Raw genomic sequence first — 57671 nt, forward strand, 5'->3', positions numbered from 1 at the left:
CAATCTTGACATAACAGATATATCAAACGACTAAGCAGACGGTTGATGATGTTCAAGGAACTCAAGTCAATTCAAAGGGAGAATAACCAATATTATGGATCGCAATCAAAATGGCTTATTGTACGGACCAGACGATAAAGTGCCTTACACGCAAGCTGGTTTCTTGGGCTTGCAACACGTGCTTGCAATGGACGTGTACGTCGCACCAATTATCATGGCCGGTTTACTATCGATGTCTGTAGCGCAAAAGAGTGGCTTTTTACAAGCTGCCTTCATCGCCTGCGGTATCGGGACAATTTTACAGACAAAATTCTTTCTAAAATTGCCCGTTTCTCAAGGCCCATCCTTCGTTCCCGTGGGCGCCGTTGCTGGGATTTACTTAGCTAACGGTGGCGCACACGGCGGGATGGCAACCGTTTTAGGCTCGCTAGTTGTAGGGTCATTTTTACTCATGGCATTAGGCGTTACCGGTGTCTTTCAGAAAGTCATTTCCAAGTTAGTTCCAGCCATCGTTGGCGGAACTATTATCACTTGTGTGGGCTTATCACTACTACCAGGCGCTTTGAACGATAATATCTTTAAGGCATCCGGCAACATCAATACAAATATGATCATTGCCGGTGCTACAGGTATTACCATGTTAATTGCTATTATTTTAAGTTCGCGGGTACCACAGTTAAGAAAAGCCCTCAAAGTCAGCTCAATCATTATTGCTTTGATCGTTGGCTCGGTAGTTGCTACCGCCATGGGCGTCTTCGACTGGTCATCCGTTAGCTCTGCACCATGGTTCAGCCTGCCCCAGTTCACGTCATTACATTACGGACTGCATTTTTCACTTCCAGCTATTTTAACGTTTGTGGTCATCTACTTAGTGTTAACGACTGAAACAACGGGTACTTGGTTTGCTATGAGCGCCGTTACAGGTGAAAAGATTACTAAGAAACAATGGAATATGGGGATCATTGGCGAAGGTATCAGCTGTTTGCTATCAGCTCTGCTGGGCGCCACCCCGATGACCGGTTACTCAACTAACGCCGGCGTTATCTCCGTTACTGGTGTTGCCAGCAAACGGGTCTTCGTCTCCGCTGGTTTCTGGTTTATCATCCTTGGTTTCTGCGGTAAATTGTCAGCCTTCTTCGCTGCCGTTCCCGCACCCGTCATTGGTGGTGTCTATTCCATCATCTGTGTCATCATCATGTTAAACGGGCTGAACGTTGTCCGTTACTTGAAGACTGGCGAAAGTGCCATTTATGTCATCGGTGTGCCAATCGTTTTGACCATGGCGATGGTCTTATTACCTGCCAAAGTTGTTAGCGAAGCACCACAAATGCTGCAATATCTGCTAGGGTTACCAATTACGATTGCTGCCATTAGTGCGATCATCTTAAATCTATTAATGTCAAAAAAACAAACGGTGCCGTCCGAAACGACTGAAACTGTCCAAGCGCCAGCTGGACGGTAACCGTGGAATAATACGAAAAAAGCGTCTCACTCATTGGTGAGACGCTTTTTTGATGATCTGCGTTGGCTTATTAACGGCTAATCCTTGTAAAAAGGCAGTGGCTAAAATCAGGGCGCCACCCAGCATTTCCGGTAAGCCAAAGGCGGTATGTAAAACGATGATGGATAAAAACGTGGCTGTTAGGGGTTCAAAGGAGCTGAGCATACCCGTAGTTGCCGGTAAAATGTAATTCAAACTCGTTAAATAGAACAAGTAGGCAAACATGGTTCCAAAAGTGGCCACGAACAACACAGCTGACCACTCTAATACACTTAGTCTGGGAATCGGCGTTGTAATAAGATGCGGCATAAAGACTAAACCGCCAATCAACATGGCCCAGCCGGTGACGATTTTAGCGTCATACTTTTTGAGCAGGCGAATGGGAATCAGGGTATACAGCGCTTGTCCCACCCCAGCCATGACACCCCAGAATACTGCAGCTGGTGCTAGTTCAAGACTGTCTAAGCGACCCTTGGTAACTAATAAATAAGTGCCCAGTAGCGCAATCAACATGGAAATTACATCGATCCGTCGTGGTAGCCGCCAATGCCTTAGTGCCAGATAAACAATGATGAAAATGGGTCCAAGGAACTGCAGGATCGTGGCTGTTGGGGCGTTGCCGTATTTGACTGCCATAAAGTAAGAAAACTGCGACGGAATCATGCCACAAATGGCAAAAATAATCAGCATTATCGCGTCGTATCGATTTTGCCAAATCGAAATTAGTTCCTTAAAGTTACTGACGGTGCCCCAAATCACCAGTAAAATACCTGCGATGGCCAACCTGACGCCTACTAACCAGCCTGGCTCAACCGCCTGATGGGAAAATAAGTATTGTGCGCCAACACCGGACATTCCCCATAACGTGGTACCGGTGATGACAAAAGCGAGACCCTTATGTTTATCGGTCACATTCATTGACCTTCTTCCTAAAATTAAAAGTTTCTGAGTATTATCTTAGATAAGTTTGAAGGCAAAGTAAACCTTCTTTTGACGTAAAAGCGCCTAACTCAGGCTGACAAATCAATTTCTGGGAGTTTGTTGCTCGATATTGGTAACTTAATCTGGTTTATTCTGTAGATTGTTAAGTCGATTAAATAGCAGCACAATGATATTGTTTTAACGTGTGTACACCTTGAACCAGCATAGATTACAAATTGGAATTTTGTGCTTTACTTTTACCTAGACTAAACGTGTTCACCAAAGCAGAGATCTGCACAGAACAGCACCCCACCACAAATCCAAGTTCGGGATTTATGGTGGGGTGCTGTTCTGCTCCGATCTCTAAACGCCTTGGTTCACACTCTCTGCCGCGTGTTTCCCAGCATTTCTCCCCGAGTAAAAGGCATAACCTACACAGGTACCAGGCATATTAGGACCGTACGTATCACCGGTCAAACCAGCGGCATCATTACCCGCTGCATAGAGGCCTTTAATTGCTTCACCATCTTCGTTCATCACTTCATTTTGCGTTGTGACTTGCATACCGCCCATGGTACAAAAGGCGCCAATGTTTAGCTTGAAACCATAATATGGCCCATGATTAACGCTAACTAAATAGTCGCTATCCTTACCAAATTGTTGGTCATCACCAGTTTCACAATAGCTGTTGTACGTGTTAACAGTCTTAGTGAAGGTTTCAACTGGCACACCCATTTTTTCGGCTAATTCTTCAATAGTGTCAGCTTTAAAGATGAATGGTTTCTTCGCTTCAACCGCAGCGTCCAGTTCATCCTGAAGCTTGGTCATTTTTTCACCGCGCTTAACGTAAACACCCAACCCCATGAAGTTACCGTCTTTGATCATGCGGTCAATGACGCCTTGGTCAAGCACACTGTAAACTTGATTTTGGGTATACATCGCGTTACCGGCATACGAGAAGTTGTAAACGACGGATTCGTCAACAAATCGTTCGCCCTTCTCATTGACCCAAAGCAGTGGTTGTTGGCCGGCTGCCGCGTTCATTTGTGAAGGCATCATCTTAAATGACGGTTCGTCGGGATCCTTTAAATAACCGCCGAATAACATCGCCATGCCAGTACCATAATGCTTGGCACCCGTTTGCCAGCCTAAACGCAGACCGTCACCGGTTCCTTTACCAGAACTAACTGGGATCAACCGTGACGTATCATAAGGTGTTAAATCCGCCATCATTTTTGCATTGTTCAAATAGCCGCCAGTTGCCAAAATGACTGCACTAGTTGAGATATCTTGTGTTTCTTTGGTTTCCACTGATTGAATGGTGATACCGCAGATTGCATCATTATCGTCAGTATGCAATTGCGTTGCAGTGGTTAACGTCAAAATTTCAACGCCGTTCTTCTCAGCTTTTGGCAACAATGCGTCATGCAAAACTGATTGACCCATGCCTTTGTAAATATGCCAAGTTGCTTCACCGGCACCCATCGCTTGAACGCCTTCGTACTCAACGCCTTGGTCTTTCAACCACTGAACCGTATCAGCACTGTTATCAATGTATTTACGCCAAATCCGTGAATCAGCTTTAAACTTTGAATACTCAACTTCTTCTTTAAGAACATCCGTACCTGAAACTTTAATGCCCTGCTCCTTTTGAAGATAAGAATCAACGGCAAACAACCCTTCAGTATAGTTACTGCTACCACCGGTATGACGGCCCTTTTCTAATAAAAGGACCTTGGCACCATGTTGAGCGGCTTCCAAAGCGGCTGAAGTTCCTGCAGCACCCGTACCAACAACGACAACATCGTAATGATCATTCTGACTGATTGACATTAAATATCCCTCCACACATTATGTTTATTATTGAGCATGACTTTCTAACTTATGCCTTCGAATAAAACTTCGATGAGGTTATTATAGTGGTAGAATATGTTATCGAAAACAACCGTTTAGTTCATCAGGCGAACTAATAGTATGAGTAAAAGGAGGCAATCTATGGACCTAAACCGATTAAAAACCTTTTTAAAAGTCGCCCAGTACGGCAGTTTTAAACAAGTTGCGGACGAAAATTTCATTACTCAGCGAGCAGTTTCTAAACAAATGAGACAACTAGAAGACGAACTCAACGTAACACTATTTCACCGAGGAAAAAATAAAGTGACATTGACTCCCGAGGGTCACCGTTTCATTTCATCAGCACAAGACATTGTGAATAACTATACGACTGCACTAAATGACCTACACCGTTCAATTTCATCAGACCAAATGTTGCGCGTAGGATACTTCTCCGTATTTGAGAAAAAACTACTGCAAAACGCGCTTTACTCGCTACTCACAGTGAATCCTAAGCTTTCTTTTACCATCCGCGAAGGCAGTAACGAGCATCTGACCGAAAGCGTAAGAAATGGCAGCTTAGATTTAGCACTATCCATTAGTTACGGTCAGCCAGCTGTTTCTCCTCAATCTAACCTCACCGTTCGGACTATTTTTACTGATGAAATGGTCATGGGAGTCAGCACGCTCAACCCGTTAAGCAAACATTCTGCCTTAACTGCTCAGGACCTTTCCACGCTGCCAATCCTCTACTACAGCCCCGAAACCTCGACTTTCTTATTGGAAAGCTTTATGGCTAGTATGCCGTTTTTAGACGATTACAGCCGTATTCACCGCGTCACAAGTACCGAACAAATGGATATTTTAGTGGCACTCAATCAAGCATTCGCCTTTTATCCTGGTGGATTGATCAACCATCGCCGTATCAGTGCGGACGGTCAAATTCGGTATTTGCCAATCAGTAGCGTGCTTCCTCAAAGTTATGACATCGTGGCGCTTTATAATCAGGTTAATCAAAATCCGATGCTGGAGAAGTTGTTGGGTGAGTTTTAGGACAGTTAGGTGACAAAGCTTTTTAATTTTATCTAGACTAAACGTGTTCTCCAAGGCAGAGACCTGCACAGAACAGCACCCCACCACAAATCCAAGTTCGGGATTTATGGTGGGGTGCTGTTCTGTTTCGGTCTCTTAACGCCTTGGTTCACACTCTACTTCGAACTCCTCGTATAATCCGCAAACCCCGCAACATGATACTCCACGCCGCTCAGTTTTGGATTTACTAAGTGTGATTCTTTTACATAATATAGTGGGATAATTCCCGTTTGGTCCTGCAGCCGATTCTCTGCCTGCCGCAAGTACTTCCAATAACTTGCTTGCGTTGGTGCCGCTTTGGCTTTATCAACCAAGCTGTCATAGGTCTTATCGCTATAATGACCAGGGTTCATCGTGTTTCCTGACGTCAAAATACCCAGGTAGTTAATCGGATCCGCGAAGTCCGCCAACCAGTACCACTGACTCATAGTGAACTGGCCGTTGGTTTTACGATCCGCAAACCCCTTATCCGGTAAATTACTGATATCAACCTTGGCACCCTTAAGGTTTTCTTGAATCTGACTTTGAACAAATTGCGCCACATTCTTAGTCACATCTTGATCATCGCCAATAATCGACATTTTAACCGTGCCGTTAGAACCCGTCTCCTTCAAGCCTTCAGCCCACAACTGCTGAGCCTTCTTCACGTTCGGCTTGTAGGTCGTACTGGTTTCCTTACTGAAATCCCGGCCAGTCGTTGGATCCGTTGCCGTACCCGGACTAACAAAACTGCTGGCAGGCGTTGAACCATCAGCAAGGACTTTGCTGACCAGTTGCTGCTTGTCGATTACTAATGAAACAGCTTCACGCAATTTCTGATTAGCCATTGGCTGACCCTTACGCTGATTAAGCTGCAGATAATAAGTCCACGCCTTTGGTACCTGCTTAAGATCTTTGTTTTTCTGCAGACTCTTGGCGGTAACACCAGAGATTGTGGCGTCATCTAATTTGCCACTAGTAAACAAATTATGTGCGGTATTGGCATCCTTCACCGTCTGATAGTTAATCTCATCCAGCTTAATGGCACTCTTATCCCAATAATGACTGTTCTTTACCAACGTGTATTTCGAATTTGTCCCCGTCCAACCGGTAATCTTAAACGCCCCGTTTGAAACGGTATTTTTAGCAGATGTCCCGTAAGCCTTGGTACCAATCTTTTCCACAAACTTCTTATCTTGCGGCATGAACACTGGCATGGCGACTAATTTATTGAAATAAGCCATTGGGTGATCCAGCGTAATGGTCAACGTCTTTTCACCAGTCGCTTTAATCCCCAGTGTCTGGTACGACTTCTTTCCGGCAATGATAGCATCCGCGTTCTTGATACCACTGAAGATATAGGTATAAACCGGATTATTCTTTGGGTTCAATGACCGTTTCCAAGAATACTCAAAATCCGCGGCGGTCACGGGATCACCATTACTCCACTTGGCATTTTTCCGAATATGGAAGGTATACTGAGTCCCTTTGGCCGTTGGTTTCTCAATCTTGGTCGCCATGGCAGGAACGGGCTGGTCCTTCGCATTCAACCGATACAACCCTTCAGAGATATTCGTCAGGGTATTGAACTCCGGCATAGTTGCCTGATTCGTATTATCCAAACTCGTTAAATCTGACGTCTGCATCAGCGCAATACTCTTCTTACTTCCCTGACTACTGTTATTGCCGCAGCCAGCTAACACAATGGTGGTTATCAAGGCAAAAGTACCCAGCAACCACTTAGATCTATTCTTCAATGGAATCCCCTCATTTCTTAAGGCATTCGGTTCGACTATTCCTATAATACATAACTTAGATATCAATTACCAAGAAGTATAGTTGAAAAATTAAAATTAGTCGTGTTTATCCTTCTCGGGCTTAATATAAAAGACCCGTGTCCCCGTATCAATCTGTTCTTGTAATAGTTCCAACAACAGAAGTACCCAGCCAAAAGTCAGAGTGAAGCCAATGATTTCGTACGCTGTTAATGATAAGTAGCCCACAAACTTAAACAGGATCTCAGCCGTCACCAAGATGGCTCCAACGGTATACGACATCCGCAAAAATTCTTTCGGTATTTTAGGCAAGAACCAGCGAATACCAACGATTAACACAATGATGAAATACACCAGAAATGACGCTAAATGGTCATGAATATCGTGTGAAGCCCTGTTATTCGGGAAAAAGCCCACCGCTCCCATATCAATTGCCATGGCTGTTAAGAGCACGCGTAAAATCAATAAGCGCACGGAACGAGGATGGTTCGCATTAATTGAAACGAAGATATAGTCAATCAAAGCGACCATGATCAAAGCCGAAAACATCAGAGTCATATTAAATTGCCAGCTATTGTTAGCAAGTTTGGTCCCCAAAAAGCTCAGGTTGTACTGCCACCACTTCCGAGTACTGTTCGTGGCCATAGCGATAACTACCCCGCTCATGATCACCAACATAAAAATCCGGATCAGGGTTCGTGAAGAAGTAGAAACTGCAGCGTAGATCATGATGTAATTGATCATACTTTCAAAAATGAAGAAGATGATCGTTGCGGTCAGTCGATCAAACGTTGCGCCTTTAAAAATCGTTCCTAATAACCAAAATACCCCTAATAACGCTAAAGCAAGGATCAATCCAAACGATAGGATCACTACTGGGAAATTTCGCCAATAAATGGTCGCGGAAAAATCATTCGTTTGGCTTCGCCGCCCCCGAATAAAAAAGATGGTAAACAGCAATGTCCCAATCACGACGCCCGCTAAAATCACAGTCGTCCCAAGTGAGGTATTCCCTGACATTGGAATTTGATTTCTATTTTTCATTGCAAAGAAAACGTTAAACGCCAGCGCGCTGATTAAAGCTGGTGCTAAATACCACCAAAGTGATATCCGTTGGAATAGCGACATTTCACTGGCTTCAGTCGTAATCACGGCGTCATGGTTCCGTAATTCGATTTTGACACCCTCGCTATCCTTGATTTTAAGCTGTTCTGCTACCTTATCCGGTAATTCAATTTTCATATTTTTCTCCCAAAGTTTATTATCTCAATTCATTTTGGGATAATTTGCGAAAATTGGCAAGTTCTTTTGTTTTTTAAGCCGAACTTGACCTGCGTCAATTATCCCTATGCCAATTCGCTCTACACTATAGATAATCAAATGATCAAAGGAGCGATCGACATGAAATTTCAACGTTATATTCAAAATCACCAAAACCAAATCACCTTAGCAAGTGCCATTCTAATTGCGATTGGTTTTGCAGGTAAGTACCTTCTGAGCTCAACGGTGGTTTATGACTGGGCGTTCATCCTAGCCTCCATCATCGCAGCCGTACCAATTATGATTCACGCTTACCAATCATTACGCGTTAAGGTCATCAGTATTGAACTGTTGGTTAGTATCGCGGTCGTCGGTGCCTTCATTATTGGCGAATATAACGAATCAGCGATCGTGACTTTCCTCTTCCTGTTCGGGAGTTATCTGGAACAACGGACCTTATCCAAGACCCGTCAATCCATTAAGTCCTTGACACAAATGGCACCAGAAACGGCCGTTATTCTCCACGACGACGGTACCCAAGAAGAAGTTGACATCGATGACGTTGACGAAGGTGATCACATCATGGTTAAGACCGGTGCTTCGGTACCCGTTGATGGCAACATCGTTTCTGGCTCAGGCTACTTAGACGAATCCGTCATCACCGGTGAATCTAAAGCGGTTGCCAAAACTGCCGGCGATTCCGTTTATTCCGGTTCAATCTTAGGTAACGGAACGTTAACTGTTGAAGCCACCAAAGTTGGTGAAGACACCACTTTCGGTAAAATCATTGAATTAGTTGAAGACGCTCAGGATGCGAAATCCCCTGCCGAATCTTTCATTGATAAGTTCGCCCAGTATTACACCCCTGCAGTGCTAGTCATCGCCGCTCTGGTTTACCTCTTTACCCGTGATTTTCCAACTGCCATTACCGTCCTCGTTCTCGGCTGCCCAGGTGCCCTGGTCATCGGTGCGCCAGTCTCAAACGTAGCCGGTATCGGTAACGGTGCTAAACGCGGCATCCTGCTGAAAGGTGGGGCTGTCATGGACGACTTTGCGAAAGTTGATACCTTCGTCTTTGATAAAACTGGGACATTAACCCTTGGTAACACCGCCGTTTCCGCAGTTAAAGACTACGCTGACGATTCAAAGGAAGCTTTGGCCTTGGTTGCTCGAGCAGAACGGTTATCCGATCACCCACTTGGCAAAGCCATTACCGATTATGCGACCCACGAGAAAGTTGATTTCGAACAATTAGACGTTGCTGAAAACGATACGGTTAAAGGTCAAGGCCTCACCGCAACCATCGACGGTCACCACGTTTTAGTTGGTAACTTGAAGATGATGAACGCTAACAGCATCGCTTTAACCGATACACAAAAAGCTGACTTAACAGACGTCCAGCACACCGGTAGTTCCGTTGTTATGGTAGCCGTTGACGGCGCATTAAAATTAATCCTTGGTGTTTCTGACACCATCCGTCCAGGTATCAAAGCACAGCTCCAAGCATTACGTGACCACGGCGCTAAGCACTTAGTCATGTTAACTGGCGACAACAAGATCACCGCGCAATACGTCGCTGAACAAATCGGGCTTGACGAAGTTCACGCTGAACTCTTACCCGAAGAAAAAGTCGACTACATCAAGAAATTCAAGGATCAAGGCCGTACCGTCGCCTTCGTTGGTGATGGCATCAACGACAGCCCGGCAATTGCCACCGCACAAATCGGTATCGCCATGGGCAACGGAACCGACGTGGCTATCGAAACTTCCGATGTTGTCCTCATGCAATCCAGTTTCGAAGCACTGGTTCACGCTTACGCCCTTTCTAAAAAGACCGTTATCAACACAAAGGAAAATATCGCCATCGCCATTGGTGTCGTCGTCTTCCTACTCATTGGTTTGATCGTTGGCTTCATTTACATGGCTAGTGGCATGTTCGTCCACGAAGCAAGTATCCTCGTCGTTATCTTCAACGCAATGCGGTTAATTAGCTACGGCAAGATGCCTACCCAAGCACAACAAGCAGCTACTCAAAAAACTTCATTAACTTGATTTACGTCAATTTCAAATCAAGGAGAAGCGACTAAACTATAGATAATCAAAGAAATCAAGAACAACTAAAAAAGGAGATCGTTATTATGACAACAAAACGTGCGGTATTACAATTAGATGGTTTGACCTGCCCATCATGCATGACCAAGATTGAAAGTGCCTTGGCACATCAGCCAGGCGTTGAGAAAGTGAAAGTACTCTTCAATGCCAGCAAGGCTAAAGCCGACTTCGATGACAGCAAAGTCTCCGCTGAAGAATTAGGCCAAGTAGTTGATAAATTAGGTTACGAAGTTAAAAAGATCAAAGTTAAGGACACCGTTGCTGCTAAGTAGTCGTGAACCAACAGACAGGAGGAACTAAATATGACAACCGATTTAAAAGATGCAGTAGAAGAAAAGTACCAAGCCGAAGTGAAGCAAGCTGACATTGATCACCACACCCCAACCGCGGGTGCCATGACCGGCCACATCGTTTCCAATCTACGGGTGCTGGACGTGAAACTCCACCAGGCCAAATGGTTCATGAAGGGCTTCGAAGCCGTTGCGGTTCGCCCACTCTATGACGAACTGATCGACCAAGCTCGCAAGGACTATGATACGGTTGCCGAAGCCCTCTTAGACGAAAACGAGCTACCGCCTTCGACTACCGAAGAATACGGCAACTACAAGATGTTAGACGAAGACGGCCGTAACAAATACCTGACCACTTCAGAAATCGTTGACATTACTGCTCACGATTACAACACCGAAAACCTATTCGTCACCCGGGCAATCAAGTTGGCTGAAAAGGAAGACCGTCCAGCATTGGCTGCTACCTTAACTACCCTATTAAAACAAAATAACCACGCCATTCAACAACTGCAAGCTATCTTAGGCCGCACTGCCTGGGAAGGCTTAGTTGAAGAAGATGATGATGACGAAGACTAACAAAAACTGATTAAATTAAATGGCTGACCGCGAGCAGCAAATTTAGTTACAGCTTTACTTAAAAATCCGATACCAGTGATGGTGTCGGATTTTTCTGTTTTATAAATTATTTAGAATTGTCGTATAATAAATAATTGTGTACTCATTAAAAGTAGGTCACTCGCTTGTTTCACATGAAACATAGCCCTACTGCTATTAGTACTCAACATCAGAAAGAAGAGAATTGAGGCAATAATGATGGAAGAACCACAATCAATTTCACGAAAAACCGTCTTACTCATGGCGATTACTACTGGTATTATCGTCGCTAATCTAAACTTTATCCAACCTATCGAAGGGTTAATTGCTACCGATTTTCACCTTTCTAAAGCCATTGTCGGTGTGCTGGCAATGCTGACCCAAATGGGTTATGCCGTTGGGCTATTATTAATCGTTCCCCTTGGTGATATTTTTGATCGCTATCATTTAATTCAATTCATGATGGTCTTATCCATCATTTCACTGTTAATCGCGTTCATATCACCCAATGCTGTGGTGTTCGCCATCGCAACCACGCTAATCGGCATCACCTCCGTGGCACCGCAAATCATTATTCCGTACGCTGGCTTTCTCGCTCCTGCCATGCAACGTGGAAAAGTCCTGGGAACCGTCCTAAGTGGCCTCTTGACCGGGATTTTATTGTCGCGGTCCTTCAGTGGTCTGCTTGGTAGTGTCATTGACTGGCAATACATTTATCTGATTGCAGCGCTGATGGATCTCATCTTACTGCTGGTAGTCCATCAAGCAATGCCACGGGATCCTCGTGGCCATCAAAATTTAAGTTATGCCAATGTCATTAAATCATTGCCTCGTCTATTCACCACTCAGCGTCGACTACGAGGTTCTTCACTTAACGGTTTTACCATGTTCGCGGTTTCTAACGTCATGTGGTCGACAATTGCGTTCTACCTAGCTGATCAATATCATCTAGGCAGTAACGTTGCTGGACTATTAGGCTTATTAGGGATTGCGGGTGTCTTAGCTGCTCCCTATATTGGTAATCTAGTCGACCATCGCTCACCACGACTGACGATTGGATTATCCGTCTTCTTCTCCAGTTTGGCCTTTTTGCTGTTCTGGTTAATTGGTCATTGGATGATTGGCTTAATCATCGGTATTATTCTACTGGACCTAGGAACTCAATTCAGTCAGGTTTCCAATCAAGCCATCGTTCAATCGCTCAACCGTAAAGAAAGTAGCCGCAACAATTCTATTTTCATGTTTAGCTATTTTCTTGGCGGTTCATTAGGCACGTTATCCGCCACCTGGGCTTGGAGTATTGCCAAGTGGAACGGTGTTTGTCTAGTAGCTGTCGTCTTTTTGGTCATCGCACTACTTGGACATTTGATTTTGAAGGAACCAGAAAAATTACATGACTAATCATCAACTCGCACTTATTTGCCAAAACGACAGAGAAGCGCGAGTTTTTTGGTCGCAACCATCGCAACTCCTATGTATTAGGGCTTTGCGCATTCTTTGCAACTCCCAGTTGCGCAAATAGCAGTTGATTCGGGCGAAATTTATCACTTTGTTTGCGTGTCTTTGCCTTGCTTTGCGAGCATAATCACCCTTGGAAGAATAGAGAGGAGACTTCATCATGAAATTTGCAGAACAACTGAAAAAATTACGTTCGGAATTGCATTTGTCACAAGACGACCTGGCATCTCAACTTTTCGTCTCTCGCCAGGCAGTCTCAAAATGGGAAAACGGCGATGGTACACCGGATCTGAAAACACTAGTCAAGTTAGCCGAAATCTTGCACGTTAGTTTAGACACTTTGGTCCTTGGAACTAAACCAGCTACTGGTGACCACATTGACTCTTCAGTTTTCGTGTATAATCCGACAACTGGTTTGTATGAGCGTCGCCGTGGTGTGATGAACTTTTGGAATTTTCTAGCCCAGTACTGGTGGACAGTTATTGCACTAGTTGCAACTATTGGCGCGTTTTTCTTTTAACATTAATATTAAAAACTTCTGTGAAAACTGTTTAATTTTCTAATAATATGTGCTATTATCTATCATAACTTAATACGAACTGCAATGAAGAGAAGAGTAGAAAGATCAGTAGGGTTGGAAAGCGACCATCGTCGGTGAAAGGATGGACCAAAACGTCTTTTGAAGATGAGCTCTGAGCAATTATCAAAAGTGAAAGCTTGCGATACGTGGGAAACACGATAAAATTCCGGGCATGTATGTGCCTTAGAGGTAGTGATGGCAACATCACTACGAACGATGGGTGGTAACACGATGAAAAGTCGTCCCTGTACAGAACATTCTGTGCGGGGACGACTTTTTTGTTTGGAAAGTGAGGGAAATTAGATGGTTGAATGCGATACAAACTTCAGTCGTGGCAAATTACAACGTGATTATCAAACTGGTGTAACTCAGATGTTGGTGCATCATTCGGCCAACAATGGTTTGCCAAAAGTTACTTTCTTACTGAGAAATTTCTTTACGAAATAGCATTTATGTAAAAGTCTCGAGGTTGGAAAAATCGCTTTTAATGGTTCATTGGTTATTTAGGGAGGCTGAAATATGTTAAAAAAGAAAAAAATTCAGGTGAACAAGGATGGTACCCGTCGCGGTCTGTCCAACGTTGCGGTTCAAATGATTGCGTTTGGTGGCTCGATTGGGACCGGACTCTTCTTGGGTGCCGGCAGTACGATTCACAGAACCGGACCATCAATTTTGCTCGTTTATTTAATCATCGGTGGTTTCTTCTTCCTCATGATGCGTGCAATCGGTGAAATGATGTACTCCGATCCGGATCAGCACACCTTCGTTTCGTTTATCAGAAAGTACGTTGGCTCAAGGTTGGGAAAATTTGCTGAATGGAGTTACTGGCTTGAACTGATTTTGGTTGCCAACGCTGAACTAATTGCGCTGTCAACCTACGTCAAATTCTGGTTTCCACACATTTCCGCTGGCCTAGTTCAACTAGGATTCTGGGCTGTTTTGACCGGTGTTAACATTGCCATGGTCAGTTCATTTGGTCACTCTGAAACCTTCTTATCCGGAATTAAAATTTTTGCCATTATCGCATTAATCTTAGTTGGTATTTATTTAGTCTTTACGCATCACCAAAATCCTGCTGGCACTCACGCATCTTGGGGCAATCTCACCAACAACTTCACCATGTTTCCAAACGGGTTCCATCAGTTTATCATGGCTTTCCCAATGGTCTTCTTTGCCTTTCAAGGAATGGAATTCGTGGGGATTACTACCGCTGAAACTAAAGATCCCAAGCACGTTTTGCCTAAAGCCGTTAACCAAATCATTTTCAGAATTCTCTTATTTTACATTGGTTCACTACTGGTGATTATGGCAATTACCCCTTGGCGCTCACTGAATCCATCTCAAAGTCCCTTCGTTCAAATCTTCACTCTTGCCGGGTTGCCAGCTGCTTCTCAAGTCATCAACGTGGTGGTTATTGCTGCCGCAATGTCGACTCTGAACAGTTCCATTTTCTCAACTGGTCGTCATTTGTACCAGCTGGCATTGGAATCACATGCTAAACCGATGAAACCATTCACTAAAGTTTCAACCAACGGGATTCCAATCGTAGCCGTCTTGTTCTCAGCAGCTTGCATGTTATTCGCTCCCATTATTAGTGCCTTCAACACGCTGAGTGCGGCGTTCACCTTCATCGCTTCTGTTTCCAGTGACATTTACATTCTGGTCTGCATTCTGACCATGGTGGCACACTACAAGTACCGTCGTTCCATCGATTTCCAAAACGATGGCTTCAAGATGCCTGGATACAAATGGAGCAACCCACTAACAATTGCCTTCTTTATCGCTATCTTTGTAAGTCTGTTCTTCAGCCACGAATCGCTATTACCAGCCATCGGTGCCATTATTTGGGCGATTGCATTTAACTTGCTACTTAAACGTGATAATGATAATGGATTAAGTGTTAAGACGCTATAACATAATAGGCGTTTTTGGTTGGCTATCTATTAGTGCGTATCTATTCAAGGACGTTCCAGTCATATCGGCTGGAACGTTTTTTGATGTCAAAATCGCTTAGTTTTTCTTATGCCGTTTCCACACAAAATCTATGAGTTCTATAAGTGAAAAGAAGACGGCCGCACCAAGCATCTCGTAAATAAGTGAAGTGGCGTATCTCCAAAAATAAAGATGTCCACTGGTAATTAAATCGTAAGCGCCTTTGCCGATGATAAGCACCACAAGAAGAATCAATAGAATTGAAAGGTCAAACAAAATGTCACTGATAAATTTGCGCCACATCACTAACGGCCCCTCTTTAAATAATGTATGACTCATAGTTATCTTATCATACTAAATCTGCTAATTTTTAAAAAATGGTCTGATTCCTGCTGAATACAGGATTCAAACCATCGTAACTGATTTAAAATTGCTTTTAATCATAAATTGACACAGCAAAATCTCTCCAGAAAACGATCAACATTAAGGGCTGTAGTTGAGCACGCTTTAAAAGTTTGTGGTATGAAAGGAAGTTTAGATAGCATTTAAATTGCTATACGTGTCGATCCCCTAATCATAAATCGTCTGGCCAGAGAGATTTAATAATAAGCTAAGCGTTCCTATAAAGCGCTTACAAATTGATTATAACACGGTTAGAGCAACTTTTATTAAGCATATATCTATGGATACTATTAGAGAAAATGTGAATATGAAATAAAAAAGCCTAACAGATTAGTGTTAGGCCTATGAGAACACATCTCGATTGAATTATATATACCATTAGTAATTAATTTAAAACTAACATTATCGATTACATTTTAACTGAAAATAATGCTATTGATTCCTAAAATATTCATGAGGTATAAAATAAATACCAAAGCATTAATAGCAGCTGAAATTAAAATGATCCCATAGGAAAACGTAGCCGTGAAGAAGCCAAAAATCATGGGATTACGATACTTTTTGCGCCGGTACGTAAAGGTCCAAATAAGTAACAGCAGTGTTGCAACAGCTTGAACGACTATTCCCAATACGTAAACGCCCATCGATCCTGACTTGACCTGAAAGAAATAAGTAAAGGCGGTAATCACATCGATGATAATAGCTAATAGTGGCATGAGCAGCCCCTCCCTGTAATAAGTACTTCTATTATACACAACCTGATTAACCATGGTGGTCAAAAAGACCGCGCTAGAAAAATCTCAGCGCGGTCTTAACTTATAACAGGCACAATCATTCTTCATGCTGTCTGTGCCAAGCCTTAATTTGATTAAGGCGTTCTTTAAACCGTTTTTCGCGACCTTCATCCGTTGGCAAGTAGTATTCATGTCCATCCACAGATGGTGGCATGGTCTTCATAGTGGTTAACTTATCCTTAGCGTTATGCGCTAGTTCGTAACCCTTACCGTATCCCAGATCCTTCATCAGCTTAGTTGGCGCATTACGAATCTGCAGCGGTACCGGGTCATTAGCCGTTTGCTTCACATCCTTGGCGGCTGCCAAGCGTGCTTTATAGATGGCGTTTGATTTCGGCGCCAACGCCAGGTAAGTCACGGCCTCTACCAAATGAACGTCACACTCTGGCATACCAAGAAACTGACAGGCTTGAAACACGTTGATTGCCACGTTCAGCGCGTTCGTATCCGCTAAGCCAATATCTTCACTGGCAAATCTCACTAATCGCCTAGCGATATACAGCGGATCTTCCCCGCCTTCCAACATCCGTGAAAGCCAGTAAATCGCCGCATCCACGTCACTATTCCGCATTGATTTATGCAATGCGGAAATAATGTTGTAGTGTTCTTCGCCATTTTTGTCGTAGAGTGAAAATTTTCTGGTAATCAACTGACTGAGGTCATCCATAGTGACGGTCGTTTCATTGCCCTGCTTATCGCCATTCAGAACAGCCATCTCTAACGTATTTAAGGCAGTTCTAGCATCGCCATCGGCAAAATTAGCAATGGCTTGAATTTCATCATCGCTAATCTTGATGGTTTGATTACCATAACCAGCCGGATTGCTGAGGGCGTTATTGAGCAAAGTGACAATGTCGTCTTGTTTTAATTCATGCAACACAAAAACTTTGCAACGGGAAAGCAGCGCCGAATTAATTTCAAACGAGGGATTCTCCGTGGTGGCACCAATTAAAGTAATGCTCCCCCTCTCAACGTAGGGTAAGAAAGCATCTTGCTGAGCCTTATTAAACCGGTGAATTTCGTCCACAAACACCATCGTTCGTTGACCCACTTCACGATCCAATTCAGCCTGTTTCATGATCTTCTTGATTTTACTAATACTGCTATCGACGGCACTAAAACTCAAAAAGCTGGAATGCGTCTTTTGCGCAATAATTTCGGCCAGTGTCGTTTTGCCGACACCTGGCGGACCCCAAAAAATCATGGATGAAACTTGATCAGTTTCGATAATTTCCCGTAAAATTTTGCCTTTGCCTAAAAGGTGCTGCTGACCAACAAATTGATCTAAATCCTTTGGCCGCACCCGACTAGCAAGTGGGACATTTTGTGATTGATTAGAAAAAAGTGATTCTTGATGCATAAGCAACTCCACCTGCCTTCATCTTCTAGTGATGAAACCATACACTTTAATTATACGCTTTGCATCAGAATCTACTTCATTTTCCTTCTATTATATTGTGATACATAATATACAACTTAAAATTTTGCTTTTGTTCAATCCTTTAATCTAGCCTAAATATGGCCCCACAACTTCGAATTCCGGCCATGGCACGTAAAAAACCACTCCGACAGAAACGTCGAAATGGCTTTTTTATGTTACATTCTGAAATCTACCGAGTTGTGTCACACATTTTCCCAAACGCGCTCAAACAAGCAAAGAGTTGCATATAAGGGCTCAAAGCAAAAATCCCCAAAGGTTCAGGGAATTTCCGCTTTGAGCCCTTATACTCCACTCTTTAAACGCTTGTTTTCACACTCTCTAGTGATTATGAACTTGTTGTGCAGCAACACTGCGATGTGCAGCAAACATTGGACGTAAGAAATGTACACCTAAACCTAATACCAAACCAACGACAGCTGGTACGACCCAGTCCATACCAAGGTTTGCGAATGGCAGAACACTTTGCTGGAATCCAGCAACAGCCTTACCAAATGCACTTTGGCTAACAACTGCTGGGAAAGCATCCACCATGTCGAAGAACGCTGGTACAGCAGTGAAAACAACAACGAACGCGTAAACCACGCCATCACGATGGAACAGTGGTGAGAAGACTGACAACAGGATCAGTACCATGGCAAATGGATACAGGAACATCAGCATTGGTGTTGACCATGAGATGATAGTATCCAACCCGAAGTTAGCGGTCAAGAACGATGCGGCACACATGAACCCGAGCCATTGACGGTAGCTAACGCGACTGAAGTGTTTGTGGAAATCTTGTGCGAAAGCTGCAACCAAACCGATGGCAGTGGTTAAACAAGTTACGGTCAGCAACGTTGCGAGCAGTGCGTGACCAAATGTCCCTAAGTAGTAAGTAACCAATTGGTTAAAGGCAACCCCACCATCTGCAGAAACTTTGTATTTACCTAAAGTCGTTGCACCTAAGAAAATCAAGCCAACGTAGATTACACCGATCATACTAGTAGCAAGGACCCCTGCACGAGCCGTAACTTTAGCGTTGCTCGACGGTGTTGTCTTGCCTAGTTGGTTAACGGCCGTAACAACGGTAACACCAAAGGCTAAACCAGCTAAAGCATCCATTGTGTTGTAACCTTGTAAGAAGCCGTTGAAGAATGATGCGTGTTGATATGCCGTGGTAGCAGCCATTTTGCTAACATTGCCCATTGGGTGAGCAAAACCCATAACGAAGACTGCGAAAAGCATCAGCAGAAAGACCGGGTTTAAAACTTTACCAACACTGGTCATAACGTTAGATTCCTTGTACGAAACAAGAAATGCTGTACCGAAGAAAAGAACTGAGAAGACTAACAAACCAACGTGTGCCCAGCTTGCAGGAAGCAGTGGCTGAACCCCAACTGAAAATGGGATCGTGGCTGTCCGAGGTGTCCCGAACAATGGTCCGATGGTGGCATGAATCATGACCATGAATACCAACGCGAATGCGGGACCAAGAGGACGGCCAATGTCATAAACACCCTTTGAGTGGGTAACGGCAACGGCAAGCACTGAAAGCATTGGTAGCAGCACTGCAGTAACTAAGAACCCAACGGTAGCCATGCCCCAGTGAGCACCGGCTAATTGCCCTAGGTGAATTGGGAAAATCAAGTTCCCAGCACCGAAGAAGAGCCCGAATAGCATTGAACTGACGACTAAGTATTGTTTAACTGATAACGGTTTTGGATTTAAATCTTTGACCTGTTCCATGATTGAAGACCTCCGTAATATGTGTATGATTGCTAAATAATTGAGAATTCATTTGATACTGACTAATCTGACTAATCTGATCTTCCACGGAAACCACCACCTTTATATGTTTGATACGCTATGTAAACTAAAAAGCACCCTCAGTTCACAACTTGTGTAAACTAAGGGTGCTTCTGCACTGTACCACCTTATTTTGTTATTTTATCGCTAAAATAACCTCTTCACGTACGGCCACAAGGACGATACGCTAACTCGATAATGGGAGTGCCCAACGTACGTTACTTAAATTCGGTACGTCGCTCAAAAGGGATGTTCGCTGTTCAACTCTGGCTTCCTCTCACCAAACGAAGCTCGCTTACAGGTGCTGAACGGTTACTTAACTTTCTCATAGCGTTTTGTAATTGATTTAACAAGTCCCATACTAATCACTTCGCATGAGAATGTCAACATCAAATTTTAATCTTTTTGTTACTGCATTATTATTTTACAGCTTTAATCCCGCTAAAACTGCGGTATTTTGGCCTCATAAGCCTCAATTTGATCTTCATACTGCATGGTAATAGCAATATCATCCAACCCATTAATAAATTTATGCTTCCAGAGTGGATCGATTTCAAAAGCAAAGGTGTGATCGTCGTACCGAACTTCTTGACTTGGCAGATCAACAGTAATTTTGGCATCGGCTGGAGCAGCCGCTAGAATCTCACGCTGATCACGAGGTAGTGTAATGGCCAGAAATCCATTTTTAGTACTGTTCATGTAGAAAATATCACTGAAGCCACCGGCAATAACGGCCTTGAAGCCATAGTCTTTCAGTGCCCATACCGCGTGTTCACGCGAAGAGCCGCAACCGAAGTTATCACCAGCAATTAAAATCTTCGCGCCCTGCCGCTCCGGCTTATTCAAGATGAAATCAGGATTAGGCTTACCACTTTTATCGTAACGCCAGTCGAAGAACAGGTGCTGCCCATACCCAACCTTCAAAATATTCTTCAAAAATTGCTTGGGAATCAACTGATCAGTATCAATGTTATCCTTCATGATCGGCACTGAAGGACTTGTAATCGTTGTAATGGGTGCCATTATGCCACGCCTACCTTTCTGATATCTACAAAATGACCATTGATGGCTGCCGCAGCAACCATTGCTGGACTTGCCAGATGAGTCCGTGAACCAGCACCTTGCCGACCCTCAAAATTTCGGTTGGAAGTTGACGCACAGTGAACACCTGCGGGAACTTGATCCGGGTTCATACCCAGGCAAGCTGAACAACCGGGCTCGCGCCAGTCACAGCCAGCCTCCTTGAAAATTTTATCAATGCCCTGTTTCTCGGCTGCTTCCTTGATAGTTCGCGAACCAGGAACAACCAATGCCGTTACTTGTGGTGCAATATGATGACCCTTCAATACTGAGGCCGCAATCTTCAAGTCTGATAGCCGACCATTAGTGCAGGAACCAAAGAAAGCAAACTCGATTGGAATTTCTGACGCCTTTTGCCCTGGTTTGAGGCCCACATAGTCGTATGCTTTCTGATCGTCAGCGTTTTTGATTTCTGGAAATGGTTGATCCACCGGTACCGCCATGCCGGGATTTGTCCCCCATGAAACGAATGGTGCTAGATCACTGACATCAAAGTCCACCACCCGGTCGAAGGCTGATTCATCATCCGTGTAATACTGTTTCCAATATTCAATGGCTTTATCCATATTCTTAGGTGCATATTTCCGGCCGGCCACGTAATCAAAAGTCGTTTGATCAGGTCGAATGGTACCGACTTTCGCGCCACCTTCAATGGCCATGTTGCTTAGTGTCATCCGCTCTTCCATGCTCATCCGTTCCACGGTATCACCGTAGAATTCGGCTGCGTAACCAGTCCCAAATGAGACGCCTTCACGGGCAATCAACCCCATAATGATGTCCTTGGCGTACACCCCCTTGGGCAACTGGCCGTGAATGTGAATCCCCATGGTCTTCGGTTTTGTTTGCCAAATGGTTTGGGTGGCTAAAACGTGTTCGACTTCCGAAGTCCCAATCCCAAACGCAATGGAACCAAAAGCCCCGTGAGTTGCAGTGTGTGAATCCCCACAAACGATAACCATGCCTGGCTGTGTTAGACCTAACTGAGGACCAATGACGTGAATAATGCCTTGATCTTCATCCCCCATACCTGCTAAGCGAACGCCGAATTCCTTGGCATTTTTACCTAAAGTGTCAATCTGCTTACGCGAAATTTCATCTTTAATGTTAAAAATGTCCTTCGTCGGTACGTTATGATCCATGGTTGCAAAGGTTTTATCAGTTCGGCGCACTTGCCGGTGATTTTCACGCAAGCCTTCAAAAGCTTGTGGTGAAGTCACCTCGTGAAGTAAGTGCAGATCAACGTAGATCAGTTGCGGGTCCCCAACCTTTCCCGTAATCACGTGCTGATTCCAAATTTTATCAAACATGGTCTGGCTCATATGAATGCCTGCTTTCCTTAATATAATTAATAATTGTCTCTGTCATCTCATCAGTAGTCGCGTGTCCGCCCAAATCAGGTGTCACAACGCCAGCCGTTACTGTCTGGTTAATCGCATCGCTGATTTCCTTCGCCATGTCGTCCCGGTTAAACGAGTGGGTAAGCATCATGGCAACTGAACGAATCATTGAAATTGGATCAGCAATGCCTTTACCAGCAATATCAGGTGCTGAACCGTGAATTGGTTCGTATAACGATGGTCCGTTAACACCACGACTCATGGATGGAATCGTTCCTAACGAACCGGTAGTCTGAGCGGCTTCATCACTGAGAATATCACCAAAGAGATTTTCAGTCAGGATCACATCAAATTGGCTTGGTGAAGCAATGATTTTCATGGAAGCAGCGTCTACGTAACTAGTATCGTAGGTCACTTCTGGATAGTCAGTTGCAATTTCAGCGACGATTTTCCGCCACAATTTACTGGTATCCAGCACGTTGGCTTTATCAACCAATGTCACGTGCTTACGCCGCTTCATGGCCATGTCGAAAGCCACCCGGGTAATCCGTTCGATTTCTTCGTTGGTGTAACGCATGGTGTCCAAGGCATAGTCCGCAGTCGTTTCACGGGGAGTCCCGAAGTAAATTCCGCTGGTTAATTCACGAACGATAACAAAATCCACTGGTTCCGTATTTTTAAGTGGTGAATACTGCTGCATCGCGGTACTGATTTCAGTTGGTCGAATGTTTGCGAACAAATTTAGTGCTTTGCGGATTGCCAATAGTCCTTGCTCTGGTGTCTTTGATGCACCGTCCCATTTAGGACCGCCAATGGCTGCCAGTAAAACCGCATCGCTTTGCTGAGCGGTCTTAAGTGTCTCAGCAGGTAGTGGTTCTCCCGTCTGATCGATTCCGGCACCGCCAAAGGGCATCTCGTGAAGCTCATAATCAAAATTCTGATCTTCACTAACTGCGGCTAATACTTTTAAGCCCGCCGCCATGATTTCCGGACCGATATAATCACCAGCAAGTACTGTAATATTGGCTGTCATTATGCGCTCACCTCACTAAATTTGTTCATAATCACTCGAAGATCATTTTCTGAAACGATATCGGTATGATCAGCCTTATCTTTAAAGTGTGGGAAAATAACTTTCATATCATCACGGTTGACATGATAGCCCATCTCATTCAGCTTAGTCATCACGGCATGTGACCCTGAAAGTTTCCCAAGTGGCAAGGTCGTCTTGTGGGCACCGACACATTCTGGCGTGAGAATTTCATAGGTTTGTGGATTCTTCAGCATCCCATCTTGGTGAATCCCAGATTCGTGTGCGAAGGCGTTGGCACCAACCACGGCTTTGTTATGCGGTACCGGCATCTTAGCAAATTTGCTGATCATATCGCTGGTACGCTTAGTTTCCTTCATATTGATGTTGTTCGTGGCATCATAGTAATCCTTGCGAACATACATCGCTGCAGCAACTTCTTCTAGTGCCGCGTTACCGGCACGTTCACCGATACCGTTGATGGTGCCTTCGATTCGGGTCGCACCGTTTTCAATGGAAGCAAGGCTGTTAGCAACCGCCATGCCAAGGTCATCATGGCAGTGAACTGAGAAGGTGTACTTGTCAAAGTTGGTCACGTTTTCGCGAAGGTTCTTAAAGAGTGCGGCGAATTCAGCGGGGTTGGTATACCCTACCGTATCCGGAATATTGATGACAGTAGCACCAGCTGCCGTTGCGGCGTTAATGGCTTCAACCAAGAAATCGGGTTCGGTTCGCGTGGCATCTTCTGGTGAAAATTCCACGATATCAAAGAACTGATGGGCGTATGAGACGCAATCGGTAATGGTATCAATCACTTGTTGCTTAGACATATGTAGTTTTGAATCACGGTGAATCGGACTGGTTGCGATGAAGACGTGGACTTGTTTATGTGCAGCGTCTGCAGTGGCTTTTACACAGGCGTCAATATCACCTTTTCGGGCCCGCGCTAGGCCAGTAACGCAGGTCTGCTTCACGGCTCGCGACACTGCTTGAACCGCCTCGAAGTCACCCTTAGAAGCCACTGGAAAACCTGCTTCAATCACATCAACGCCCCAAGCTTCGAGCTGTTTAGCAATCGCTACTTTTTCATCAATGCTGAAGTTAACCCCAATCGTCTGTTCACCGTCACGAAGCGTCGTATCGAAAAACTGAATCTGTTTAGTCATAATAATCATCCCTTCAAATTTGATTGTTAACCAAAAACAACACCCCATTCGCACTGAATGGGGTGTTGTTTCGACAAGCCCCATTCCATAACGCAAATAGGACTTGACGTGTTACATTGTCAAATCCTAGGTCATAATAATAAGGCTAATAAAGAGGTAGCAAGTGTTGAGTTGTTATTGAATTGAACAGTCATCAGATGTACCTCCTTATCTTTCGTCGTTTTTAGTATGCTCACAGACTAGCATATCAAATGAGAACTGACAAACCGTTTTCTAATATTCCTGAAAATATGTTAGTCCAGTTACAAGCTTGCACCCTATTATTATCGTTTTCATAGAATAACATTATTTTCCAATATTCTTTTTTCACAGAAATATATTCCCTAATAGCCCATATAAAATTAGAATATAAAGACATCTCAGCTAATTTGTCATGACGAACTAGATCAAATATGCTATACTACTTAAGAAATTATGAATTTGTTATAACGAAAGGAACCATTTGAGCTTATGAACGAAATCAAATCACAGCGTCAAATCATCCAGGTTGGTAACTCATTGGCAATTACGATCCCCGCAAACATTGCCCGCAAACTAGAAGTTCAAAAGGGAGATGACATCGACGTCTCTTTCCGTAATAACGTGCAGCTCGATGCTCACTTTTTCCAAAGTTTGGAAACGGTCATCGATCAGTTTGAAGGCATATTGGATCAAATACAGGGGGACATGTAATGCGTTATTTAACAGCAGACGAATTAGTTGCTATTAATAGTCGTTTAGCCATCAGAGCTGGCAAGCAACCCGGTATCAAAAACGCTGACCAATTGGATAAAGTCATTGCGGTACCACAATCTAATGCTTATGATCAAAATTTACACGAGATGGTCGCCAATAAAACGGGATTTTTACTAGATGCCATCATTTCCGGTAAACCATTCGTCAATATGAATTTGCAAACTGCAGCGATTGCGGTCGCTGCTTTAGCCGATTTAAACGATTATGAACTGACTTTCACCGATGATGAACTGGTCGCTCTTGTGAACCGCGACAATAACAAAGAGGTTGAAGCAACGGAACTATTTACTATCTTCAATAATCATTTGAAGCAAAAATAAGCGTTATCCCAATTTTCTTCGGGACAACGCTTTTTTAATTTAATTTAACAGCCTTAACTCTGTGGAATCTTTAACTGTCTCAAATCCTGCACAAAGTGTTCTTCATCTGGCGTGAAAACGTACCCTTGCCGTGTCACGATTGAGACGTTGAAACGCTCAGCTACCGGATCCAGCACCTTTAAGCAGGCTAATTCTTCTTCATCACTGGAACTAACCACGTCACGAGCTAACAGACTGATGCCCAAATTTTCTTTGACTAAACTGGTAATCCAGGAAATATCTGGCGTCTTATAAATAACAGGCGGATTAACCCCCGCAAACTGGCAATATGCTTTAAAAGCCGCTGGGTGAACAAACTTGCGGTTTAACATGATAAACTCTTCATCCGCTAGTTCTTTAAAAAATACACTTCCTCGATTAGCTAATCGGTGCTGCCGACTAACGACGACTACGAATGGCCGACTGCCAATGTGAATCACGTTTAGTGAAGGATCATGCAGCGGCAGTACTGAAGCCAGCAAAGCAATATCAGTTTCACCATTTTTCACCGAATTAAGTAAGCCGCCAGAACCGGTTTCGACAACATCCAAGCGTTGCAGCAGACCATCTTTCAACAGTTGACCAGCTAGTGAGGGAAAGTACAGTGAACCAATAATCGGCGGTAAGCCAAACCGGATCCGGGATAACTTAGCGTTTTCAATCTCTTGATGAGCTAAATTTAAGCTAGCGGTGATTGAACTCGCTTTTTCATACAATAATAAGCCGGACCGCGTGATTTCGGTTCGACTGTGCGCCCGGTCCACGTGGACTAATTCATCTTCGAATTCTCGTTCCAGTCGCTTCACTGCTTGCGTGACGGTTGGCTGAGAAACGTTAAACGCCTTTGCAACGGCAGTAAAGTTTCGCTTTTCAACTAAGGCTTTAAAATAAGCTAGGTCTTTGGTGTTCATCCGCAAATCTCCTCAGATTAAATCATTCACCATAGCTTATCACAAATTAAAAAGTTGTGCCCACTTCACTAGTAGGTACAACTTTTTTATTATATTCTAAATTTTTACCACATACCAAGCACTTTCATCCAGATAGAACCAATACCACCCCAAACGACGAGGTAGACCAAACCTAGAATAAAGTTTAGACGCCACCAGTCGCTTTGCTTGTTGTACCCAGCACCGAAAATTGCTGAAGCAGGACCGTTAGCATATTGTGTCGTTGAACCGAAGATTGCACCGGTAAAGCCGAGAATCATTGCAGCAAAGGTTGCTGGTGCACCAGCTGAAATAGCAACGGCCAGCAAAGCACCGTACATTGCCGTAACGTGCGCAGTTCCTGATGCAAACAGGTAATGACTGTAGAAGTAGAACAGAACCAATACCACAAGAACGATTTCCCAGCTCATACCGTGAAGACTGGTACCCAAAGCTTTTGATAACCAAGGAATAAAGCCTAAAAGGTTTAATTCATTGGCCATGAAAATCAGGATTGAGAACCAAATGATGGTATTCCATGCGCCAGTTTCATTCAAAACATCCTTCACGCTTAAAACACCGGTCAACAGCAATAATCCAACGGCTAAGAAAGCAACCGTGGATGCTTCCAAACCAATAAAGCTAGAAACCATCCAAAGAACTAAGGCGAGCACGAAAACCGCTGCCATAATCTTTTCGGGTAAACTCATCTTACCCATTTCAGCTAACTGCTTGTCAGCCCATTCCTTAGCGTTCGGAGTTTCCTTGATTTCAGGCGGATACATTTTGTAGATCAGCCATGGAACTAGGATTAAGCAAATAATACCAGGAACAAGTGCCGCAATAAACCAACCCATCCACGAAATCTGAACGTGCATGCCTTTAGCTAAAGCAACGGCAACCAAGTTAGGTGCCATGGCGGTCATAAACATCCCAGAAGTAATAATGTTGCCGTGGAATTCAGTGAACATTAAGTACGAACCAATCTTGCTTTGGGTACCGTCTTTAGGAGTTGACCCAAACGATTCGGACAAAGACTCGATGATGGGCATAACGATCCCACCAGCACGAGCTGTGTTACTTGGTGTAGCTGGAGAAGTGACCAGATCAACACCAAGTAAAGCATACGATAATCCCAGTGTTCGTTTACCAAATAGGCGAACGAAAATCATCGCGATGCGACGACCAAGTCCGGTATTAATAAATCCGCGTGACAGGAAGTAAGCCATCCCAATCATCCAAACGGTATCATTACCAAAACCTGCAGTGGCGTCTTCCATCTTGACAACGCCAAGTAAAACAGAAATTGTCATTCCAATAAGTGCTACCCCAGCGATGGGCAGGGGTTGAGTAATACAGCCAAGAATCGTGGCAACGAAGATGGCTAACATGTGCCAAGCAACCAGCGAAACACCAGCTGGTTTAATCGGTGCTAGAAACCAGATGATTAAACCGACAATAATCGGCAAAATAAATTTCTTATAATTAATTTTATTAAGTGTCATTTTAGATGTTCTCCTAAATAAAGGGCATTATTTTTCATTAATGTAGTTGAAGACTTGTTCGCCGGCTTGACGACCAAAAATAACAGTTTCAGCAATTGAGTTACCGCCGATTCGGTTATTACCGTGAAGACCACCAACAATTTCGCCAGCAGCGTAGAGACCCTTGATAGCTTGGCCATCTTCATTGAGTACTTCAGTTTTATGGTTGATTGCAATACCACCCATGGTGTAGTGAACAGCTGGTGCAATGTGAATGGCGAAGAATGGTGCTGTCGAAATATCGCGATCCATCCCAGTAGTTCGACCGAACGCTGAATCATTTTGATCTGCAACGGCAGTATTCCAGTCGCTGACCGTTTGCTTCAATGTTTCAGCATCGAAGCCCAGCTGACTTGCCAAATCATCCAATGACTGACCGGTGTGAACCAAACCGATTGAATCATAAAATTCAACGGCTTTAGCACGGTCACGAATGCCTTGGTCAAAAATCAAATAAGCGCCGTTTTCATTCAGTTCATCGATTGCAGCAGTGACGTTCTTCCGGGTATCCAGTTCGTTAACAAACCGGTCCCCATGCTTATTCACTAAGATTGCACCTTCACCACGAACAGCTTCACCGATCAAATAAGCGTGTGGCGTGTCTTGTTGAACCGTTGGGTGAACTTGAACTTGATCCATATCGACTAATTTGGCGCCTAATGACTGAGCAAGCTTAATGCCATCGCCAGTTGCACCAGGTTGGTTGGTCGTCTTCATGCCCTTTAAATCAGGACGATACTTTGTCAGCATGTCTTGGTTAGCACCAAAACCGCCGGCAGCCAGAATAACTGCATCCGCCGTCAACGGACCGCTTTGCTTCCCAGTTGTGGCACGCACACCGGTGACTTTGCCCTCTTCGTCAGTGGTTAATTCAGTCACCTTAAGACCGGCAAATAGCGGAATATGCGCCTTTTGAACTTGTCTCAACAGTTCAGTCACTAGGAAACCACCGATTGCGGCCAATGAATGAGGTCGGTGAGTCCGCATCTTGCTCATGCCACCAGTAATCGTGATTTCATCTAATTGAATATCATGATCTGCTAACCAGTCAATTGCTAAAGCAGCGTGTTCACTGAAGTATTTCAATAATTCAGTGTTGTTTTGGCCACCGCCACCCTTTAAGGTTTCATCGTAGAATTCCTGGAAACTGTCCACCACGTGATGTTTTAACTGGACGTTAGTTTCAGCCGCATTCATCCCTGATGAAGCTCGGTTGGTGTTACCACCCAATTTATCCATTTTTTCAAGGATAACGGGTTTTAGTCCTAACTCGTGTGCCTGAATGGCAGCCGTCATCCCAGCTGCACCTGAACCAATCACAATCACGTCATAATGCTTGCGCAACTTCGTGAGTGAGGTCGGTTGAAAATGAAATTTTTCAGCCATTTTTATGCTGCTACTGATAACTTATAAAAAGTTATAGATTATTCTTGCTTCTCCCTATCCTGCCTCGCACAAAGCTCACTAGTACAGTTGATATGATAGTCCACAAGCGTTAATTCCCGGCTAGCCACCGGTACATCCTTTGAAGTCTATTTTAGTAGGCTAATTCAAAGTTTTCAGTATCCCTGATATTCAGGGCCGCATTAATATCTCGATCTTCGGTATAATTACAGTTCTGACATTCATACACCCGATCTTTTAATTTCAAATCAACTTTCTTATGGCCACATTGGTGACACAATTTTGAAGTCGGTTCAAAACGGTGGGTCAGATGTACGGGAATGCCTAACTGTTGGCATTTAGAAACTAATTTGATTCTAAAATTATAGAACCCCTGGTAACTAACTGCTTTGGCTAAATGCCGATTTTTCATCATACCTCTAACATTCAGGTCTTCTAAGGCTACCCACTGTGGCTTGGTTCTCACCACAGCAGCGATAATCTTATTTTGATAATCCGACTGAATGTTGGTTAACCGTTGATATAAGCATTGCACTTCCCGCTGAGTTTTAGCTAGATTAAAATCAGTAGCAGATTTCCCTTCTTTCTGTCTTCTAGCTTTCAGTGCTTGATACTGACGGGACATTTTTCTTTGCAGTCTGCGCAGACGTTTCCTGATGTGCCTTACCTGACTGCTTTTATTCTGATTAGGATACAAAGTACCATCATTTAAAATGGCAAATTCTTTTAAACCAAGGTCGATGCCGATAGGTTCACCGGTTAATGCTAGTTTTGGTAATTCAGCCTGTTCCACTAAACAGGTCAGGTAATAACGACCAGCTTTGAATTTAATCCGACCCTGTTTGATAACGAAGTGTTCTGAGTCTGTAGGAATGTAGCCAAACTCTTTCAAACGTACCCAGCCAAGCTTGGGTAACTTGATCCGGTGACGCTGACAGGCAATGATTTGCGTTTTACCGTTCTTAACAAAGTAGTAACTACCTTGGCCCCGTTTAAACGAGCGCCAATGTGGGAAACCGCTCAGTTTCTTAAAGAACCGTTTCATAGCCGTGTCAGCATCAATGAAGGCCTGTTTAACTGATTTAGCATATAAATCCTTGATCCATAAATCATCAGGATTAGCTTCTAGATACTCATGGTTAAACCACTTACTAAAGGCGTAAGCGTTTAAGTAGCAATAACCCATTTCATAACGCTGCCGGTTGATATCCAAAAACAGGTTATAGGCCCAACGACTGCCACCAATATGACAATCAATCAGCCAAGCTTGTTTTTCAGTCGGCTTAATTTCAACTTTATAGGTGAGTAACATCAGTGCTTCCGCCTTATTGAATTTAATCACCAAGGTGAGGTGTCCCTCATATTATACGGGATAGCTTTAGCCCAAAAAGCCTTTTAATGAAATTCATATAAATCACTACTTATAAGCTATCAGTTAATCGGAAAATTAAACGCCTAACTTTAACCTTGTGATATCTTCTACTAGGCTTATAAGCATACGCAATAGTATAGAAGCAACACTTTACAAAGATTGATATCCTTTTACAACAAAATAGTTACTGTTCATACCTCCTGTTCTTAATTGATTGTGTTGTTAAGTTTACTTTTGATCAATGTTAGTCATGTTGATTGGCACAACCCACTTATCATACTCTTCTTCTGTCAATAAGCCTGACTTCAAAGCGGCTTCTTTCAAAAGGGTGCCTTCTTTTAAGGCTTCTTGTGCAATCGTAGCACTTTCGTGGTAACCGATATGTGGTGACAATGCCGTAACCGTCATCAGTGAGCGGTCAACCAATTCTTCCATCCGTTCTGAGTTGACAGTTAAACCATGGATCATCTTGTCGGCAAAACCACGCATGGTTCCTGCAAGTAATTCGGCTGATTCAAGGAATGCAGAAATCAGAACTGGTTTGTAAACGTTCATTTCGAAGTTACCTTGGCTTGATGCTAAATCAACGACCACATCGTTACCCATTACTCGAACAGCTGCCATGGTGATGGCTTCAGCTTGAGTTGGGTTAACCTTCCCAGGCATGATTGAAGAACCGGGTTCGTTAGCTGGAATGTTCAATTCACCGTAACCGGCACGTGGACCTGAAGCCAAGAAACGCACATCGTTAGCAATCTTCATCAGATCAGCAGCAAGCGTCTTGATGGCCCCATGGACAACGTTTAAGCCAGAGTGGTGAGCCAAACCATAGAATTTGTTGGTATCAGCAGTGAAGTGAAGGCCGTATACTTCGCCCATCTTGTCAGCAATAATGCCGGCAAAACCAGGTGCAGCGTTCAAACCAGTTCCGACTGCGGTACCACCCATTGCTAATTCGCTAAGGGTTTTACCTAAAGTTTGCAGGTAGTCTAAATCATGTTCTAATGCGCTGACCCAACCAGAAACTTCTTGGCCAAAAGTTAATGGAGTCGCATCTTGCAGGTGGGTCCGGCCAATTTTAACCGTCTTCCAGTATTTTTCTTGTTTAACTTTTAATTCATCGATTAAGTGCTGGGTTGATTCTTCCAAGCTGCTAACAGCCTTTGCAGCGGTGATGTTCATGGCTGTTGGGAAGATATCGTTTGAGCTTTGACCCTTGTTAACATCATCATTGGGTAAAATTTCAATCTCAGCGTTAAGCTTAGCTGCTTGGTGAGCTACCACTTCGTTAACGTTCATGTTGGTTTGAGTACCTGAACCCGTTTGATAAACCACCAGTGGAAAGTCCTTACGTAAATCCTCGTCATCAAGTGCTAATAACGTATCAATCGCTTCAACGATCAAGTCTGCCTTTGCACCGTCAATGTTCTTTAACTCTTTATTAGCAGTGGCTGCGGCTTTTTTAATCTGTAATAGCGCCTTGATAATTTCAAGTGGCATCTTTTCGCCAGTTGGGAAGTTATTACGACTTCTTTCAGTTTGCGCACCCCAGAGTGCGGTGGAAGGGATCTTAACTTCGCCAATCGTATCTGATTCAATTCTGTAGTCTGCCATATTTTTGACCTCCATTGATTTTGTGACGGAATATATAAGTAATAGCAATTATCATTTCGTGATATTATTCACTAACGTATTTAGAATAATAACTGATACCTGTTATAGTCAAACATTCATAACGTTATTACAATTTATTATGAGGTTGATATATTGGCATTTAAAGGGATAATTTGGTCGTTTTACATTTTTTTACAATTCAAATGAATTTTATTAATGCTAGTTTGCATTTTCACACGAACTATTTGAAAACGATTTCAGAAATATTCAACTTTAATTTTGCAGACAATTTAATCAGGTTTGTATGATTATCGCTCCTTTTATAGTAAAATTAATCTCTAATTAGATTCGCTTTGGGGTACATCATTTTAGGAGGGGAAATTTTGTTCCGCTTTAAACACTTACTACTCAGCTTTTTGATTGTCTTTGCCGGTTGTTGGTTAACGGCTTGCGGTAATCAAAAAAGACAAACTCAACCTATCAATAAACTGGCACTGGTTAAATCAGGCCAGACTGATCAACCACGTATTTGGTATCATTTTTCCCAATCTCATAGTCACGTAACAGCTAAAGATTCAGTTAACGCCCTGTTTGTCCTTAAAAAAGGCAAAGTAACCACCTATATGCTGCCAACGGGCAAAGATAAGGTAACGCTCAACCGGTTATCTCACATGTCCACGTCAGCGCAAATCAACTGGGCGAAGAATCAGGACAAACAAGCTTTTCGTGCGGGTGTTGCCACACAACAAGATAAAGTTGCTAGCAGCATTGCTGGTATTAAATCCGACTTGAAGCGTCTGCAAAAATCAAATAGTGACCCATCACAGGTTAAAGCCTTACAGCAATATTTAAAGATTAATGAAGCAATTCATGACAATCCGAGCAAGTATGCCGCACCAGTCGCCTACCCACTGACGGCGGTCCAACAGTCCCATGGTGAACAATTCGGGCTGAAACTCTACCCGGTAAAAACGGTTCAGTACGGCGATGCTAACGTCATCATGGCCAGTGAACTTTCACTATCCAACTACACTTTCGATAAACGTATTCAGCCTCAAAAAATCGACGGCCATTATTATGGTGGCTATAGCTCTGCCATTAATGATAACCACTACCTGATCCTGACGCAGGTCACCAAACAGACCCGAATTGTTTATGATAAACAAAAAACAACGGGTGTTTCTAAACCGGTGACGGCAGAATAGAGAACAACTCTGATGACACAATCTAAAAAATAGACGCTATTCCGTTTTATCGGAATAACGTCTATTTTTACTTCTGCTGACTCTCATTCAAGATAGTCGCTTTACCATCCTTGATGGACAAAATCACTGGCCCACTCTTCGACTTCTTTACTTGGAGTGTATAACTCCCCTTCAAGGATTTATCTATTGACTGAGACATTTTCAAATAATTATCGGACATCGTCTTGATATTCTTAGCATTTGTTTTAGGGTACTGCCACATTGTGGTAACTGCTTTAATGTACTTTGCGTTCGTTGGCGTAACCGTATACGTCTTGGAATCCTGATCAAAACTGACGTCACCAACATTCTTACTGTATGACTTTTGTAACTGCTGCAAAACGTTTTGCTCATTTTTATGCAGTTGCGCAATTGACGCAGATTCTGAACTCTTTTGAGCAAAATATTGATTAGAATTAACATTCGCCTTTTGTGAAGTCGTCTGCGTCTGTTTTGGCTTCACCCAGCCATTTTTATAAACGTAGCCAAAACTAAATAGTAAACCAATCACACTGATAATCGTCAAAAAACGTGTCGTGCCTACTAGCCCATTATAGTGAGCTGCATACCACCACGATAATCCCCCCATAACAGTCATCATACCAAATATAAATACTAGAATGATCCCCATCTAGATTACCCCCCTAATTATAATATCGAAGCTTTGAACTAATTGTCTTCAATTCTCTTTATTACCTGTCTATTATAAGCCTTTTATCCTATAGAAGACTAGGGGTGAACAAGGATTCAAAGGATAAGTGTTACGACCCGTAATTATCCATGAATTCAGCTACATCAGTCAAACCGATAGCGTTCACTGCTTGTTATTCTTTCCACTTCATTTTTAACTCAACTTCATCCGTATCTGGGTTCACAGACCGATCTTTGATTCCAAAATCATGATTCTGATAGAAACGAACTGCTTTACTATTTTTTTCATAAACACTCAAACGAATTTGCTTATAGTCTGACTTCAGTGCGAACAGCAACAAGCTACCAATCCCCTCGTCACGGTATCCGGGTTTGACGAACATACCAGCTAGATAGTGCGTCTTCATCACCGCAAACCCCACGATCTGCTCATCTTGCAATACAACGTAAACCGTTGCTTTTTCGAATTGCTTTGAAACTTCAGAGGTTTGATCCTGCCAATATGTTGCAGCAATAAACGGGTGAGAATCTAAATTTCCTGCGAGCCAAATGGCCATAAGCACCTTCTCATTTGCTTCCGTCAAGTTCGATAGTTTTTCAACTTTCACTTTTGACCCTCTCTTCTCTTTTTCTCTTTGACACAACTTTTAAGGTACGCTGCTCCGAGTTAAATGGCAAGGCTTAGGGGTATTAATCGTCCAGCTTCAAATTTTATTGTTTTAATCTTAATTTAATATTGAACTCATTTGTTTTTAATGTTATAGTAACTGCAATTCAACAAAAGGCATACGCAATCAACTTTAGCTTTCAGCATGATGTCTTTTGAATCTAGGAGGTGACGTTGCTGTTTTAAGATTCCGTACATATGTATCATCAGGACTAAATGGAGGACATGCGTATGAAAGAAACTACTGTAAAACGATGATGGTAGCAGGTTCGCAAGCGAGTTTTGCTCATCAAGCAATCGCCATCCTGTCGACCGTAATCAAGACATCTGAACGAACGATAGAAGTGCAAATTCCATTCTCTTAAGTTTAGATCTTTCATGTTAGACAATGAACCGCGTTGACTGTTATATTCAGTCAGCGCGGTTTTGTGTTATCTTAAACTCATAGGAATTTTATGGAAGGCGTGAACCCCAAATGATTCAAAAACAATATTATGGCTTAGGCACTGCTATCACCCTCTCAGTGAACGAACCAGCAACAACCGCTGATTTGGATGCAGGTAATGACCTCATCAAACACTATGAAGATATTTTAACGGTTAATCGTCCCGTTTCAGAAGTGATGTCCGTAAACCACGCAGCTGGTCAAGAACCCGTTCAAGTATCGGATATCACCTATCAATTAATCAAGCGTGCTGTGGAAGTCAGTCAATGGCACTTAGGCTTTAACACCGCTATTGGACCCCTGGTAAAGTTATGGAAAATTGGGTTTGATGGTGCTAACTTACCAGCCGATGCTGATATTAAACAACGTCTTGAGCTGATTGATCCAGCTGATATTCAACTAGATGATCACGATCGAACCGTTTTTCTCACCAAACCTGGAATGGAAATTGACCTTGGCGCCATCGCTAAAGGCTACATTGCCGATGCTGTCAAAATATTATGGCTTTCCCGAGGTGTCAAAAGCGGCATCATCGACCTTGGCGGTAACATTTTACTAGTAGGTGATAGTACTCATACTAACGGCTTATGGCGCATCGGTGTCCAAAACCCGTTGAAACAGCGTCATGTGGCTCTTGGTGTCCTTACCACAACTGCTAAATCAATCGTCACTTCCGGCATTTACGAACGTTACCTCGTGATTAACGGTCATAATTACCACCATATGTTTGATTCTAAAACGGGTTACCCGATTCAAAACGACTTGGAAAGTGTCACCATCGTTAGCGATTTGTCCATTGATGGCGATATTTGGACCACTGAAGCCTTCTATCAAGATATCGATAAAGGCATCCCGTTAATTGAAAAACAGCCGGGACTGGACGCTATCTTTGTCACTCGTGACTTCAAGGTAGCCATCACATCCGGCTTGAAAGACCGCTTTGCATTAACGGACAATCAATACCAGATTATTTAGTGAAATAACGTGCCTACCAGTATTCTTACTGATAAGCACGTTATTTTAATACTACTTACTCAATCTATTCATCTGTGGCTGAATCACCGTTGACCAGATACTCTTTAACAACACATAAGCAATCACTGAACCAACCAGCGCACTAAGAAAGAAACTTGGTACAAATAGCCAAAGCGCACCCTTCGCTCCTAATAGCAGTGCCGCAATTGGGTAAGCGACAATTGCACCTATGATGCCAGTCCCAATCAATTCACCAAACACCGCCGCAATCAGCCGCTTGGTATATCTGAATAGTAAACCACTTAAAAAAGCACCAAACATGCTACCAGGAAAGGCTAAAATCGTACCAGTACCCAGTAAATTACGAATCAGGGACGTTAAAAATGCCTGTGTCATTGCCCACCAAGGTCCTAACAAGGCCCCAGATACAACGTTGATTAAGTGTTGCATTGGCGCAACTTTTGCTACACCTACTGTAAATTCAAACAAACTGCCACCGATTACACCTAATGCCACAAGAATCGAAGTTAGGGTTAAATAATAAACTCTCTTAGTCATCGTGCTCGTTCCTTTCCATCCTTCTCCATAGTAAGTCACTCAATTAATCCGTCATCAACGGGTACTTTTTGGTAGCCAAACCTGTCAGATAAACACCTAATCCCAACACTAACAGCAAGAAGAAGGTCGTCCCCAAGAAGAAGTCCAACTTCTGCAGCCACGAATAACCAACAACGCCGATCAGCCACCAAAGAAAGTTTAGCGGCAACGAGAGACGTTGGTGCATCAAGAAGACGCTGACAAATAAAATGGCAAATAACGGTGTGAACACCGCCCCAATAGCGTATAAAAAGTTCTGATAGTACGCCATTGAAACAAACAGCGCAATCAGTAAACCTAATACCGTGACACCTATAGCAACCAAATTAACCGCCTTCGTCTTTATCAAGTTAGCGATATTGGTAGCCGCCGAATAGGCATCCATAAAGGTCGTGGTTACCGTTGAAAAAACAATCACCAGCAAGGCAATCATTCCCATGCTGGAATGTGAAAGCACCGTCGTAAAATCAGATTGGCCGGTCAAAATCACCGTAAATAGTCCCAGTGAAAACATCGCCACACTGGCAATAAAGTAGCCGCTCACGCTGGCCATACTCGTGCGAAACGGTCGGTCAGTATGCTGAGTATAATCGCCAATCAGCGGTAACCAGGAAAGTGCCATGGTCACGTTAAGTTCAACCGCACTGCCAAAACTTAATGGTGCTAAATTGGCACTATTTTGCAAGCGGCCTTCCTTAATAATGGTCCACAGCATCAGCACCATACCAATGGCTAGTAGAACGACGATGACGTTATTCACCTTGAAAAGCCAGTCGTGATCCATTAATAACCAAACCACGATCAATACTGCCACGATGAGTGACATCACTAACACTGATCGATAATTGAACAATGCCTTTGACAGCCCGTTCATCGCCTGCTGAGCATTGACGATCATCACCGCCGTCCACCCTAGCAACTGCAGTGCATTTAACATTGAAAACAGCCAAACACCTTGCTGGCCAAAAACGGTTTTAGTCGCTTGAATCGCCGTTTTGTTCTGCTGAGCTGACAAATAACCCGCTGGCAGCAGAAAAACAAAACAGCCAATCACGTGCCCAATTAAAATCGCCAGCAAACCGCTCTTCCACCCTAATGGTGCAATAAGTGTACCAGTCACAATCTCAGCAATTGATATCGCCGCACCCATCCAGAGCAGAAACAGACCGCTTGGTTTCGTATTTCCCATTAAAAACCCTTCTTCCAATTAAAAAGGTCTTTCAGCCGCAGTTAGTTCCGCGCACTGAAAGACCATCATTAATTTTTTGATGTTCACGTACACTTTCCTTCGCAAGTATTAACTATACAGGTTCGAAGGGACTAGATTCATCTATCTCAGCCACATGGCGCCCCTAGTGCATTTAATTTTCAGTTATTATTTTAACATACTTCTAGTCAGTCTGGGTTAATGGTAAAGCGTAATTATTACAGTTTAATTAAATCAAGTCTAAATAGTGGCAATTTTCCCTTATTATTGGTAAGTTATTACCATTGTTGTGACGGAATAAATACTACTAACACCATTGACCTGGCAGTTACTTAATGAGTTTGTTGCACTAACATCACTAAGTCATTGGAGGAAATATGGCAAAAAAATCAAAGATTGCAAAGTATAACAAGCAGCGTGAACTCATCGCGAAATATGCCACTATTCGGCGTGAACTAAAGGCTCAAGGCGATTATGAAGCTTTGGCTCGCTTACCAAAGGATTCTAACCCTAATCGGCTACGTAACCGGGACGGGTTAGACGGTCGGCCACGTGGCTACATGCGTAAGTTCAATATGTCCCGTTTGAATTTCCGGAAATACGCTCACCTTGGTCAAATTCCTGGTGTCCGTAAGGCTTCTTGGTAAAGTTATAAGGAGATCACTCATGGAAAAAAATGATATGGCTAGCGCTTACCGGCGACTTAAGAGTCCCAGTTTAAAAACGCGTAAACGGGCGATGAAAATCATCCGTGATGCTAAGCGTAATGCCGCTAATACGAAAAAGTAATGGTTAAACATAAAATCCCCTTAGAATTGAAAGCTGACTTCATCAGCCAAATTCTAAGGGGATTTTTTTCATTAGATTAACTTGTCAATACTTTAAAGTGAATAAGGCTACGATCATCAAATGAGCGGTTGCCAGACACAATACCCTTAGTTGACCGGTACTCATGGCTGCAAGTGGGATCATTTTGCAAAACCTCTCGTAGACCCGCTTCCGACTCAGCCAAATTAACCGCCGCTTTGGGATAACCGTCACTAGCTAACACGATTTCGTGCTCCCCACTTGATAGTGGATAGACCTTCAACAGTGAATCTGGGATGGGTTGTCCGTTAAAAATCGCATAGCCCCACTCACTATCAGTCGCATTAGCAAATTGAGTAGCCTTTAAAATCCACGGCAAAATAGCTTTGCGACCGGGGTCCGACTGCTTATCATCAGGTGACAGCCGCAGGATCAAACTGCGCATATTCGATAAAACTAAATCACTGGGTTTGGGGTTGGTGAGTAATTGACTGTCTAAATTGATTTGCGCATCACCAACCTGCCACAGTTCATTACGAAAGCGTGAATAAACCACGGCAACGGCTTGTAACCCCTGGCTATCACGGTCAACTGGGAAGTCAATTTTTTGATAGAAAGCAGCGAATGCTTGATTCACTTGTTTTATCAGCATTGATAACGTCGCGTCTTTAGGCAGTCGCTCCAAAATACTTGCAATCATGGTAGATGCTAGTTTCCCAGTCGTTTTACCCTGATATTGAAAATTAGATTTACTGGTAACACCGTCAACGATGGCAATAAAATCCGACGTGTTCACGATGGTATCTTCACATTTTTCATCGTTCACTTTTCCTTGAATAAACGCTTCTAAAACTTGAACTGATACCAAATTATCGCCTCCACCAATAGGTTCTGTGACTATCATAGCGACAATGGGATTGGTTTGTAAAATATTGTGGTTGGGCTTTATCACTTTTCTCCGGCCAAATAACACCTAAAAACGCCATTCCGATAAAAACTATCGAAATGACGCTCTTGGGTATTATATTCTATAACCTAGCCGAGTTGCTTTACACTTGCTTCTTTCTTATCAGCATCATACATATACTGACGGGTCATTGGTAAGCCCGTACCACTTGGTGCTTTAACCAATAGGTATTGCATGACATCAATGTTGCCACCTTTAAATGACCCAGCACAGGCTTGAAGATACATGCCCCACATGCGAGCAAATTCTTTACCGTACTTTTCAGCAGTCTTATCTTCGACCTTCTTGTAGTTTTCGTACCACATTTCAAGGGTCTTTTGATAATGACGACGTAATGGTTCGAGGTCAGAAAATTGTAACTTAGCATCCATAATGTGCTTCAAGTTTTCAGCAACGTTAGGAATGTAGCCACCAGGGAAGACATATTTAGTAATAAATGGATCGACCCCAGCGCCTTCGTGTTGACCGGTGATACCGTGAATCAACGCACGGCCATTAGGCTTCATGAAATCGGCAACTTTTTTGAAGTACAGACCAAGGTTTTCCTTACCAACGTGTTCGAACATCCCAACAGAAGTCACGTAATCGAATTGATCATCCACTTCACGGTAGTCTTCTAATAACACGTCAACCTTACCTTCAAGGTGACGTTCCTTGATTTGTTGCTGTGTGTAGTCATATTGTTCCTGACTAAGGGTGATCCCAGTAGCATGCAAACCATATTCTTCAGCAGCGACAAATAATAAAGTACCCCAGCCACTACCAATATCCAGTAAACGTTTGCCGGGTTCTGGTTGTAGTTTATTCAAAATATGGTGCACCTTGTTCATCTGTGCTTCTTCTAAAGTATCATCATCGTGTTCAAAATAAGCACATGAATAAGTCATGGTCTTATCCAACCACATCTCATAGAAGTCGTTACCAATATCGTAGTGACTTTGAACGTCTTTTTGACTGCTCTTTTCGGAATGAGAACGCTTTGGAAAATGCTTGATGAACGGATTATTAGTTAAAAAGCTATGATCTGTTCGATATGCTGAAGCCACTAGTTCTTCAATGCTACCATCAATTTCGATGGCACCCTTCATGTAGTCCTCAGCTAATGTTAAAGTCGGCTCGTCAGTGAAGCTCTTCAACGGAAGTTCTTCATTAAACCGGACTTTAACAACTGGTTCGCCTTCACCATAATTTTCTTCTTTACCATCCCAATAGGTTACTGAAATCGGGATATCAAATGCGTGGCTCAATAATTGTCGATACACGGTTTTCTCTAACACGTAACTGCCTTCTCTCTTACAAAATTAATGCTGTTCGATTAGTTAACCATGTTAACTTAATTGACACATCTACTAACTAATTGATTAGATTACAAGTCATTACCTGTTTTGTCAACGATTCGAACCTTCATTAATAAACGAATAGACATCTATATCAGTCGTCATATAAACGGCCTACAATCAGTATTACGAGAGGATGCGAGCCCCTCTACTCAAATCGGAAAACGCTGACTATTCTAATTGATTTCTTAGTTTACTAGGCAACGTACATCCTGTTTATTTGAAGATTTAGTCTCAGTAGACTACCAACATATTGGATACGTTGCCTAGCATATCAGTACGCTTAAATAAATTTGTAAGCGACGAAATCCGTGCTACAGGGGTTTTTGGTTTGCTTAATCGAACTCGTGTTCAAACACTGTATATTGATATTTTGTCAAAGTGACGATACTATATATAGTGTTAAGTTTGAGAAGGAGGAACCGTTATGCAAGTTGCAGTTAACCGTTTAATTACATTATCAGATAAATTTATTGAAAAAGTCAAAGCCGAGATCAAACCACACTGGGGCGAACTTGGATGGGTCACTTATAAACGTACATATTCACGTTGGATTGAAGCGGAAAATCGTCACGAAGAGTGGGATGAAACCGTTAAGCGAGTCGTTGAAGGAAACATTAACTTGGATCCCCGACTTCACGAGGATCACATCGACCCAGAGGTGATCAGTGAACTTGAAACCGAAGCACAAGACCTCTTTAAGTTAATCTACAGTCTTTCTGCTACACCATCTGGCCGGAACTTATGGATTTCTGGGACGCCATATCAAGAGCGTAACGGTGATGCGTTAAACAACTGCTGGTTTATTGCGGTTCGACCACAACCATATGGTGACAGTCACATTGTGCCGGAATATCTTGATCGAGATCAGCCAGCCGTTTCAATGCCGTTTTCGTTCATGTTTGATCAGTTAATGAAGGGCGGCGGTGTCGGCTTTTCTGTTGTACAAAACAACGTTCAGCAGATTCCAGCCGTAGATAACAATGTTCACTTAACCATTTTGGTGGATAAGGCAAGCCAGTCTTACACTGATTCCGTTGCCTTAGGTGCGACTGATAAACAGGAATGGTTGAAAGACCATTCCCTAGATGAAGGTCGTTACTACAAACTGCCAGATACTCGCGAAGGCTGGGTTTTAGCAAACGCCCACCTTGTGGACATGCACTTCAGTGGGACTAACCCGGAACACATGAACAACTTGATTTTAGACGTCAGTGACATCCGCCCAAAGGGTGCTAAAATCAAAGGTTTTGGTGGTACAGCTTCCGGCCCAATGCCACTGATTGAAATGTTATTTGACACGAATACCCTGCTGAATTCTCGTGTGGGTCAAAAGCTATCTTCAGTGGACTGCACCGATATGGGTAACTTGATTGGTAAAACAGTGGTAGCCGGAAACGTGCGGCGCTCTGCAGAATTAGCCTTAGGTTCTAGCGACGACGATGCTTTCATTACCATGAAGCAAGATCAAAAGAAGCTATATCACCATCGCTGGGCATCTAATAATAGTGTCGCAGTCGATACGCATAAAACTGATTATACTGCAGTCGCGGATTCTATTTTACACAATGGTGAACCCGGGATCGTTAACCTAGAATTATCCAAAAACTATGGTCGCTTGATTGACGGTCGCCAGGAAGGTATTGATGGCGCCGTTGAAGGAACGAACCCCTGTGGCGAGATTTCACTAGCTAACGGAGAACCTTGCAACCTCTTCGAAGTCTTCCCTTCCGTTGCAACAGAACAGGGCTTTGACCTTGACCAAGCCTTTACACTAGGAACCCGCTTTGCTAAGCGGGTAACCTTTAGTAACTACGATTGGGAAGTTTCCCGCAACGTCATTAATCAAAATCACCGAATCGGCATCTCAATGTCAGGCATTCAGGACTGGATCCTTAAAGCCTTTGGTAACCGAGTCGTCCGTGGCTTTAAAGATGGCATTGATCCCGAAACCCACGAAGCTATCAAAGAACCCGTTTACGACCAACGGGTAGTTGCTAAGTTTGACGAACTTTATCATGATATTGTTGCAGCGGACAACACATACTCCAACACATTGGATTGCGCCCCTTCTGTGAAGCATACTACCGTTAAACCATCAGGAACGGTGGCAAAATTAGCCGGCGTTTCCGAAGGCATGCACTTCCATTATGCTGGTTACTTAATTCAACGGATTCGATTCCAAGACAGTGATCCACTGCTACCAGCATTACGGCTTTCTGGCTACAAGACTGAACCAGACGTTTACACCAAGAATACCGTTTGCGTTGAGTTCCCAGTTCGGGCTGCTCACGCTGATAGCAAAGAATTTGCTTCTGCAGGAACTGTCTCAATTGAAGAACAATTTGCTACCCAAGCCTTCTTACAGAAATATTGGTCAGATAACGCTGTCAGCTGCACGATCACTTTTCAGCCAAAGCAAGAAGGTAGCAAGATTGCTGGCTTGATGAAGCAGTACCGCCACAGCATCAAGTCCACTTCGTTACTGCCTTACAGTGGTAGCGACTTTAAGCAGGCCCCTAAAGAACCAATTTCAAAGGCCGTTTATGAACAGCATCGCGCCCAGATCACCAATAACGTGAAGGACGTGTATGACTCACTAAAGACGATGGATAAAAAGGATCTGGATCTGCTTGATCAGTCCGACTGCATCGGCGGTGCTTGCCCAGTTCGGTAGACATCAAAACTAATCATCTATAGATTTTTTAAACCATTTAAGACGAATAAACGCCATCCCCTAACTTGGATGGCGTTTATTCGTCTTAAATAGTTGAAATTTGAGTTGTATCACAGTTCTAAAAACCTAATAAAAAAGTTCTGATACCAATCAATTTACATCGATTAATATCAGAACTTATTAGATATTTATTAATTGTCATTAACCACGTAAGTTAATCATCAAATCAACCTGACCTTGGTCACGCGATTTGATTTTCAATTCATTCTGGGCATTAGTTGTTGCCAGCTTACCCTTCTTGATCAAGTTTTGAATCAGGCGTTGACCAAAGCTGCTGCTCATTCCTGTAATCATCCAAGTTCGTTTCATATGCCCAGCTCCCTTCAAGCTGCTTTAATTGCACAATATATTACGCTTAATTTCCACGAAGTCAAGCCTAAAAGACAACTTTTAGGGATTCTGCATCCTTTCTATGACGCCGTTCAAGTGTCTTTACTGGTCACCTTAATGTGAAGAGACTAGAATTAGGGTTTAATGTAAAAAGAGGAGTTGAACAACGTTGCCCATGCGCGATTTAAATATTAGCACCAAAGCTAGCTTAGCAGTTCTTTCAGATAAGTGGTACGCGTTGATTCTGTTAAATTTAACGTCATCTACCAGCGACTTTATGCAGCTGCGAAATGCCGTTCGTGGTATCTCAACGTTTAATTTACTGTTAAAGCTTAACGAGTTAACGGCATTGAACCTCGTGACATCGACCAACGACTATCACTATCAGTTGACCTCAGAGGGTCAAGATTTTCAGCAAACACTATTGGCACTCACTTCATGGGGCAAGCAACAGTTAACGCGCACACTACCCGTTAATCACCGTTGACCAATTTTGTTGTGCTCCCACCAAGTGCTAGAATAATAGCATCATCACTAAAGGAGACTCACTTTATGATTTTACAACGTAATAACTTGCCTAACATCAACCAAATTTCCGATGAAATGAGTCGCGTGTTGGGTGATTATGATGCAACCGAACTACGTCGCTTTTTTGTTTACTATCAGCAGTGCCAAGCCGGTGCCAAAGAGTTTGGTACTAAACTAGAAAACCTCGACAGTGAGTTTGAAATGCTTGAGAATCACAACCCGATTCACCATATGGAAACCCGGATGAAGGCACCCCAAAGTTTGATTCGCAAGTTAGCCAAAAAAGGGTACGATTTTTCAGTTGATGCGGTCAAACATAATATTTTTGACATTGCGGGCGTCCGGGTGATTACTAATTACCTTGATGACATCAAAACCGTTGAACATGCGTTGACGAAGCAATCCGATGTTACCCTGTTAAAGCGCAAAGATTACATTTCACATCCCAAACCAAGTGGCTATCGAAGCCTTCACCTCGTTGTTTCTGTTCCGGTATTCCAGGCCAACGGTCCAATTGAAATCCCCGTTGAGATTCAACTGCGAACTGTGGGAATGGATATGTGGGCAAGCTTGGAACACAAGCTGCGATACAAAACAGATGTTGATAAACATCATGTTGAGCAATATGCCAGCCAACTAAAGGGATATTCTACTGAACTCAACCAAATTGAAACCCATATGCAAGACATTTTTAATCATCTGCAAAAAAGTTAATGATTTGAGGATATGTTTCACGTGAAACATTTTTATTGTTTGATCTAAATAAGTCCTATTCCGATAAAAATTCAGAATAGGACTTATTTCATCTCTAAAAATTTACAGTAGTTTGAAAGCTAACCCAGATACTCCTTAAAGTTGCTTCTCCAAGTTAATCATTTCAATTAGGCCATCGGCGCAATCTGCACCCTTGTTACCACCTTTACCGCCAGCACGACTAATTGCTTGATCTAGATTATCAGTGGTTAGCACCCCGAACATCACTGGAACAGGCCCATCTAGAGAAACTCGCGCGAGACCGCTGGCAGTCTCCGCACATACATAGTCATAATGTGATGTTTCACCACGAATTACTGCACCCAATGCGATAATACCGTCTACTTTACCGCTATCAGCCAGCTTTTGAGCGATTCGCGGCAATTCTAATGCGCCTGGAACGCTAGCGACCGTAATATCAGCATCGGCCACACCGTATTTTTCTAATTGTGAAACGGCCCCCTGCTGCAATTTTTCGGTAACAATTTCGTTGAACTGCGCCACAACAATACCAACGCGAACACCGTTACCAAATCTCGAATGCGTTAAAATTTGCATTTAATCATACCTCCTTCAATAAATGATGAAATTTATTCTTTTTAGCCTTCAAATAGCCTTCATTTTCTTGGGTCAAGCCGATTTCAAGTGGTATTCGATGATTCACCCTGATGCCATATTGTTCCAATTGCTTAATTTTATCAGGATTATTAGTCATTAAATTAACGGTTGAAGCCCCTTCCTGACGCAAAATAGCAGCTGCCAGACCATAGTTGCGATCATCCGCAGGTAAGCCTAAATGTAAATTAGCTTCAACCGTATCAAGACCCCGTTCCTGAAGCTCATAGGCCTTCAACTTGTTTGCCAGCCCGATACCGCGGCCTTCTTGACGTAAATATAGAACCGCTCCACGTCCAGCCAGTTCAATCCGTTTCAACGACTCTGCTAGTTGAGCACCGCAATCACACCGTTTTGACCCAAACACGTCCCCCGTCAGACATTCAGAATGAAGCCGAAGTAGTAACGGCTCATCTCCAGATATCTTTCCTTTAGTAATGAGTAAAGTGGGTTCGCCGTCAACACTTGTTTTAAACGCTTTCAATTTGAAGTCACCGTATTTTGTCGGCAATTCAACGCTAGCAATCACCTCGATAGCTTTAAGCTGGCGATACTGCTGCAGCTCTTCAATGGTGATCAGTGGTGTCTGGGTGCCTTCTGCATAGGCTTTAAGATCTTTTCGCCGAGCCATAGTACCATCCTTTTTAAGCACTTCACAAATATAGGCGACCGGCTGAACACCCGCAAGCTTAGCCAAATCAACCGCAGCTTCAGTATGCCCATCGCGTTCTAACACACCGTTGTCCTTGGCAATTAGGGGAAAAATATGACCTGGGTGATAAAAATCATCAAATTGACTATCAGGCTTAGCCAGCGCCGCAATGGTAGCAGCCCGATCATAAGCCGAAATACCAGTGGTAGTCGTTCGGACATCGGTACTAATCGTAAAAGCCGTTCCGTAGGCATCCGTAGCATCAGTCACCATGGATCTCAATCCTAGCCGTTGAGCCACATCAGCGCTCATAGGAACGCATAGGAGCCCCCGCGCTTTCGTCACCATCGTATTCACATTTTCAGGAGAAACATAATCAGCAAGCCCCACCATGTCACCTTCAGCTTCTCGGTCAAGAGAATCTGCCACAATAATCAGCTTACCTTGCTTAAGGTGCTTAATAGCTGCTTCGATTTTTTGAGTTAATGCTTGATTCGTCATTGGATTGCTTCCTTTCGCTGTGCGCCCACGATGTACTTACCTAGGACATCCGTTTCAATATTGACTAAGTCACCAACTTGCCGTTTCCCCAACGTGGTCTGGTTTTGCGTGTAAGGAATGAGGCTGACTGAAAATTGATAAGGTTCGCTTTGCGTCACGGTTAGACTCACGCCATCGATTGCGATTGACCCCTTTTTAACAATGTAATCATCATATTCTGGTGCAATTTTAAAGGTCAGCACGCTGGCATTTTGATCCTCAACACGTTGTACTAACTTTGCTGTTGTATCAACATGACCTAACACAAAGTGACCATCCAAACGTTCCGTTGCACCAAGAGCTGGTTCTAAATTAACTGTGTCACCTTTTTTCAACTGCCCTAAATTAGTTAGGCGAGTGGTCTCTGGCATCACGTCAACGCAGAGTTGTCCTGGCACCACAGCTGTAACGGTTAAACAGATGCCATTGATGGCAAAGCTATCACCGAGTTGCGGGTTTAATTGCGTGAATAAGGGTGACGAAACCGTTAATTTTGCGGTTTCTGCTTGCCTCGTTATTGACACAACATGACCTATTCCCTTGATAATACCTGTAAACATCCCTACACCTTCCTTGTCTGAAGTCGAATATCGGGACCAAGCACCGAAATCGTTGGCGTTTCGAATTGCGTCTGACTTGTCAGTGACTGTCCAATTGCTGCTGGTAACCCCGCACCACCTAACATCATTGGCGAAATATAGACAACAACGTTATCCACCAATCCAGCCGCGATAAAAGCAGCCTGAAGATGGCTACCACCCTCAACTAAAAGTGATTGGATGCCTTCACTAGCCAAGTGCTGAACAACAGCTGCAGGCGTCCAACGCGGCTTTACGAAAACCTGAACATTTTTAGGCAGCGGCCTGGTAGCTGCCATTTCGCTGAAAAACCAGGTAGGTGCAGACTCATCAAACAAGTGACTCTTTGGGTCTACCTGATCGATATGATGAACCAGTGCCGCTCGAATCGGTGGAAACACCATTGATGACGTTCTCACTGTTAGTCGCGGATTATCAATCGATAGGGTATGCTCGCCCACTAAGATCACCTGCTGATGACGTCGTAACTTCTGAACGTCCTGCTGAGCAGCAGTCTGAGTCAGCAACGTTCGCTTCTTCTCAGCACCATTAATTTTGCCATCCAACGACATCGCGTATTTCAAAGTCACTAAGGGTCGTCCATGCTGATAAAAATAGTTATACGCTACGTTGAGTCCCTGGCTATCACCCAAAACTTTTACCTTGATGCCATGCGCCTTGAGAATTGCAACGCCCTTGCCACTAACGATGGGGTTAGGATCCAGTTGACCTATGATCACCTCAGCGATACCCACTTCCGCTAACCGTTTTGCACAGGGAGGTGTTTTTCCATAGTGACTGCACGGTTCCAGCGTGACATACATGGTTGCACCTTGAGCCTGACTGATATCATCCAGCTGAGCCAGTGCGTCAATTTCTGCGTGTCGCTGGCCAAATTGATGATGATAACCAACTGCCAAAACTCGTTGATCCTTCACGATTGCTGCGCCGACTTGGGGATTGGTCCAGGTATCAGTTCCCCGTTTAGCAACAGCTACTGCTATTTGAAAATACTTTGACTCACACAAACCTCATTCACCTCACAAAAAAGGCCTCGCATTAAAATGCGGGGCCTCGTTGATTGATAAGCTAAACAAGATTTCATACGGTTACGGTACACAAAAAGTGTACACCAATGGTACGAAATAGTACTTTTCTTCTCCCATCCAGACTTTAACTGTCGGTCCCAGACTCTCACTGGGTCAACCACGCATAACGTGGGTCACGGACTTCAGCCATGTTGCGATTGCTTGTTCAATCTAACTGTCACCATCGGTCGGGAATTACACCCTGCCCCGAAGAAATCTATTCAGTTTTCACGAGTTATCGTACAATGATTACTTTTAAAAAGCAAGTAACATTACTGGACTTAGTGAACTTATTCTTTAATGGCGATACTCCGAGCCCGCAACGCCCATAAGATCGTCACAGTGTCCACAACTTCTTGAAGCAGTGCGCCGAAGATGGCCGGAATCACACCAAAACTAGCAATCAGCATCAGAACTGTACAGATAATAATACCAACCATGACAGATTGACGGGCCACGTGCATCGTTGCTCTAGAAATTCGAACAGCAACCACCGTTCGACGCAGGTCATCCTTTAAAATAACCGCATCTGCCGATTCACTGGCCGTGGTATTGCCACTAGCACCCATGGCAATACCCACATCAGCAGTCACCAGTGACGGCGCATCGTTTACGCCGTCACCGACCATGGCAACCGGTTTTTGCTCCTCTGGCACTTGTTTGAGGACTTCAATTTTTTGCCCGGGTAGACATTCAGCATGGATTTGATCAATACCCACTGCTTTCGCAATTTTTTGAGCAATTGATTTCCTATCACCGGAGATCATCATCAGATTTTTAATGCCCAGATTGTGCAGTTCAGACATGGTCGTTGCTGCTTCCGGCCGTAGTTCATCCGTAAACGTGACACAGCCTAAATACTGATCATCCGCCGAAACATATACCGCCGTATCTTCAACTTTTTGAATTGAACCATCGGGCATCGCAAAATCCGCTTTACCCACTCGCACTACTTGGCCGTCTATTTGAGCTTGCACCCCGCCACCAGTGGTTTCTTTCACATCACTGACCGTGGGCAACTGAGCTGGAGCCGCCTGCATTAAGGACCGGGCCAAGATGTGATTAGACTGCTGTTCAGTCGCCGCAGCCAGCGTTAATAAATGTTCCTGGTCAACGTTAGGCTGTGCAATAATTTGGTTCACTTGTAAATGCCCTTGGGTGATCGTACCGGTTTTATCGAACGCCATGGTCTTCACCTTGGCTAATTGTTCAAGCGTTGTCCCCGTTTTAACGATGATACCACTTTGGCTTGCCCGACTCATCCCGGCCACTAAAGCAATCGGTGCAGCCAGTATCAGTGGACAAGGAGACGCCACAACCAACACCTCTGCAAACCGAACAGGGTCTCCTGAAACGATCCAAGCAGTCCCGGCGATGACGTAGGCTAAAATGGTGAATGGCACTGCATATCGATCAGCCATACGAACAAAATGTGCCGGTTGCGCTTCAGCTTGTTTCACTAACCGAACAATGTTTTGAAATTGACTGTCAGCCGCTTTTTGATCCGCAATCATCTGAATGGATGCATCGCCATTGACAGAACCTGACATCACGCTATCGCCAACCACCTTGTCAACTGGCCGAGATTCACCGGTCAGAGACGATTCATCTAAAGTCGTGCTGCCGTCAACGATTGTGCCATCTACGGGAACCACTTCACCCGGTTTAACTAGCAGCTGGTCGCCAACATCAACCTGATCAACGGCAATGGCTTTGATGTTACCGTTGACCATTAAATGTGCTTTCTGCGGGGATTTTTCTAGGAGGGACTGCAGGTCCGAATTGGCCTTATGAGCAGCATAGTCTTCTAGCGCGTCTCCACCCGTCAACATCAGTAACACAATCAGCGCTGCCCAGTACTCGCCAATTGCCAAGGTAGCAATCACAGCGGTAATCGCCAGTAGATCCACACCGAACTTTCCGGAACGTAGCGTTTTCACCATATCAATAAACATCAGCAGTGCAATCAGCGAGCCAAGAACGGTTACCAAGATTTGCGCTCCAAACGGCTGATTCAAAACGAAAGCTAGTATTAAGGAAACTGCGCCAACCCCTACTACAGCCCACAATCGTCGATAATTCGAAAGCTTTTGCATGATGTCACCTCCCAGGGAATACTTTTCTTTCATTATATAATTAATTCTACCTTGATATTGTGAATAATTAAGCATCAATTCATGACTATTCAGGTAAAACTTGACAGTAGAAGCTGTGACATAAATTTATATTGATAAGAGTTTCATCTAGTTTCTTGACTGAAAGGCAACTTAAAACTTGTTTTTGTTCAATACTTTAATCTAGTCTAAGATGGCGCCACAACTCGGATTCCGGCCATTTAACACCAAAAAGCGTATTCCGACAAAGTTCGACGGAATACGCTTTTTGGTGTTAAATTCTGGATTCTACCGAGTTGTGTCACACTCCCCCAATTAACGAATGACTAATACTGAAATCGGTGCGTATTTCGCCATATAAGCTGCTTGTGAACCAAACCGGCGTTTAAATCCCTTTTTAGCAATTGAACCAATGATCAATACATCAGGTTTGACGTGCGGAATCACAGATTTAACGATAACTTCCCCGGGTTTTCCCTCTGAAACCAAAGCGTCAACTTTTTCAACACCAGCATTCTGTGCTTGCTTAACATACATCTGGATATGGTTATCGAGTTCGCTACGTTCCCCATGAATATAGTCCTTATCCAATGCCTCATACACACTCATTTCATGACTTTCAAGTATGGAGACAATGGTCAACTCAGCATGACGCCGCTTTGCTGTATCAATGGCATACTGAAAGGCTAGAAGTGCATCTTCAGAGTCATCAACACCTACTAAAATATGCTTAAATTCAGTTTTTCTAGTCATCTTAAACTCCCATCTAGCCAGCTAAACCAAGTTTAGTTTTTAACCGTTTGTTTCCCTGATGGAGATCATAAATCATCCAAACTAACATCAGCATGACACATACAATAAGGAAATATGCCACGTTATCCGCCATGGCAAAGGCTGCTGGGCTAGCATTGGCTGGCAAAAAGCCTTCGATATTATCCGGTAAACCTTTCATATTTAGCGCAGTTAAGGCAATGACTGAGAACCAACCAAGAACTTTAATGACTAAGGTGTTCTTGAACCGTTTGCCCATTTCCAGCTCACTGTCTGTCATCATTAATAATGGCAACATTGAGAATGGCAGCGCAAATGCCAGAAAGACTTGTGAATTATTCATCAGCGTGTTTAGCGCCTCATGTTGCTGAATAGGCGTTTCGCCACTGGTCATCCCAACACAAATCAAAACGGGAATGACTGAAATTAAACGGGTCACTAATCGACGAGCCCACAGTGGCATTTTCATGTGAATAAAGCCTTCCATGATTACCTGACCAGTTAAAGTCCCAGTAATGGTGGAGTTTTGACCTGAAGCAAGCAAGGCAACAGCAAATAATACTGACAGTGCACCAGACTTTGCAACAGCGATCAAAATGGGATTACTCAACATAGAAGAATTTGATAATGCTTGGAATAAACCGAAGAACGAAGGATCTTTAACGGCACCCGTCTTAAATACGGCAACCCCCATGACCAACAGTAATGCGTTGACCACGAATGCAAGTGACAACTGAATGTTTGAATCCCAAGTTGTAAACCGAACCGTCCGTGCCACAGCCTCTTCATCAGTGTGGTCCGTTTTACGGGTTTGAGAAATAGCAGAGTGCAAATACAAATTATGTGGCATAACAGTCGCACCAATAATTCCTAACGAACCAGTCAATGGCGTACTGCCACCAGCCTTAATTGAACTCGAGAACGTATCCTTAGTCGGAATTAAGCCACCAAAAACGCCAAGCCAATTAGGATTTGATAAAGCAACTTCATATGCGAAAACAAATAGGATAACCAGAATTAAGCAAACCACAATGCCTTCAATTTTCCGGAAACCAATTTTGGTTAATAATAGCAGTAACAAAACATCAAAAACGGTAATGAAAACCGCGTAGACAAGTGGAATATGGAATAACAGATAGAGCGCAATGGCGGCCCCAATAACTTCCGCGATATCAGTCGCCATAATCGCAAATTCTGTAAACAGCCAAAGTACGATTCCCAATGCTTTACTTGTACGTGCCCGAATGGCTTGGGCCAAATCCATCTGCGTCACGATGCCAAGTTTAGCTGCCATGTATTGTAGTAACATCGCAATCAAACTTGACATCAAGATAACAGACATCAGCAAGTACTGGAAATTTTGACCACCGGTAATCGATGTTGACCAATTACCGGGATCCATATAGCCCACGGCAACTAGTGCACCAGGCCCCGAATACATAAACAGGGTTTTCCAGAAACCTCCCTTTGGAACTTCAATTGAACCATTGATCTCTTCCAATGACTTTCCATTGGCGTATTCGATCAAATGGTGCTTACGTGGTGTTTTTTGATCCTTCAAGATAAATACCACCCTTCTTAGATTTGTTAAGCATGTTCATTGTACAATTTATTTCGGATTTGTAAAATAGTTTTTAGGCATTCCTTAACATTTTTATTTTTTTGATTCCGCTTTCATTTGTAAGCCCATTCATCTAGGCCAATATCTAAAAAAAATAAATTTTTTTAACAAACTAGGCATAATGTACAACTTTAGAGCGATTTTGCTTGTATTTCGCATTATTAATATTTAATCTAATACTTAGCAATATAGAAAGAAGGGATTAAATTGAGGGAATTATTGAGTAATTTGGTATTTCCAGACCGCTAATCACACGTTAATCACGAAAGGATGATCAATTTATGGCAACACATTCAGACAATCAGCAAGTTACTTCCGTGGCAACCGACGACAACAAAGACGCCGGACCCAGTCAGCAACAAGTTTGGCACCAATCGACTTCTGAACTAGAAAAACAATGGCAGACCAACTGCGAAGACGGACTCAGCACAGTTGAAGCTAAAAAACGTTTCGCAAAACATGGTCCCAATGAGCTAGAAGCCAAGAAAGTTTCAAATTTGTTGCGATTCTTAAAACAGTTCAACAACAGTATTATCTACATCTTACTAGTCGCAGCCATCATTACATTTGTGCTGCACCGTTACTCAGATTCAATCGTTATTGGACTGGTGATTATTGCTAATGCGCTGATCGGCTATTTTCAAGAAATATCGGCTGACAATGCCCTAGAAAAGATCAAAGACCTGTTAGTCTCAGAAAGTTTTGTCATTCGTGACGGCCAAAAAATTACATTGCCGTCTCGCGAACTCGTTACTGGCGATATCGTTAGGTTAGAAGCTGGTGATTCCGTTCCAGCCGATTTACGACTCGTTGAGGCCGATAACCTAAAAATTCAAGAATCAGTGCTAACTGGTGAAACTGATTCCGTTGAAAAAATCGAAGAGCCAATTAATGCCGCCGATGTACCTTTAGCTGAACGCCAAAATCAGGCCTTTGCATCCACCGCCGTTACCAGTGGCTCTGGTTTAGGCATCGTTATTGCGACGGGTTCCCATACCGAAATTGGTAAAATTCAACAAGATGTCGCTGATGTCAAGGCGCAACCAACCCCGCTGATGCAGAACTTAAACCGGTTGGGTGTTGGGCTTTCAGTCGCCATTGTGGTGGCCGCAATTTTGCTCTTCATCCTTGGCGCTGCAATTCACGTCTACAGTCTACCGACACTCCTAATCGCGGTTATCACAATGGTTGTCGGTTCAATGCCAGAAGGATTGCCAGCAAGTACTTCCGTTGTGCTTGCCATGGGAACTAGACAACTCACGAAACAAAATGCCATTGTTAAAACGCTGCCTGCCGTTGAAACACTGGGCGCTGTTGATATTGTTAATACTGATAAAACCGGGACTTTAACTAAGAATGAAATGACCGTCACCGATATCTTAACGCCTGAACATCAGTATCAAGTCTCCGGCGTCGGCTATGATTCAGAAGGTCAAATTCAAAACGGTAACGGTGAGGCCGTCGATTGGCAGCATAATGAGCATTTACGCTGGTTAGTCCAAATCGCTGGACAAACCTCTGACGCCGTCTTTAACGAAGAAGACGGTCATTGGGTTTTAACTGGTGAACCGACCGATGGTGCCCTCACAGCGCTCTTCCACAAGTTAAACCACACCGAACCAACCGTTAATGAAATCGACTCATTGCCCTTTGATTCAGCTTTTCGGTATTCCGCTCGTTTGGTAGATTATAACGGTCAGCGCGTGCTCATGGTTAAAGGTGCACCGCAGACGCTTGCTAAATTAATCGAAAAACAAGGTGGTCAAGTTAACGCTGGTGTCATGGCAGAACAAATGAGCCAACTGACTCGCCAAGGTAAGCGGGTTGTCGCTCTGGGTTACCAAATTATTTCCCAGGAAATTACCGAAATCGATCCCGATATGATTGGTAAGGGACTAAACTTAGTCGGCTTAGTCGGTATCATTGATCCACCCCGTCCAGAAGTTGCCGATGCTGTAAAGAAACTACGGTACGCTGGTATTCAAGTCAAAATGATTACGGGTGATGATCCAGAAACTGCTGCTGCTATTGCTAAGCAGTTAAACCTAGCGGATTCTCCTAAAGCTATTACCGGCCCAGAATTAAATCAGCTCTCCGATGAAGAACTGGCAAATGTCATCGATAACTACACAGTATTTGCTAGAACAACCCCTGCCGATAAACTGCGAATCGTTCGCGCTCAGCAATCCCTTGGTCACGTGGTTTCAATGACCGGTGATGGTGTAAACGATGCCCCCGCTTTGAAACAAGCTGATATCGGTGTTGCGATGGGAATCAAAGGTACCGATGTTGCTAAAGGTGCAGCTGACATGGTGCTTGCCGATGATGACTTCACAACCATTTTAGCAGCCGTTAAGGAAGGCCGTCACGTCTTTGATAACATTCGTAAAACCATTCGTTTCCTGTTGCCAACTAGTTTTGCTGAGGGTCTCATAGTGGTCTTGAGTATTGTGATGGATCAATCATTACCGTTGTACCCGACGCAATTACTATGGATCAACATGGTTTCTGCCCTCACGATTCAATTTGCCTTTATTTTTGAGCCAGTTGAATCGGGCATCATGTTACGAGGACCACGAAATGTCAAAGCAGGTATCTTATCAAAAATGGATGTCGTGGAGGTCATTTACGTCTCACTGTTAATTTCTGGCCTAGGTATTTTTGCTTACGACCAGTTAGTCGGCCACGGCATCAGTGCGTTAATGGGTAGCACCATGACACTGAATATTGTGATTTTCGGTAAGATTTTCTACCTGTTTAATCTGCGAAATAACCATCCCGTTATTTCCAAGTATTTCTTCCAAAATAAGATGGCATTCTACATTATCGGCCTGCTGATTCTCTTACAGCTGGCGATTATCTACTTGCCATTTATGCAAGGTGTTTTCCATACGACAGCAATTAATTTCCACTACGGTTGGGGAATCCCAATTGTTATGGGATTCATTGTTTTAATCGTAACCGAAATTGTTAAACTATTTCGATTACATTGGAATCGACTGCATAAAGATCGTATTAGCTAAACATTAGGTATTCAAAAAGGTGTGATAACCAGTCAAATTGACTGGTTATCACACCTTTTTTATTTCCCGGGACATAGCCCGTGATAAGCTGCTAATCTGAAATATTTCCACATATTGATTGACATATGACCATGTTTCAACTCATCAACGTAATTGAATTTGAAATTTTTCTGGTCCATTAATCGATGCTACCTTGATTACCTGACCATCCTTCACTGGCTGCTGGCACCAGAAATTGGCGTGCGCATGCTCATTAAACCTAAACTGGTAACACGGACCATCTGGTGCCTTAATGACGTCAACAACTGCTTGACTACCATCAGATAATTTAACTGTTTCATCCTTTTTTGTTGGACGCATGTAAATTGTTGTCATTGTTACCGCCTCCGTCTTACATGATACCACATTTTAGGGATACCTAAAATTATTTAGCTTGGAGAGGAGGCGAGCCCTGAATAAGCCAATGTAATAAGTTCACCTAATTTCAACCATCAATCCGCTATCTATAAATCCGGCAAATGCCGTCCACGAACGCTACGAATTTGATCCGTCACGACCAAGGCCTCAGGATCCACCGACATGATAATCGGCATAACCGATGTCCAATCCCGATTACTGCAGACGTAAAAAAGTGCATCCATATTTTCTTGGCTATAAAAGCCTGTCGCTTTCAGCATGGTGACCCCTTGTCCTAGGTTGGCGGATAAAGCTTCACCAATTGCCCGATTCTTTTTTGACAGTACCAATACTGATTTTTTGGCGCCTATTGCGTCCAAGTATTTATTCAGTACAACAGCTGAAACATAAAGTTCTAGTGCAGTTAATAGCATATTTTGAAACCCAATAATGAAGCCTGAAGGAATCGCCACGATGAGATCAAAAAACAACATGGCTGATCCATTCCGGATACCGAAATAACGGTTAACAATTTTAGCCAATATTGTACTACCTGCAATCGTCCCTTTAGCACGGAAAATCAGCCCCATGGAGATCCCCATTAAGACACCACCGGCAATGGCAGCAATAATTGTCTGACTGGTATGAT

General features: G+C 43.4%; 52 protein-coding genes, 2 riboswitches and 1 other annotated feature (1 of these 55 only partly in view). Of the genes, 19 read left to right on the forward strand and 33 right to left on the reverse strand.

Annotated elements, in window-relative coordinates:
* Window positions 1-94: 94 nt before the first annotated feature.
* The gene (locus CES82_RS00605) at window positions 95-1462 is read left to right on the forward strand and encodes a uracil-xanthine permease family protein (protein ID WP_098823382.1); all 1368 of its coding nucleotides are present in this window, start codon (window positions 95-97) and stop codon (window positions 1460-1462) included.
* 30 nt (window positions 1463-1492) lie between these two features.
* On the opposite strand, the gene CES82_RS00610 is transcribed toward CES82_RS00605, so the two are convergent.
* Both CES82_RS00610 and vprA read right to left on the reverse strand, forming a co-directional pair.
* Window positions 1493-2419 carry an EamA family transporter gene (locus tag CES82_RS00610; RefSeq protein WP_098823383.1) on the reverse strand — a complete coding sequence of 309 codons (927 nt, stop codon included), beginning with the start codon at window positions 2417-2419 and terminating at the stop codon, window positions 1493-1495.
* 366 nt (window positions 2420-2785) lie between these two features.
* On the reverse strand, window positions 2786-4255 hold the full coding sequence (vprA, locus tag CES82_RS00615; RefSeq protein WP_098823384.1) for a vinyl phenol reductase: 1470 nt from the start codon (window positions 4253-4255) through the stop codon (window positions 2786-2788).
* 162 nt (window positions 4256-4417) lie between these two features.
* Here vprA and CES82_RS00620 point away from each other — a divergent pair, with 162 nt between their 5' ends.
* Window positions 4418-5308 (forward strand): LysR family transcriptional regulator, encoded by an 891-nt coding sequence (locus tag CES82_RS00620; RefSeq protein WP_098823385.1) that lies wholly within the window; start codon window positions 4418-4420, stop codon window positions 5306-5308.
* A 155-nt stretch (window positions 5309-5463) separates the two neighbouring features.
* On the opposite strand, the gene CES82_RS00625 is transcribed toward CES82_RS00620, so the two are convergent.
* Together CES82_RS00625 and CES82_RS00630 are read right to left on the reverse strand one after the other, a co-directional pair.
* The gene (locus tag CES82_RS00625; RefSeq protein WP_225364797.1) at window positions 5464-7083 is read right to left on the reverse strand and encodes a peptide ABC transporter substrate-binding protein; all 1620 of its coding nucleotides are present in this window, start codon (window positions 7081-7083) and stop codon (window positions 5464-5466) included.
* A 96-nt stretch (window positions 7084-7179) separates the two neighbouring features.
* Entirely contained in the window at window positions 7180-8343 is a 1164-nt protein-coding gene (locus tag CES82_RS00630; RefSeq protein WP_098823386.1) for a hypothetical protein, read from the reverse strand.
* A gap of 159 nt (window positions 8344-8502) precedes the next feature.
* Between CES82_RS00630 and CES82_RS00635 the strand changes: the two genes are divergently transcribed.
* From CES82_RS00635 to CES82_RS00660, 7 genes are all read left to right on the forward strand, one after another.
* Window positions 8503-10413 carry a heavy metal translocating P-type ATPase gene (locus tag CES82_RS00635; RefSeq protein WP_098823387.1) on the forward strand — a complete coding sequence of 637 codons (1911 nt, stop codon included), beginning with the start codon at window positions 8503-8505 and terminating at the stop codon, window positions 10411-10413.
* Between the two features lie 86 nt (window positions 10414-10499).
* Window positions 10500-10745 (forward strand): heavy-metal-associated domain-containing protein, encoded by a 246-nt coding sequence (locus tag CES82_RS00640; protein ID WP_098823388.1) that lies wholly within the window; start codon window positions 10500-10502, stop codon window positions 10743-10745.
* Window positions 10746-10775: 30 nt separating this feature from the next.
* Window positions 10776-11339 (forward strand): ferritin-like domain-containing protein, encoded by a 564-nt coding sequence (locus CES82_RS00645; RefSeq protein ID WP_098823389.1) that lies wholly within the window; start codon window positions 10776-10778, stop codon window positions 11337-11339.
* A gap of 237 nt (window positions 11340-11576) precedes the next feature.
* A complete protein-coding gene (locus CES82_RS00650; protein ID WP_098823390.1) occupies window positions 11577-12758 on the forward strand; it encodes an MFS transporter in 1182 nt (393 codons plus the stop codon).
* Between the two features lie 214 nt (window positions 12759-12972).
* Window positions 12973-13335: a helix-turn-helix domain-containing protein gene (locus CES82_RS00655; RefSeq protein ID WP_439959035.1), complete on the forward strand. Its 363-nt coding sequence runs from the start codon at window positions 12973-12975 to the stop codon at window positions 13333-13335.
* A gap of 363 nt (window positions 13336-13698) precedes the next feature.
* Window positions 13699-13842 (forward strand): hypothetical protein, encoded by a 144-nt coding sequence (locus CES82_RS12395; RefSeq protein ID WP_180245616.1) that lies wholly within the window; start codon window positions 13699-13701, stop codon window positions 13840-13842.
* Window positions 13843-13914: 72 nt separating this feature from the next.
* On the forward strand, window positions 13915-15309 hold the full coding sequence (locus CES82_RS00660; protein ID WP_098823392.1) for an amino acid permease: 1395 nt from the start codon (window positions 13915-13917) through the stop codon (window positions 15307-15309).
* 96 nt (window positions 15310-15405) lie between these two features.
* Here the strand turns inward: CES82_RS00660 and CES82_RS00665 are convergent, their stop codons facing one another.
* The 8 genes from CES82_RS00665 to CES82_RS00700 all read right to left on the reverse strand — a co-directional run bounded on the left by CES82_RS00665 (window position 15406) and on the right by CES82_RS00700 (window position 24362).
* On the reverse strand, window positions 15406-15666 hold the full coding sequence (locus CES82_RS00665; RefSeq protein WP_143466276.1) for a hypothetical protein: 261 nt from the start codon (window positions 15664-15666) through the stop codon (window positions 15406-15408).
* Between the two features lie 479 nt (window positions 15667-16145).
* Window positions 16146-16445 carry a hypothetical protein gene (locus tag CES82_RS00670; RefSeq protein ID WP_098823394.1) on the reverse strand — a complete coding sequence of 100 codons (300 nt, stop codon included), beginning with the start codon at window positions 16443-16445 and terminating at the stop codon, window positions 16146-16148.
* Between the two features lie 115 nt (window positions 16446-16560).
* Window positions 16561-17883, reverse strand: a complete 1323-nt coding sequence (locus CES82_RS00675) for a replication-associated recombination protein A (RefSeq protein WP_098823395.1) — start codon at window positions 17881-17883, stop codon at window positions 16561-16563.
* 399 nt (window positions 17884-18282) lie between these two features.
* Window positions 18283-19689 (reverse strand): branched-chain amino acid transport system II carrier protein, encoded by a 1407-nt coding sequence (gene brnQ / locus CES82_RS00680; protein WP_098823396.1) that lies wholly within the window; start codon window positions 19687-19689, stop codon window positions 18283-18285.
* Between the two features lie 160 nt (window positions 19690-19849).
* Window positions 19850-20087: a binding site (T-box leader), on the reverse strand.
* A gap of 103 nt (window positions 20088-20190) precedes the next feature.
* Window positions 20191-20772: a 3-isopropylmalate dehydratase small subunit gene (gene leuD, locus CES82_RS00685; protein WP_098823397.1), complete on the reverse strand. Its 582-nt coding sequence runs from the start codon at window positions 20770-20772 to the stop codon at window positions 20191-20193.
* Window positions 20772-22148: a 3-isopropylmalate dehydratase large subunit gene (gene leuC / locus CES82_RS00690; RefSeq protein WP_098823398.1), complete on the reverse strand. Its 1377-nt coding sequence runs from the start codon at window positions 22146-22148 to the stop codon at window positions 20772-20774. Before leuC ends, leuD begins: the two co-directional genes overlap by 1 nt.
* The gene (gene leuB / locus CES82_RS00695; RefSeq protein ID WP_098823399.1) at window positions 22129-23199 is read right to left on the reverse strand and encodes a 3-isopropylmalate dehydrogenase; all 1071 of its coding nucleotides are present in this window, start codon (window positions 23197-23199) and stop codon (window positions 22129-22131) included. Before leuB ends, leuC begins: the two co-directional genes overlap by 20 nt.
* Entirely contained in the window at window positions 23199-24362 is a 1164-nt protein-coding gene (locus CES82_RS00700) for a 2-isopropylmalate synthase (RefSeq protein ID WP_098823400.1), read from the reverse strand. Before CES82_RS00700 ends, leuB begins: the two co-directional genes overlap by 1 nt.
* Window positions 24363-24872: 510 nt before the next feature.
* On the opposite strand from CES82_RS00700, the gene CES82_RS00705 reads away from it, so the two are divergent.
* Both CES82_RS00705 and CES82_RS00710 read left to right on the forward strand, forming a co-directional pair.
* Window positions 24873-25094, forward strand: coding sequence for an AbrB/MazE/SpoVT family DNA-binding domain-containing protein (locus CES82_RS00705; RefSeq protein ID WP_098823401.1), 222 nt, complete (start codon window positions 24873-24875; stop codon window positions 25092-25094).
* Window positions 25094-25477, forward strand: coding sequence for a hypothetical protein (locus CES82_RS00710; protein WP_098823402.1), 384 nt, complete (start codon window positions 25094-25096; stop codon window positions 25475-25477). The genes CES82_RS00705 and CES82_RS00710 overlap by 1 nt, the downstream gene beginning before the upstream one ends.
* Window positions 25478-25530: 53 nt before the next feature.
* On the opposite strand, the gene CES82_RS00715 is transcribed toward CES82_RS00710, so the two are convergent.
* The 5 genes from CES82_RS00715 to CES82_RS00735 form a co-directional block, all read right to left on the reverse strand.
* On the reverse strand, window positions 25531-26427 hold the full coding sequence (locus CES82_RS00715; RefSeq protein WP_098823403.1) for a LysR family transcriptional regulator: 897 nt from the start codon (window positions 26425-26427) through the stop codon (window positions 25531-25533).
* Window positions 26428-26531: 104 nt separating this feature from the next.
* Window positions 26532-27950, reverse strand: coding sequence for an anion permease (locus CES82_RS00720; RefSeq protein ID WP_098823404.1), 1419 nt, complete (start codon window positions 27948-27950; stop codon window positions 26532-26534).
* Between the two features lie 27 nt (window positions 27951-27977).
* On the reverse strand, window positions 27978-29375 hold the full coding sequence (locus CES82_RS00725) for a flavocytochrome c (RefSeq protein WP_098823405.1): 1398 nt from the start codon (window positions 29373-29375) through the stop codon (window positions 27978-27980).
* Between the two features lie 151 nt (window positions 29376-29526).
* On the reverse strand, window positions 29527-30735 hold the full coding sequence (locus CES82_RS00730) for an RNA-guided endonuclease InsQ/TnpB family protein (protein ID WP_225364798.1): 1209 nt from the start codon (window positions 30733-30735) through the stop codon (window positions 29527-29529).
* A gap of 258 nt (window positions 30736-30993) precedes the next feature.
* Window positions 30994-32379, reverse strand: a complete 1386-nt coding sequence (locus tag CES82_RS00735; RefSeq protein WP_098823406.1) for a class II fumarate hydratase — start codon at window positions 32377-32379, stop codon at window positions 30994-30996.
* A gap of 383 nt (window positions 32380-32762) precedes the next feature.
* Between CES82_RS00735 and CES82_RS00740 the strand changes: the two genes are divergently transcribed.
* On the forward strand, window positions 32763-33584 hold the full coding sequence (locus CES82_RS00740) for a hypothetical protein (protein ID WP_098823407.1): 822 nt from the start codon (window positions 32763-32765) through the stop codon (window positions 33582-33584).
* A 67-nt stretch (window positions 33585-33651) separates the two neighbouring features.
* Here the strand turns inward: CES82_RS00740 and CES82_RS00745 are convergent, their stop codons facing one another.
* Complete coding sequence (locus CES82_RS00745) at window positions 33652-34254, reverse strand: hypothetical protein (RefSeq protein WP_098823408.1); 603 nt, start codon at window positions 34252-34254, stop codon at window positions 33652-33654.
* A 193-nt stretch (window positions 34255-34447) separates the two neighbouring features.
* Window positions 34448-34882 carry a GNAT family N-acetyltransferase gene (locus tag CES82_RS00750; RefSeq protein ID WP_098823409.1) on the reverse strand — a complete coding sequence of 145 codons (435 nt, stop codon included), beginning with the start codon at window positions 34880-34882 and terminating at the stop codon, window positions 34448-34450.
* Window positions 34883-35416: 534 nt separating this feature from the next.
* Between CES82_RS00750 and CES82_RS00755 the strand changes: the two genes are divergently transcribed.
* On the forward strand, window positions 35417-36361 hold the full coding sequence (locus CES82_RS00755; protein WP_098823410.1) for an FAD:protein FMN transferase: 945 nt from the start codon (window positions 35417-35419) through the stop codon (window positions 36359-36361).
* 51 nt (window positions 36362-36412) lie between these two features.
* On the opposite strand, the gene thiW is transcribed toward CES82_RS00755, so the two are convergent.
* Window positions 36413-36919 (reverse strand): energy coupling factor transporter S component ThiW, encoded by a 507-nt coding sequence (thiW, locus tag CES82_RS00760; RefSeq protein WP_098823411.1) that lies wholly within the window; start codon window positions 36917-36919, stop codon window positions 36413-36415.
* 43 nt (window positions 36920-36962) lie between these two features.
* Window positions 36963-38147 (reverse strand): putative hydroxymethylpyrimidine transporter CytX, encoded by a 1185-nt coding sequence (gene cytX / locus CES82_RS00765; RefSeq protein WP_098823412.1) that lies wholly within the window; start codon window positions 38145-38147, stop codon window positions 36963-36965.
* A gap of 77 nt (window positions 38148-38224) precedes the next feature.
* A riboswitch (TPP riboswitch) is annotated at window positions 38225-38322 on the reverse strand.
* 220 nt (window positions 38323-38542) lie between these two features.
* Here cytX and rpsN point away from each other — a divergent pair.
* Entirely contained in the window at window positions 38543-38812 is a 270-nt protein-coding gene (gene rpsN / locus CES82_RS00770) for a 30S ribosomal protein S14 (protein WP_089108476.1), read from the forward strand.
* A 19-nt stretch (window positions 38813-38831) separates the two neighbouring features.
* Complete coding sequence (locus CES82_RS12400; protein ID WP_098823413.1) at window positions 38832-38954, forward strand: putative metal homeostasis protein; 123 nt, start codon at window positions 38832-38834, stop codon at window positions 38952-38954.
* 76 nt (window positions 38955-39030) lie between these two features.
* On the opposite strand, the gene CES82_RS00780 is transcribed toward CES82_RS12400, so the two are convergent.
* Complete coding sequence (locus tag CES82_RS00780) at window positions 39031-39840, reverse strand: hypothetical protein (protein ID WP_098823414.1); 810 nt, start codon at window positions 39838-39840, stop codon at window positions 39031-39033.
* A 167-nt stretch (window positions 39841-40007) separates the two neighbouring features.
* Window positions 40008-41216 (reverse strand): SAM-dependent methyltransferase, encoded by a 1209-nt coding sequence (locus tag CES82_RS00785; protein ID WP_098823415.1) that lies wholly within the window; start codon window positions 41214-41216, stop codon window positions 40008-40010.
* 487 nt (window positions 41217-41703) lie between these two features.
* On the opposite strand from CES82_RS00785, the gene nrdJ reads away from it, so the two are divergent.
* Entirely contained in the window at window positions 41704-43953 is a 2250-nt protein-coding gene (gene nrdJ / locus CES82_RS00790; protein WP_098823416.1) for a ribonucleoside-triphosphate reductase, adenosylcobalamin-dependent, read from the forward strand.
* 201 nt (window positions 43954-44154) lie between these two features.
* Here nrdJ and CES82_RS12405 read toward each other — a convergent pair whose 3' ends face one another.
* Window positions 44155-44322 carry a hypothetical protein gene (locus tag CES82_RS12405; protein ID WP_180245617.1) on the reverse strand — a complete coding sequence of 56 codons (168 nt, stop codon included), beginning with the start codon at window positions 44320-44322 and terminating at the stop codon, window positions 44155-44157.
* A 196-nt stretch (window positions 44323-44518) separates the two neighbouring features.
* On the opposite strand from CES82_RS12405, the gene CES82_RS00795 reads away from it, so the two are divergent.
* A complete protein-coding gene (locus tag CES82_RS00795; protein ID WP_225364814.1) occupies window positions 44519-44830 on the forward strand; it encodes a winged helix-turn-helix transcriptional regulator in 312 nt (103 codons plus the stop codon).
* A gap of 65 nt (window positions 44831-44895) precedes the next feature.
* On the forward strand, window positions 44896-45585 hold the full coding sequence (locus tag CES82_RS00800; RefSeq protein WP_098823418.1) for a GTP pyrophosphokinase: 690 nt from the start codon (window positions 44896-44898) through the stop codon (window positions 45583-45585).
* A gap of 135 nt (window positions 45586-45720) precedes the next feature.
* Here the strand turns inward: CES82_RS00800 and ribH are convergent, their stop codons facing one another.
* The 7 genes from ribH to CES82_RS00835 form a co-directional block, all read right to left on the reverse strand.
* Window positions 45721-46182: a 6,7-dimethyl-8-ribityllumazine synthase gene (gene ribH / locus CES82_RS00805; protein ID WP_098823419.1), complete on the reverse strand. Its 462-nt coding sequence runs from the start codon at window positions 46180-46182 to the stop codon at window positions 45721-45723.
* Window positions 46183-46186: 4 nt separating this feature from the next.
* Window positions 46187-47392 (reverse strand): GTP cyclohydrolase II, encoded by a 1206-nt coding sequence (gene ribA / locus CES82_RS00810; RefSeq protein WP_098823420.1) that lies wholly within the window; start codon window positions 47390-47392, stop codon window positions 46187-46189.
* On the reverse strand, window positions 47389-47955 hold the full coding sequence (locus tag CES82_RS00815; RefSeq protein WP_439959032.1) for a riboflavin synthase: 567 nt from the start codon (window positions 47953-47955) through the stop codon (window positions 47389-47391). The genes ribA and CES82_RS00815 overlap by 4 nt, the downstream gene beginning before the upstream one ends.
* Window positions 47956-47993: 38 nt before the next feature.
* Window positions 47994-49037, reverse strand: coding sequence for a bifunctional diaminohydroxyphosphoribosylaminopyrimidine deaminase/5-amino-6-(5-phosphoribosylamino)uracil reductase RibD (gene ribD, locus CES82_RS00820; RefSeq protein WP_098823422.1), 1044 nt, complete (start codon window positions 49035-49037; stop codon window positions 47994-47996).
* A 122-nt stretch (window positions 49038-49159) separates the two neighbouring features.
* A riboswitch (FMN riboswitch) is annotated at window positions 49160-49316 on the reverse strand.
* A gap of 71 nt (window positions 49317-49387) precedes the next feature.
* Window positions 49388-51193 carry a heavy metal translocating P-type ATPase gene (locus CES82_RS00825; RefSeq protein WP_098823423.1) on the reverse strand — a complete coding sequence of 602 codons (1806 nt, stop codon included), beginning with the start codon at window positions 51191-51193 and terminating at the stop codon, window positions 49388-49390.
* 333 nt (window positions 51194-51526) lie between these two features.
* Window positions 51527-51964 (reverse strand): universal stress protein, encoded by a 438-nt coding sequence (locus CES82_RS00830; protein ID WP_098823424.1) that lies wholly within the window; start codon window positions 51962-51964, stop codon window positions 51527-51529.
* Window positions 51965-51977: 13 nt separating this feature from the next.
* The gene (locus CES82_RS00835; RefSeq protein WP_098823618.1) at window positions 51978-53546 is read right to left on the reverse strand and encodes an Nramp family divalent metal transporter; all 1569 of its coding nucleotides are present in this window, start codon (window positions 53544-53546) and stop codon (window positions 51978-51980) included.
* Between the two features lie 338 nt (window positions 53547-53884).
* Between CES82_RS00835 and CES82_RS00840 the strand changes: the two genes are divergently transcribed.
* Complete coding sequence (locus CES82_RS00840; protein WP_098823425.1) at window positions 53885-56626, forward strand: HAD-IC family P-type ATPase; 2742 nt, start codon at window positions 53885-53887, stop codon at window positions 56624-56626.
* Window positions 56627-56770: 144 nt separating this feature from the next.
* On the opposite strand, the gene CES82_RS00845 is transcribed toward CES82_RS00840, so the two are convergent.
* Together CES82_RS00845 and CES82_RS00850 are read right to left on the reverse strand one after the other, a co-directional pair.
* On the reverse strand, window positions 56771-57001 hold the full coding sequence (locus tag CES82_RS00845) for a hypothetical protein (RefSeq protein ID WP_098823426.1): 231 nt from the start codon (window positions 56999-57001) through the stop codon (window positions 56771-56773).
* A 128-nt stretch (window positions 57002-57129) separates the two neighbouring features.
* A protein-coding gene (locus tag CES82_RS00850) for a YitT family protein (RefSeq protein WP_098823427.1) crosses the window boundary here: on the reverse strand, window positions 57130-57671 show its 3' portion. It continues 289 nt past the right edge of the window; only the last 542 of its 831 coding nucleotides appear in the window; its start codon lies off the right edge, out of view; its stop codon occupies window positions 57130-57132.

This window comes from Secundilactobacillus silagincola (assembly GCF_002583405.1).
Classification (GTDB): Bacteria; Bacillota; Bacilli; order Lactobacillales; family Lactobacillaceae; genus Secundilactobacillus; species Secundilactobacillus silagincola.

Bases quoted from the DNA above. Each gene is read 5' to 3' on its own strand.
- CES82_RS00700 (WP_098823400.1), bottom strand. From the start codon at position 24,362: ATGACTAAACAGATTCAGTTTTTCGATACGACGCTTCGTGACGGTGAA.
- CES82_RS00840 (WP_098823425.1), top strand. From the start codon at position 53,885: ATGGCAACACATTCAGACAATCAGCAAGTTACTTCCGTGGCAACCGAC.
- leuB (WP_098823399.1), bottom strand. From the start codon at position 23,199: ATGACAGCCAATATTACAGTACTTGCTGGTGATTATATCGGTCCGGAA.
- CES82_RS12395 (WP_180245616.1), top strand. From the start codon at position 13,699: ATGGTTGAATGCGATACAAACTTCAGTCGTGGCAAATTACAACGTGAT.
- CES82_RS00660 (WP_098823392.1), top strand. From the start codon at position 13,915: ATGTTAAAAAAGAAAAAAATTCAGGTGAACAAGGATGGTACCCGTCGC.
- CES82_RS00825 (WP_098823423.1), bottom strand. From the start codon at position 51,193: ATGCAAAAGCTTTCGAATTATCGACGATTGTGGGCTGTAGTAGGGGTT.
- CES82_RS00745 (WP_098823408.1), bottom strand. From the start codon at position 34,254: ATGGGGATCATTCTAGTATTTATATTTGGTATGATGACTGTTATGGGG.
- CES82_RS00665 (WP_143466276.1), bottom strand. From the start codon at position 15,666: ATGAGTCATACATTATTTAAAGAGGGGCCGTTAGTGATGTGGCGCAAA.
- ribH (WP_098823419.1), bottom strand. From the start codon at position 46,182: ATGCAAATTTTAACGCATTCGAGATTTGGTAACGGTGTTCGCGTTGGT.
- CES82_RS00755 (WP_098823410.1), top strand. From the start codon at position 35,417: ATGATTCAAAAACAATATTATGGCTTAGGCACTGCTATCACCCTCTCA.
- thiW (WP_098823411.1), bottom strand. From the start codon at position 36,919: ATGACTAAGAGAGTTTATTATTTAACCCTAACTTCGATTCTTGTGGCA.
- CES82_RS12405 (WP_180245617.1), bottom strand. From the start codon at position 44,322: ATGAAACGAACTTGGATGATTACAGGAATGAGCAGCAGCTTTGGTCAA.
- CES82_RS00610 (WP_098823383.1), bottom strand. From the start codon at position 2,419: ATGAATGTGACCGATAAACATAAGGGTCTCGCTTTTGTCATCACCGGT.
- CES82_RS00645 (WP_098823389.1), top strand. From the start codon at position 10,776: ATGACAACCGATTTAAAAGATGCAGTAGAAGAAAAGTACCAAGCCGAA.
- CES82_RS00795 (WP_225364814.1), top strand. From the start codon at position 44,519: ATGCGCGATTTAAATATTAGCACCAAAGCTAGCTTAGCAGTTCTTTCA.
- CES82_RS00720 (WP_098823404.1), bottom strand. From the start codon at position 27,950: ATGACACTTAATAAAATTAATTATAAGAAATTTATTTTGCCGATTATT.
- CES82_RS00735 (WP_098823406.1), bottom strand. From the start codon at position 32,379: ATGGCAGACTACAGAATTGAATCAGATACGATTGGCGAAGTTAAGATC.
- ribA (WP_098823420.1), bottom strand. From the start codon at position 47,392: ATGACGAATCAAGCATTAACTCAAAAAATCGAAGCAGCTATTAAGCAC.
- CES82_RS00620 (WP_098823385.1), top strand. From the start codon at position 4,418: ATGGACCTAAACCGATTAAAAACCTTTTTAAAAGTCGCCCAGTACGGC.
- leuC (WP_098823398.1), bottom strand. From the start codon at position 22,148: ATGAGCCAGACCATGTTTGATAAAATTTGGAATCAGCACGTGATTACG.
- CES82_RS00830 (WP_098823424.1), bottom strand. From the start codon at position 51,964: ATGACTAGAAAAACTGAATTTAAGCATATTTTAGTAGGTGTTGATGAC.
- CES82_RS00630 (WP_098823386.1), bottom strand. From the start codon at position 8,343: ATGAAAATTGAATTACCGGATAAGGTAGCAGAACAGCTTAAAATCAAG.
- CES82_RS00715 (WP_098823403.1), bottom strand. From the start codon at position 26,427: ATGAACACCAAAGACCTAGCTTATTTTAAAGCCTTAGTTGAAAAGCGA.
- CES82_RS00635 (WP_098823387.1), top strand. From the start codon at position 8,503: ATGAAATTTCAACGTTATATTCAAAATCACCAAAACCAAATCACCTTA.
- CES82_RS00675 (WP_098823395.1), bottom strand. From the start codon at position 17,883: ATGCATCAAGAATCACTTTTTTCTAATCAATCACAAAATGTCCCACTT.
- CES82_RS00705 (WP_098823401.1), top strand. From the start codon at position 24,873: ATGAACGAAATCAAATCACAGCGTCAAATCATCCAGGTTGGTAACTCA.
- CES82_RS00710 (WP_098823402.1), top strand. From the start codon at position 25,094: ATGCGTTATTTAACAGCAGACGAATTAGTTGCTATTAATAGTCGTTTA.
- leuD (WP_098823397.1), bottom strand. From the start codon at position 20,772: ATGGCACCCATTACAACGATTACAAGTCCTTCAGTGCCGATCATGAAG.
- CES82_RS00845 (WP_098823426.1), bottom strand. From the start codon at position 57,001: ATGACAACAATTTACATGCGTCCAACAAAAAAGGATGAAACAGTTAAA.
- CES82_RS00725 (WP_098823405.1), bottom strand. From the start codon at position 29,375: ATGGCTGAAAAATTTCATTTTCAACCGACCTCACTCACGAAGTTGCGC.
- CES82_RS00650 (WP_098823390.1), top strand. From the start codon at position 11,577: ATGGAAGAACCACAATCAATTTCACGAAAAACCGTCTTACTCATGGCG.
- brnQ (WP_098823396.1), bottom strand. From the start codon at position 19,689: ATGGAACAGGTCAAAGATTTAAATCCAAAACCGTTATCAGTTAAACAA.
- CES82_RS12400 (WP_098823413.1), top strand. From the start codon at position 38,832: ATGGAAAAAAATGATATGGCTAGCGCTTACCGGCGACTTAAGAGTCCC.
- CES82_RS00800 (WP_098823418.1), top strand. From the start codon at position 44,896: ATGATTTTACAACGTAATAACTTGCCTAACATCAACCAAATTTCCGAT.
- nrdJ (WP_098823416.1), top strand. From the start codon at position 41,704: ATGCAAGTTGCAGTTAACCGTTTAATTACATTATCAGATAAATTTATT.
- CES82_RS00670 (WP_098823394.1), bottom strand. From the start codon at position 16,445: ATGCCACTATTAGCTATTATCATCGATGTGATTACCGCCTTTACTTAT.
- CES82_RS00640 (WP_098823388.1), top strand. From the start codon at position 10,500: ATGACAACAAAACGTGCGGTATTACAATTAGATGGTTTGACCTGCCCA.
- vprA (WP_098823384.1), bottom strand. From the start codon at position 4,255: ATGTCAATCAGTCAGAATGATCATTACGATGTTGTCGTTGTTGGTACG.
- CES82_RS00605 (WP_098823382.1), top strand. From the start codon at position 95: ATGGATCGCAATCAAAATGGCTTATTGTACGGACCAGACGATAAAGTG.
- rpsN (WP_089108476.1), top strand. From the start codon at position 38,543: ATGGCAAAAAAATCAAAGATTGCAAAGTATAACAAGCAGCGTGAACTC.
- cytX (WP_098823412.1), bottom strand. From the start codon at position 38,147: ATGGGAAATACGAAACCAAGCGGTCTGTTTCTGCTCTGGATGGGTGCG.